The organism is Kitasatospora sp. NPDC043949 (genome assembly GCF_056435365.1).
On sequence record NZ_JBWKEQ010000036.1, the window covers coordinates 1 to 56,588 of the forward strand.

Below are 56,588 nucleotides of genomic sequence, written 5' to 3' on the forward strand. Positions count from 1 at the left end.
TGACTTTTGGCACGCTGTTGAGTTCTCAAGGAACGGACACTTCCTTCGGACCGCCTTCCAGCGGGCCCTCCGGGCGCTTCGTTCTTTCGTGTTCCAGCTTACCAGACGTTTTCCGCCCCGTTTACCGGAGGTTTTCGCATCTGAAATCTGGTGTTAACCGCCAAGTCGCGGCGACTCGGCCAACCATAGCGGGTCACCCGCCGGAGTGCGAATCGGGGCGCTCCCGGTGTCACCCGGTCGGCGGCATGATTTGTTGCTCTCGCGAGCATATACAGCAATGGTCCCGATTCGCCAAGATGCCTGTAGAGTGCGGCGCATCGACTAAGAGGACTAGACCACTAAACGGTCGGTGAGCCGCCGGACGACGAGCCGGACTGGGTGTGGGTCTTCGCCCGGGAATGTCAGCAGATGTCCGAAGTTGACATGATTTAGGCTTCAGTCGATCGTCCTGCCGCTGCTCGCGGCCGCTCGCTGTACCGCTCACTTGGGAGGCAGAACCATGACCACTGTGACGTCGCCGCTGACCGGCAAGGTCGTCGGGCTCGCCGGCGTGCCCGACCCGGTGTTCTCCGGCGCGATGGTCGGCCCCGGCACCGCGATCGACCCGGAGCGCCGGCCGACCGAGGCGGTCGCTCCGGTGGACGGCGTCGTCGTCTCCATGCACCCGCACGCGTTCGTCGTGGTGGACGCCGAGGGCCACGGTGTACTGACCCACCTGGGGATCGACACCGTGCAGCTGAACGGCGAGGGCTTCGAGCTGCTGGTCAACAAGGGCGACACGGTGACCCGCGGTCAGGCCGTCATCAAGTGGGACCCGGCCGCCGTCGAGGCCGCGGGCAAGTCGCCCATCTCGCCGATCGTGGCGCTGGAGGCGAACGCCGACTCGCTCGGCGACCTGCGGGAGGACGGAGAGGCCGTCTCCGGCGAGGCCCTGTTCAGCTGGAGCTGACCTCTTACTTTGCACACACCCGCCCCGCAGGAGTTGTCGGGGCGGCCCGGCACACAGCGGTTCCCGGCGGGGCCGCTCCTCTCAGCGGAGACAGGTGACATGAAGAAGACGCTGCGCGGCGTGGGTGTCAGCCACGGGGTCGCGATCGGCCAGGTGCGGCACATGGGGACGGCGGTGCTGGAGCCCCCGGCCACCCAGATCCCGACCGAGGACGCCCCCCGCGAGCAGGCCCGTGCCCAGGCCGCCGTCGAGGCGGTCGCCGCGGATCTGATCGCCCGCGGCAACCTGGCCGGTGGCGAGGCGCAGGCCGTCCTGGAGGCCCAGGCGCTGATGGCTCAGGATCCGGAGCTGATGGCCGACGTGTCCCGCCGGATCGCCGTCGGCAGCAGCGCCGAGCGCGGTGTGTACGACGCCTTCGCCGCCTACCGGGCCCTGCTCGCCTCCGCCGGCGACTACCTGGCCGGGCGGGTCGCCGACCTGGACGACGTCCGCAACCGCATCGTGGCCCGGCTGCTGGGCGTGCCGATGCCGGGTGTGCCGGACAGCGACGAGCCGTACGTGCTGTTCGCGCGGGACCTGGCGCCGGCCGACACCGCGCTGCTCGACCCGACGCTGGTGCTCGGCTTCGTGACCGAGGAGGGCGGGCCGACCAGCCACAGCGCCATCCTGGCGCGGGCGTTGGGCGTGCCGGCCGTGGTCGCGCTGCCCGCTGCGACCGACGTCGCCGAGGGCACCGTCGTCGCCGTGGACGGCAGCTCCGGTGACGTGCTGCTGGACCCCTCCCAGGAGAAGCAGGACGAGCTGCGGGCGGTCGCCGCCCAGCGCAAGGCCGCGCTGGCCGCGTCCTCCGGCCCGGGGCAGACCTCCGACGGGCACCGCGTGCCGCTGCTGGCCAACGTGGGCGGCCCGGTGGACGTGCCGGCCGCGCTGGAGAACGGCGCCGAGGGCGTCGGCCTGTTCCGGACCGAGTTCCTCTTCCTGGACGACTCCGCGAAGGCGCCCACCGAGGAGAAGCAGGTCGAGGCGTACCGCAAGGTGCTGGAGGCGTTCCCGGAGGGCCGGGTCGTGGTCCGGGCGCTGGACGCGGGCGCGGACAAGCCGCTGGACTTCCTCACCCCGGCCGACGAGCCGAACCCGGCGCTGGGCGTGCGCGGTCTGCGCACCCTGCTGGAGCACCCGGAGGTGCTGCGGACGCAGCTGCGGGCGCTGGCCAGGGCCGCCGAGGGCCTGCCGGTGCACCTTGAGGTGATGGCCCCGATGGTGGCCGACCGCAAGGACGCCAAGGACTTCGCCCAGGCGTGTCGCGAGGCGGGGCTGGAGGCCAAGTTCGGCGCGATGGTGGAGATCCCGTCGGCCGCGCTGCGGGCCCGGTCGATCCTCCAGGAGGTCGAGTTCCTCTCGCTGGGGACCAACGACCTCGCGCAGTACACCTTCGCCGCCGACCGTCAGGTGGGCGCGCTGGCCCGGCTGCAGGACCCGTGGCAGCCGGCGCTGCTGGACCTGATCGCCGCGGCCGCCGAGGCGGCGCAGGCCACCGGCAAGAGCTGCGGCGTCTGCGGTGAGGCGGCCGCCGACCCGCTGCTGGCCGTGGTGCTGACCGGTCTGGGCGTCACCAGCCTCTCGATGGGCTCGGCCTCGATCCCCTACGTGCGGTCGACGCTGGCCAAGTACACGCTGGCGCAGTGCCGCCGGGCGGCCGAGGCGGCCCGGGCGACGGACAGCGCCGAGGAGGCGCGGGCCGCCGCGCAGCAGGTGCTGTCGGGCGAGTAGGACAGGCGAACAGCAGGAAGGGGTGCTCCCACCGGGCCGGTGGGAGCACCCCTTCGGCGTGTCCGGTCAGGCGGGGCTCTGCCGGTCGCGGCGAAGCTGCTCGAAGAAGCGCAGGTGGTCGATGTCGTCAACGGAGCCGGGGTTGACGGCCTGCTCCAGCGGAGTGCCGGAGAGGATCCGCTTGACCGGGACCTCGATGCGCTTGCCGGTGAGGGTGTGCGGGAGGCCGCGCACCGCGATGACCTCGTCGGGGACGTGGCGCGGGGAGAGTTCGGTGCGCAGCGAGGTGCGGATGCGGCCGATCAGCCCCTCGTCGAGCTCGGCGCCGGGGGCGAGGACGACGAACAGCGGCATCCAGTAGCCGCCGTCGGGCTCCTCCAGGCCGATGACCAGGGATTCGGCGATCTCGGGGAGGCGCTCGACGACCTCGTAGATGTCCGAGGAGCCCATCCGGACGCCCTGGCGGTTGAGCGTGGAGTCGGAGCGGCCGTGGATGACGACGGTGCCGCGGGAGGTGACGGTGATCCAGTCACCGTGGCGCCAGACGCCGGGATACATGTCGAAGTAGCTGTCGTGGTACCGGGTGCCCTCGGGGTCGTTCCAGAAGCCGGTGGGCATGGACGGGATGGGCTTGGTGACGACGAGTTCGCCGACGGTGTCGGTGTGCGGGTGGCCCTGGACGTCCCAGGACTCGACGGCGGCGCCGAGGCAGGGGGCCTGGATCTCGCCGAGGTGGACGGGCAGGGTGGGAACGCCGCCGACGAAGCAGGAGCAGACGTCGGTGCCGCCGCTGACGGAGGCGAGCCAGACGTCCTCCTTGACCTCCTCGTAGATCCAGCGGAAGCCGTCGGGCGGGAGCGGGGAGCCGGTGGTGCCGATGCAGCGGACGGCGGAGAGGTCGAGGTCGCGGCCGGGGTGCAGCTCGGCCTTGCGGCTGGCGATCACGTAGGCGGCGGAGGTGCCGAGGACGGTGGCGCGGGTGCGGGCGGCGACCGACCAGAGGGCGCCGGTGTCGGGGTGGCCGGGGCTGCCGTCGTAGGTGACGATCGTGGCCCCGACCAGGAGGCCGGCCAGCAGGAAGTTCCACATCATCCAGCCGGTGGAGGTGTACCAGAGGAAGCGGTCCTGGGGGCCGAGGTCGAGGTGGAGGCCGGCCTGCTTGAGGTGTTCGAGCAGGACGCCGCCCTGGCTCTGGACGATGGCCTTGGGCAGGCCGGTGGTGCCGGAGGAGTAGAGCACCCAGAGCGGGTGGTCGAAGGGGACGGCCTCGTAGACCGGCTCGACGTCGTCGGCGACCAGGTCGTCCCAGTGCAGGGCGCCCTCGGGGGCGGGGGCGCCGAGCAGCGGGACGTGGACGACGGTGCGCAGGGTGGGGAGTTCGCGGCGCAGTTCGGCGACGACCTCGGTGCGGTCGTGGTCCTTGCCGCCGTAGTGGTAGCCGTCGACGGCGAAGAGAACGGCGGGTTCGATCTGCTGGAGGCGGTCCAGGACGCTGCGAGCGCCGAAGTCGGGGGCGCAGCTGGTCCAGATCGCGCCGACGGCGGCGGTGGCGAGGAGGGCGACGGCGGCCTGCGGGATGTTGGGCAGGTAGGCGCTGACGCGGTCGCCGGGGCCGATGCCCCGGGCGCGCAGGGCGGCGGCCAACGAGCCGACCTGGCGACGCAGTTCGGACCAGGTGAGGACGGCCGGCTGCTCGGTGGTCTCGTCGAGGTGCAGGACGGCCGGGCGGTCGGCGTTGGCCGGGTCCTCGGCGGCGCGCAGGGCGTGTTCGGCGTAGTTGAGACGGGCGCCGGGGAACCAGCGGGCGCCGGGCATGGCGGGGTTGGCGAGGACGGCCTCGGGGGCCTGGGTGAAGCGGACGTCGAACCACTGGGTGATCGCGGTCCAGAAGCGGTCGAGGTCGGCGGTGGACCAGGCGTGCAGGTCGGCGTAGCGCTGGGCGGCCTGCTGGTCGTCGGCGGCCGGGGCGAGCGGGGCGGCCGGGGCGCCGTGGTGTTCGGCGGCCCAGGCCTGGAAGGCCACCAGGCTGGTGGCTGCGGCGCGAGCGGGGTTGGGGCGCCAGAGCGGCTGGTCCTGGGGTGGGGTGCTCACGGTGGTGGTCTCCCGGCCGGTGGTGGGGACGGGAGTGCTTGTGGCAGGCCCGTCCGGTTGGGCTGTCGGTGCAGACCATGCCATGCGAGCGGCCGCCGCGCCAGGGTCCGCCCGGTGGGTGCCGGGCCGGTCAGCGGCCGGAGATCCCGCCGCCGGACTCACCGCTGAACTCGCCGCCGAACCAGGAGCGGGAGACCCGGGTGTGGAAGGGGAAGGCGAGCGGGGTGTCGGGGGCGGCGAGCTGCCAGCCGTCGGTCTCGTCGGTGGGGCGCGAGGGCGGGAGGTCGGCGAGCGGACGGGCCGGGAGCAGGCCGAAGAGGCAGAGGAAGCCGCCCCTGGCGTCGGAGTCGGTGGCGACCAGGGTGATGTCGGCGGCGTCCGCCAGGATGCCGGTCTCCTCGCGCAGTTCGCGCACGCACGCCTGCTGCCAGCTCTCGCCGTAGTCCACGTAGCCGCCGGGGAAGGCGAGTTGGCCGTAGCCGGGCTCGATGGTGCGGCGGATGACGACGAGGGTGGGGTCGGCGTCGGGGCGGGTGACCGGGAGGAGGGTGACCACGACGGGCAGCGGGTTGCGGTAGCTGATCTCGGCGCAGCCGGGGCAGGTGCGGGGCCAGTGGTCGGTGCCGGCCGGGTAGGGCGTGCCGCAGAAGTGGCAGTGGGAGAACGGCTGGTTGACCGCGCGTGTCGGGTCGTCAGTGGTCATGGCCGGATGGTAGCCGGGTGCGCGCGGCTGCCGTCAGCGGAGCTCGCCGTCGCGGGTGGGGCGGAGCAGGGCGGGGTGCAGGAGGCTGGCGTCGCCGGCGTGGTAGGTGCGGGCCCGGGGGCCGCCGCGGGCGCCGCCGCGGGCGGTGGTGGCGCCGGTGCTCTCGACGAAGCCGGGGACGGAGAGGACCTTGCGGTGGAAGTTGCCGGGGTGGAGCTTCTCGTCCCAGACGGCCTCGTAGACGGCGCGCAGGTCGGGGATGGTGAAGTCGTAGGGCAGGAAGGCGGTGGCGAGCGGGCTGTACTCGAGTTTGGCCCGGACGCGGTCGAGGCCGTCGGCGAGGATGCGCGCGTGGTCGAAGGCGAGCGTGCGGGAGGACTGGCCGGTGGGCCCGCCGACACCACCCCCGTGGGTGTCGGCGGGCGCACCGGCGGCTCGGGGTCGGCCGCAGGGCCGTATGCCCAGGTCGAGGTCGGCGACGGGGTGCCAGGTGGCAGCTGCGGCGTCCGTGCCGGCCTGCGGGTCGGGCAGGTCGGGGGCGAAGGCGAGGTAGGCGACGGAGACGACGTGCATGCGCGGGTCTCGCCCGGGGGCGCCGTAGGTGCCGAGCTGTTCGAGGTGGACGCGGCAGAGCGCGGCCTCGACCTCGGAGCCGCCGAGCAGGCCGGTCTCCTCGGCCAGTTCGCGGGCGGCGGCCTCGTCCAGGCTCTCCTCCCCGGCGCGCAGGAAGCCACCGGGCAGGGCCCAGCAGCCCTGGTGGGGCGGGGCGCCGCGCTGGACGAGCAGGACGTGCAGGCCGCCGTGGCGCAAGGTCAGGGCGACCACGTCGACGGTGACGGCGATCGGGGCGTAGGCGCGCGGGTCGTAGGCGGCGAGCCACTCCTGCTCGCTCGCGGGCGTGGTCGGGGGCGGGGTGGCCGGGTCGTCCGCTTCCATCACCGGCTCCTCTCCGCGCTCGCCGCCGTACGGGGTGCTGTCGTTCTCTGGCTGAGCACAACGTAGCGATTCCGTTCCCCGGCGGCAAATGGTTTTCCGGGTCCGCGGGGATGCCCGGCTTCTAGGCTGTGACCAGGAACGACCGCGCCCGAGGAGGCCCCATGCCCACTGCTCCCCCGCCGGACTTCGCCGCGGCGCTGGCGGCCGGTCCGCTGGTGCTGGACGGCGGGATGTCGAACCAGCTGGCGGCGGCCGGGCACGACCTCCTCGACGAGCTGTGGTCGGCGCGGCTGCTGGCGGACGCGCCGGAGGCGGTGGTGGCGGCGCACCGGGCGTACTTCGCGGCCGGTGCGGACGTCGCCATCACGGCGAGCTACCAGGCGAGCTTCGAAGGCTTCGCCCGGCGCGGAACGGGCCGGGCCCAGGCCGCGCGGCTGCTGGCGCGCAGCGTGGAGCTGGCCCGGGAGGCGGCGCGGGCCGAGCCGGGCGGGCGGCGGCGCTGGGTGGCGGCGTCGGTGGGGCCGTACGGGGCGGTGCTGGCGGACGGTTCGGAGTACCGGGGCCGGTACGGGCTGAGCACCGCGGAACTGGTGGCCTTCCACCGGCCGCGACTGGAGGCGCTGGCGGCGGCCGGGCCGGACGTGCTGGCGCTGGAGACGGTGCCGGACGCGGACGAGGCGCGGGCGCTGCTGGAGCTGGTGCGCGAGCTGGGCGTGCCGGCCTGGCTGTCGTTCAGCGTGGCGGGCGACCGGACCGGGGCGGGCCAGCCGCTGGCGGAGGCATTCACACTGGCGGCCGAGGTGGACGAGGTGCTGGCGGTGGGCGTGAACTGCTGCACCCCGCAGGACGCGGACCGGGCGGTGGCGCTGGCGGCCGAGGTGACCGGCAAGCCGGTGGTGGTGTACCCGAACAGCGGGGAGGAGTGGGACGCCGCACGCCGGGACTGGCGCGGCGAGCCGACGTTCCGCTCGGCCCGGGTGGGCGGCTGGCTGGCGGGCGGCGCACGGCTGGTGGGCGGCTGCTGCCGGGTGGGGCCGGACGGGATCGCCGCGCTGGCGGCGGAGGTCGCGGTGCGGCGGGGGCGCTCGAACGGCGTCGAGGAGTGAGGGACGTCCGGGGGTGAGCGGCGCGGCGGGTCGGCGGGCGGGCGGAGGTTAACAAACGGCCGAGCGCGGGTTACCGAGGGGGAAGGTGCACGGACCGGCGACGGCCTGGCAGACTCGTCCCGTTACCACCGCGGTCGACAATGTCGACCGCCTGTCAGCGCGGAGGTCCCCATGCCCGGCCCGATCCAGTCGCTCTCCCGGGCCGCCGCGATCTTGCGCCTGCTGGCCGGCGGTGAGCGCCGCCTGGGCCTGTCCGAGGTCGCGACGTCGCTGGACCTCGCCAAGGGCACCGCGCACGGCATCCTGCGCACGCTCCAGCAGGAGGGGTTCGTCGAGCAGGACCCGGAGAGCGGCAAGTACCAGCTGGGCGCCGAACTGCTGCGGCTGGGGCAGAGCTACCTGGACGTGCACGAGCTGCGGGCACGGGCGCTGGTCTGGGCGGACGACCTGGCCCGGGCGGCCGGCGAGACCGTCTACCTGGGGGTGCTGCACCAGCAGGGCGTGCTGGTCGTGCACCACGTCTTCCGGCCGGACGACACCCGGCAGGTGCTGGAGGTCGGCTCGATGCAGCCGCTGCACAGCACCGCTCTGGGCAAGGTGCTGGTGGCCTACGACCCGGTCGCGCGCGGCGAGTTGGGCGACGGGCCGTACGAGTCGTACACCCTGCGGACGCTGACCGAGGCGGCCGACGTGGACGCCGAGTGCGCGCTGATCCGCGAGCGCGGCTGGACGGACTCGATCGAGGAGACCTGGGAGGGCGTGGCCTCGATCGGCGCGCTGATCCAGGACCGGCGGCGCAACCCGGTGGGCGCGGTGTGCATCAGCGGCCCGGTGGAGCGGGTCTGCGAGGACGGCTTCGTTAAGCCGTCGCTGGTGGCCTCGGTGCGCAGCGCGGCACGGGCGATCTCCCGCGATCTGGGCGCCGGGCGCTTCTGAAACCCGAGGCCGCGCCGGCGGCCACATCGTCACGCTGAGGCGCGGACGGGCATCGGCCTGTCCGCGCCTTGGCGTTTTGCCCTGGTTTGGCCCGCTCCGCTGGGTAACTTCGGGGGAAGGGTCACAGCTCCGTAACCCTGCCTTGACGTGAGGGCAACCAGGGGAGGAAGCTTCCGCATAACGGTCGACATTGTCGAACGATGGCCGGGAAGATCACTCCCCCGATGCGCTCACCCGCACAACGATCGGCCGGCCGCCCCCACCCACACCTCCGGGCCATATGGACAAGGGAGTCTTTGTGTCCGCGTTCTCCAACGGCGACGTCTTCGTCGGCGAAACCCTCGGCACCGCCGCCCTGATACTTCTCGGTGGCGGCGTCTGCGCCGCCGTGACCCTCAAGAAGTCGAAGGCCCTCAACGCCGGCTGGCTGGCGATCACCTTCGGCTGGGGCTTCGCGGTCCTGATCGCCGCGTACATCTCGGCTCCGAAGTCCGGCGCCCACCTCAACCCGGCCGTCACCGTCGCGCTCGCCATCAAGAGCGGTGACTGGAGCCAGGTGCCGCTCTACCTCGGCTCCCAGTTCCTCGGCGCGATGATCGGCGCCGTGCTGGTCTGGCTCACCTACCTCGGCCAGTTCCAGGCCAACGAGGAACCCACCCTCGGCATCTTCTCGACCGGGCCCGAGATCCGGAACCCGATCCAGAACGTCGTCACCGAGGTCATCGGCACCTTCATCCTCTGCATGGCGATCCTCACCCTCGGCAAGAACGACGGTCTGGCCGCCGGCGGCCTCAGCACCCTGATCGTGGCCCTCACGGTCGTCGGCATCGGCCTCTCGCTGGGCGGCCCCACCGGCTACGCGATCAACCCGGTCCGCGACCTCGGCCCGCGCATCGTGCACTCGCTGCTGCCCATCCCGAACAAGGGCGGCTCCGACTGGTCGTACGCCTGGGTGCCGGTCGTCGGCCCGCTGATCGGCGGCGCACTGGCCGGCGGTCTGTACAACGCGATGTTCTGACGGGCCGGGTTCGAACCCGCCGAGCACGGGGACCGACCACTGTGTCGGGCCCACCCACCCCGTAACCCCCGAATCCTGAGCCGAGGACCCTCTGATGACCTCCACTGGCAACTACATCGCCGCGATCGACCAGGGCACCACCTCCAGCCGTTGCATCATCTTCGGCGCCGACGGCCGGATCGTCGCCGTCGACCAGCAGGAGCACCGGCAGATCTTCCCGCAGCCCGGCTACGTCGAGCACGACGCCGCCGAGATCTGGACCCGGGTGCAGTCGGTCGTCCGCGGCGCGCTGGAGAAGGCTGGCCTGACCAAGGACGACATCCGCGCGATCGGCATCACCAACCAGCGCGAGACCACCGTCCTGTGGGACAAGAACACCGGCGAGCCGGTCCACAACGCGCTGGTGTGGCAGGACACCCGCACCGAGGGCCTCTGCCGCGAGCTCGGCCGCAACGTCGGCCAGGACCGCTTCCGCCGCGAGACCGGCCTCCCGCTCGCCAGCTACTTCGCCGGCCCGAAGATCCGCTGGCTGCTGGACAACGTCGAGGGCCTGCGCGAGCGCGCCGAGGCCGGCGACATCCTGTTCGGCACCATGGACACCTGGGTGATCTGGAACCTCACCGGCGGTGTCAACGGCGGCAAGCACGTCACCGACGTCACCAACGCCAGCCGCACCATGCTGATGAACCTGCACACCCTGCAGTGGGACGAGAAGATCGCCGAATCGATCGGCGTGCCGATGGCCGTCCTGCCGGAGATCCGCTCCTCCGCCGAGGTCTACGGCGAGGCCGTCGGCGACCTGGCCGGCGTCCCGGTCGCCTCCGCGCTCGGCGACCAGCAGGCCGCGCTGTTCGGCCAGACCTGCTTCGACGAGGGCGAGGCCAAGTCCACCTACGGCACCGGCACCTTCCTGCTGCTCAACACCGGCGAGAAGATCGTCAACTCGTACCACGGCCTGCTGACCACCGTCGGCTACCGGATCGGCGACCAGGCCCCGGTCTACGCCCTGGAAGGCTCGATCGCCGTCACCGGCTCGCTCGTCCAGTGGCTGCGCGACCAGCTCGGCATCATCTCCACCGCCGCCGAGATCGAGACCCTCGCCAACACCGTCGAGGACAACGGCGGCGCCTACTTCGTCCCGGCCTTCTCCGGCCTGTTCGCCCCGTACTGGCGTTCCGACGCCCGCGGCGTGATCGCCGGCCTGACCCGGTACGTCACCAAGGGCCACCTGGCCCGGGCCGTCCTGGAGGCCACCGCCTGGCAGACCCGCGAGGTCGTCGACGCCATGCAGAAGGACTCCGGCGTCGAACTCACCGCCCTCAAGGTCGACGGCGGCATGACCAGCAACAACCTGCTCATGCAGAACATCGCCGACGTCCTGGACGCCCCGGTCGAGCGCCCGTACGTGGCCGAGACCACCGCCCTCGGCGCCGCCTACGCGGCCGGACTCGCCGTCGGCTTCTGGAACGACCTCGACACCCTGCGGGCCAACTGGCACCGCGCCGCCGAATGGACCCCGCGCATGGACGAGGCCACCCGGGAGCGCGAGTACAAGAAGTGGCTCAAGGCCGTGGAGCGCACCATGGGGTGGGTGGAGGAAGAAGAGACCGACTGACCGACAAGCCGGTCGGGGCCCCGAGCCCCGACCGGCCGCCCGCCGTTCCGGCAGCGGGTGTCACCGCGTTTCACCGGCCCGCCGCACCGGGCCGACCGGCCTCTCAGCAGAGGCCGCACCGCACACGAGAGGAGTAACGGCGCCGCCTGACCCGCGCGCCGTACACAACCACCATGGCAACCATCCCGACCCTGGGCGCCGAGCGCACCGCCGGCCACACCGCCTCCCGCGCCGAGACCCGTGAGCTGCTCGGCAAGGCCACCTACGACCTGCTGGTGATCGGGGGCGGCATCCTCGGCACGGCCGTCGCCTGGACCGCCTCCCAGGCCGGACTCAAGGTCGCCATGGTCGACGGCGGCGACTTCGCCGGCGCCACCTCCAGCGCTTCCTCCAAGCTCGTCCACGGCGGTCTGCGCTACCTGCAGACCGGCGCGGTCAAGCTCGTCGCCGAGAACCACAAGGAGCGCCGCGCGCTCGCCACCGACGTCGCGCCGCACCTGGTCAACCCGCTGACCTTCTTCGTGCCGGTCTACAAGGGCGGCCCGCACAGCGCGCCCAAGCTCGGCGCCGGCGTCTTCCTGTACTCCGCGCTGTCCGCCTTCCGTGACGGCATGGGCCGGGTCTCCACCGCCGCGCACGCCGCCCAGCAGGTGCCCGCGCTGCGCACCGAGGGACTGCGCTCGGTGGCCGTCTACGGCGACCACCAGATGAACGACTCGCGCGTCGCCGTGATGACCGTGCGCGCCGCCGTCGACGCCGGCGCCGTGGTGCTCAACCACGCCGAGGTCACCGGCCTGCGCTTCACCGCCGGCCGGGTCACCGGCGCCGAGCTGCGCGACCGCCTGGACGGCACCGAGTTCGGCATCGACGCCCGCCTGGTGCTCAACGCCACCGGCCCGTGGGTGGACCACCTGCGCAAGATGGAGGACGCCGGCGCCGCGCCGTCGATCCGCCTCTCCAAGGGCGCGCACGTCGTCGTCAAGCGCCGCTCGCCGTGGCGCGCCGCGCTGACCATCCCGATCGACAAGTACCGCGTCTCCTTCGCCATCCCGTGGGAGGACCACGTCCTGCTCGGCACCACCGACGAGGAGTACACCGGCGACCCGAAGGACGTCCGGGCCACCGAGGCGGACATCGACCAGATCATGGGCGAGGCCGCGCACGCCATCCGTGACGAGCACCTCGACCGCGACCTGATCACCTACTCCTTCGCCGGCCTGCGGGTGCTGCCCGGCGGCCCGGGCGACACCGCCGCCGCCAAGCGCGAGACGGTCGTCACCGAGGGCAAGGGCGGCATGCTGTCGGTCGCCGGCGGCAAGTGGACCACCTACCGCCACATCGGCCGCACCGTGCTGGAGAAGCTGGCGCACGTGCCCGGCACCAGCCTCGGCGAGGACATGTCCCCGATCGCGGCGACCGTGCCGCTGCCGGGCGTCGGCGCGCCGAACGCCGTCGCGCACCGGCTGCTGATCGACCGCGACCCGGGCTCCCGGATGGAGCCGCTGGTGGCCAAGCACCTGGCCAGCCACTACGGCACGCTGTCCTTCGAGATCGCCCGCATGATCGACGAGAACCCGGAGCTGGGCCGGCCGATCCACGAGGACGGCCCGGACGTCTGGGCGCAGGTCGCCTACGCGGCCGACAGCGAGTGGGCGTACACGGCGGACGACGTGCTGCGGCGCCGCACCACGATGACCGTGCGCGGGCTGGACACGCCGGAGATCCGGGACGAGGTCGAGGCCTTCCTCGCGAAGCGCGGAACCAAGTAAGCACAGCCTCGCGAAGCGCGGAACCAGTAGGCACAGCCAGCTGGGCAGAGCCTCGCGAAGGGCGGGCACCCGGGTTCTCCGGGTGCCCGCCCTTCGTGCGCCCGGCTCGCGGGCGGGGTACGAAGGGGCTCCCGGCCGGCCGCTCAGATCGGCGTGCCCGCCTTGATGACGTGGCGGAGGCGGCGGTCGGGGCGGGTGAGGACGGTGAGGTCGGCGAGCGGGTCGCCGTCGACGAGGAGGAGGTCGGCGTGGGCACCCGGGGCGAGGGTGCCGATCCGGCCCTCCAGGCCGAGCGGGCGGCGGTCGTGGTGGCCGAGCGGAGCACGTCGGCGGCGGGCTGGACCCGGCCGCCGTCCTGGAACGGGCGCTGCCCGAGCTGGTACCGCCGCCCGCCACCGCCCGGCAGACCGCCGAGGTGGTCCTGGCCGCGCGCGGGGGCTGCTGGCCCGGACGGCGGCGGGCGGCGCGGCCGGGAGGAACTTGTGGAACCCGAGGCAGGCTGTTCTTTCGGTGCTCCTGGCCTGATTCGCGGTCGTAGAACACCCCCGGGGTCCGCCACCCCCCCGGGTCCCCCCCCTCGGCGGATGTCGGCGGCGGCGCCGGGCGCCGTCCGGCCTAGATGATCAGGCTGAGCGGCATGATCAGGGCGATGGCGACGACCGAGATCACCGTCTCCATCACCGACCAGGACTTCAGCGTCTGCCCGACGCTCATCCCGAAGTACTCCTTCACCAGCCAGAAGCCGGCGTCGTTGACGTGCGACAGGAAGAGCGAGCCGGCGCCGATCGCCAGGACCAGCAGGGCCGCGTGGGTGGAGGACATGTCGGCGGCGAGCGGGGCGACGATCCCGGCGGCGGTGATGGTGGCGACCGTCGCCGAGCCGGTGGCCAGGCGGATCAGCACCGCGATCAGCCAGCCGAGCAGCAGCGCCGAGATGTGCCACTTGCCGGACCACTCGCTCACCGCGTTGCCGACGCCCACGTCGATCAGGGTCTGCTTGAAGCCGCCGCCGGCGCCGACGATGAACACGATGCCGGCGATCGGGCCGAGCGACTTGCCGACGGTGTCGGAGATCCGGGCCTTGTCGAAGCCGGCCGCCTTGCCGAGGGTCAGCATGCCGAGCAGGGTCGCGGCGAGCAGTGCGATCAGCGGCGAGCCGATGAAGTCGAAGACCCGCTGGGCCATCGCCTTCGGGTTGTCGACCACCACGTCGGTCAGGGCCTTGCCGAGCATCAGCACGACCGGCAGCAGGATCGTCGCCAGCACCGCGCCGAAGGACGGCGTGTGCTCGGGCCTGGTGGTCTCCTCGGGGGCGGTGGCCTTCGGGATCTCCAGCGGGCCGACCCAGCGCTCGGCCAGCCGGGAGAACAGCGGGCCGGCCACGATCAGGGTGGGCACCGCGATCAGCAGGCCGAGCGCCAGGGTGATGCCGAGGTCCGCCTTCAGGGCGTCGACGGCGACCAGCGGGCCCGGGTGCGGGGGCACCAGGCCGTGCAGCACGGACAGGCCGGCCAGCGCGGGGATGCCGATCCGCATCAGCGGCACGTTGCCGCGGCGGGCGACCAGCAGCACGATCGGGATCAGCAGGACGACGCCGACCTCGAAGAACAGCGGCAGGCCGAGGACGGCGGCGATCAGCGCCATCGCCCAGGGCAGCGCCTTGTTGCCCGACCGGGCCAGCACGGTGTCCGCGATGATGTTGGCGCCGCCGGAGTCGGCGAGCAGCTTGCCGAGCATCGCGCCCAGCCCGATCAGCAGGCCGACGCCGGCCACGGTGGAACCGAAGCCCGTGGAGAAGCTGTTGAGCAGCTTGTCGAACGGGGCGCCCGCGACGGCGGCCAGCAGGCCGGAGCCGAGCGTGAGGGCGAGGAAGGGGTGCAGCTTCAGCTTGGTGATCAGTAGGACGATCACACCGATGCTGAGCAGGACCGCGATCAGCAGCTGGGAGTCGCTGCTGGTGTGCGGCAGGGCCGGTGGGGCGGCCGCGAGCAGAGTGGGGGCAATACTCACGCGAGGTCTCCATTGACCGGCCGCAGCAGCGCCACGGCCATCTCGACGAGTTCTTCGGGGGACGGACCGACGTCCAGGACGGCGCCGCGCTCGTGCGCGCCCAGGGGTTCCAGGGCGGCGTACTGCGAGTCGAGCAGCGACGGCGGCATGAAGTGGCCGGTGCGGTGGGCGAGCCGGTCCTCGACCAGCTCGTGACCGCCGCTGAGGTGCAGGAAGTAGGCGCCCGGGCAGGCCGCGCGCAGGGTGTCGCGGTAGCGGTGCTTCAGCGCCGAGCAGGTGACCACGCCGCCGGTACCGTCCTCGGCCCGCTCCTTGAGCCAGGCGCCGAGGGCGCGCAGCCAGGGGGCGCGGTCCTCGTCGTCCAGCGGGATGCCGGCCGACATCTTGGCGATGTTGGCCGCCGGGTGGAAGTCGTCCGCCTCCGCGTAGGGGAGGTCGAGGCGTTCGGCCAGCAGGCGGGCCAGGGTGGTCTTGCCGACACCGGAGACGCCCATCACCACGATGGTGAGAGGGGTGTCCGGGAGGTCGTGGTTCTCGACGCTGAGAGCCATGGGTGGTGCTCCTTCGTTGCCTGGCCGCCACTATCGCCTCAAAGATATGACGTATTCAAGTGGCGGAAACCAAATCGTCATACTTTTGGGCTGTGGGGTAGATCGCAGGACGCAGGACCCGGTACGCGCCGGTGGTGGCGGCGGGGTGGGCGTCTACGCTGGGCGGATGGAGATCCAGGGGCTGCCCGGTCGGCTGCTTGACGAGCTCGGGCCGGCGATCGCGTCGGGGGAGATTCCCGAGGGCGCGGTGCTGCGCGGCGAGGAGCTGGAGGAGCGGTTCGGGGTGTCCCGGACGGTCGTCCGGGAAGCGGTGCGGATCCTGGAGGGGATGCGCCTGGTGGCGTCCCGGCGGCGGGTCGGGATCACCGTGCAGCCCAGGTCGCTCTGGGACGTCTTCGACCCGCTGGTGATCCGCTGGCGGCTGGCCGGCGCGGACCGCTCGGCCCAGCTGCGCTCGCTCGGCTCGCTGCGGGTGGCCGTCGAGCCGGCCGCGGCCGCGCTCGCCGCGGTGCACGCGAGCGACGACGACCGGCGCCAACTCGGCTCACTGGCCGTGGAGTTGACCGTCTCGGCGCGGGCCGCCGACCTCACCACCTTCCTCCGGCACGACATCGACTTCCACGCCACCGTGCTGCGCGCCTCCGGCAACGAGATGTTCGCCCACCTCGGCGACACCGTGGGGGCGGTGCTCACCGGGCGGACCGAGTACCATCTGATGCCCCATCAGCCGGAGCCGTACGCGATCCGGCTGCACCGCGAAGTCGCCGACGCGATCTGCGCGGGGGACGCCGTCCAGGCCGAGCAGGCCATGCGGACGATCGTGGCGGGCGCCCTGGAGGAGCTCAACCAGCAGTTGGGCTGACTTCCCCCGGCAGCGGGCCGCCCGCTGCCGGCTGCCCGGATCACGCGCTTTGACGGCAGTTCGGTGGATTCGGACGCATAGTCCTGGTTCGACGGGGCAGAGTGAGGCGAGGGGGCGCTTTTCGCGTGCGCCCGTCCCGTGTCCGCCGCCGAGTCCGCGCCTGGGGGTCGATCGATGTCCGTGCCACGCCGCCGTCGCCGCCTGCCCGACGAGGTGCGCGCCGCCGCCGTCCGGGCGGTGCTCTGCCTGTCCTTCACGCTGGTCGGCGTGGTCGTCGCCACGCTCGCCTCGTACGCGGACAGTTGGCTGATGACTCCGGCGCTGATGGCGATGGGGCTCGGGGTGTTCGGCACGATGTGGTGCCTGCTGGAGATCCTGATCTCGCGCCAGGTCGCCGCCCAGCGGCAGCGCGCGCCCGGCTCCGCGCACCCGATGGCGGGCAGCCGGGCGCCCGACCCGCTGGCCGCCCGGCCGCTCCCCCGCCCCGGCGGGCCGCAGCGTCAGCCGCGGCTGCCGGCCGCGTAGGACACCCGCGGCCGGCGCCGCGGGTCAGTCCTCCGGGACGGCCCGGTAGTGGGTGGTGAGCCGGCCCGTGTCGTCCAGGACGTGGAAGGCGAGCATCGGCGGCTGGGTGAAGGAGATGCCGGGCCCGCCCTCGCAGGGCAGCGTGACGGTGGAGACCACACCCGGGGCGACCAGCAGGGGCAGTCCGGCGAAGGTGGTGGCGGCGCCGGTGTGGGAGTGGCCGCAGAGCAGGCCGGCCACCCGCGGGTGCCGGGCCAGCACCGCGCCGAGCGCCTCCTCGCCGAACTGGCGGATCGGGTCGACGTTCGGCAGGTGCAGGACGGCCGGCGGGTGGTGGAAGGCCACCAGCGCGGGCAGGTCGGCGCGGCCGGCCGCCAGTTCGGCGTCCAGCCAGGCCAGCGTCTCCTCGTCCAGCAGGCCGTCGTCGCGGCCCGGGATCGAGGAGTCCAGCATCAGCACGTCGGCGCCGGGCAGTTGGTGCAGCCGGTTGACCGGGCCGTCCGCGGGGGCCTCGCCGAGCAGCACCTCCCGGTAGGGCGCCCGGCGGTCGTGGTTGCCGGGGCAAGTGAGCACCGGGTACCGGGAGTCCAGCACCTTGGCCACCTGCTCGTACTCGGCGGCCAGGCCGTGGTCGGCGAGGTCCCCGGTGACGAGCACGGCGTCCAGCGGGCCGGGCAGGGCGTCGAGGTACGCCATCACCTGCCCGGCCCGCCGCAGGGCGCGCCTGCCGCCGTCCCGGCGGTGCTCCTGCCCGAGGTGGATGTCACTGAAGTGCGCGATCGTCAGCATGGACGCCACGCTAGTCAGTTGCGGACTGCACCGGAACCTCGGCCGGACGCTTGAACATCCGGGTGGCGGTGATCTCGCCGTGGATGGCCGGGCCGTCCGGGTCCTGCGGGGCGGGCAGGCCGGGGCGCAGGTGCTCCTCGACCGAGATGTACTTGAGGCCCGCCCGCAGGTCGGCATCGTTGCGCAGCCGGATGACCAGCGGGAACTCGGCGAGCGCGGTGGTGTCGAACAGACCGGTGGTGTAGATCAGTTGGACGCCGAGCGCATCGGCCACGGCCCGCTGGAGCTCCAGCAGGTAGGTGGCGTTCGCGCGGCCGATCGGGTTGTCCAGGAACAGCGTGCCGGCGTGCCGCAGCTGGGACTGGCCGCGGTCGTTGGCGCGCAGCGCGGCCATCGTGCAGTACAGCGCGATGGCGGCGGTGAGCAGCTGGCCGCCGGAGAAGACGTCGGACATCTGGCCGACGCCGACCCGCTCGGCGCGCAGCACCGCGTCCGGCTTGAGGATCTCGACGCTGACGCCCTTCGGGCCGATCGCGGCGGCGACCCCGCGCAGCAGCAGGGACATGCCGTCGCGGCGCAGGTCGCTGTTCTTGCGGACGGCGGCGCGGGTGGCCTCGTCGATGACCTCGCCGAGGCGCTCGACCAGGGTGGCGTGGTCCGGGTCCTCGAAGCGGATCCTCAGGAACTCCTGGCCGGACCACTCCCCCAGGCCCTCGGGCAGCCGGGAGAGCCGCTGGGCGGCGCGCAGGGTGGTGAGCGAGGACTCGACCAGGCCGCGCAGCCGGTCGACGATCGAGCCGCGGTTGCGCTCCAGCTGGGCGAGTTCGTCGGTCAGCACGCGCAGCCGGGGCGCGAAGGCGGCGGCCCAGGCGGCGGCGTGCTCGGGCAGCGCGACGGCGGGCAGTTCGCGGATCTGCTGGCGGGCGGGAGTGCGGACGGCCTCGTAGCGGGCGGCGTTGGCGTGCCGGACGAGGGCGTCGGAGGCGTCGCGGACGGCGAGTTCGGCGGAGGACAGCTCGCCGGCGGCGGTGCGCAGGGCGCGGCGGGCCTCGGCGGCGGTGCCGCGTGCCTCCGGCAGCGAGCCGAGGTAGGGCTCGACGGACTGGCCGTCGTCCTCCTGCTGCTCGCGCAGGCCGTCGCGCAGCTGGCCGGCGATTTCGTCGAAGTCGGCGGCGGCCGACTGGGCGGCGTCGAAGGTGCGTTGCAGGTCGGCGTGCGCGGTGCGGGCGGCGTCCAGGGCCTCCCGGCGCTCGGCGAGCCGGCTGGTGGCGGTGCGCAGCAGGACCTGGGCGTGCTCGGGGTCGGCGGGGACGAGGTCCTCGGGCAGTTCGGTGTGCGCCTCGCCGCCGGCGGGGGCGGAGCGCTCGGCCTCGCCGCGCAGGCGTCCGAGCTGCTCGCTGGCGGCGGCGGAGCGGGCCTCGATGGTGGCGACCAGGTCCTCGGCGCGGGCGGCCGCGGCCTGGCGGGCCGGGCCGTCGGCGCCGTCGGGACTGCCGAGGAGTTCCTCGGCGCGGGTGCGGACCTTGTTGGTGAGGCGGTCGAGTTCGGTCGCGGCGGCGGCCTCGTCACCCTCGGCGCGGGCCTGCTCGGCGCGCAGGTCGGCGCCGACGCCGACCTTCTCGTACAGCTGGGAGGCGGCGCGGTAGGCCTCGCGCAGGGCGGGCAGTGCGGCGGGGGCGGTCTCGGAGGGCTCGTCGGCCTGCTCGGCGGCGGGGATCTCGGCGCGTTCGGCGCGCACGGTACGGGCGGTGCGGCGGGCGTCGTCGGCGGCGCGCTGGGCGGCGCGGCGGTCCTCGTCGCAGGTGCGGGCGCGCTCGGCGCAGACGGCCTGGCGGCGGTCGCACTCGGCGGCGTCCTCGGCGAGTTCGCGCTGGCGGCGGGCCCAGTTGGCGCGCTCGCGCAGCCGGAAGGCGAGGCCGGAGAGGGCGTCGGCGCGGCGGCGGGCGCGCTGGGCGGCCTCGCGGTGCTCCTCGTGGGCGGCGGCCGCGGCGGCGTGGTCGGTCTCGGCCTCGTCGTGGTCGGCGCGCAGGGTGGCCAGGGCGGCGGCGGCCTGCTCGGCGTGCTCGCGGGCGGCCTCGGCGGCGGCGGCGAGTTCGGCGAGGGTGCCGGGCGGGCAGCTGGCGTGCCAGGAGGCGAGGCGGGCGGCGAGGGCGCGGTCGGCACCGAGGCGGGCGGCGAGTTCGCGGATGTGCTCCTCGCGGGCGCCCGCCCGGGCGCGCAGTTCGCGGCGCTCGTCGTCGGCGGCGGACTCGTCGTGCATGGCCGGGTTCGGCGGCACCAGGAAGAACGCGGGCTGGTCGGTGATCGGGGCGATCAGGGAGGCGGCGGCGCCGACGGCGACGGTGGAGCGGGGCAGCAGGGCGGCGGCCTGCAAGGCCTCGCGGGCCCGCTCCAGCGAGGCGGGGTCGGTGACGACGACGCCGTCGACGAGTTCGGGGCGGGCGGCGAGGATCGCCTCGTGGTCGGCCGGGTCGACGGACTGGGCGAGGTAGCGCCAGCCCGGCAGGGCGGGGATGCCGTGCTCGGCGAGGTACTCGACGGTGGCCAGGACGTCCGGGCCGGGCGGCAGCAGTCCGCCGTCGCCGAGGGCGGCGAGGATGCGGGAGTCGTCGGCGGCTGCGGTGCGCAGGTCGAACAGGGTGCGTTCGGCGGTGGCGATGGACTCGTCGAGGAGTTCGCGCAGGTACTCGGCGTTGCGGTCGAGGACGGAGGGGGTGAGGAAGCCGGCGTCCTCCTCGGCCCCTGACCCGTCGTCGCTCCAGTCGGTGGGTGCGGGGGTCAGGGAGAGCAGGTCGGAGAGGCGCTGCTCGGTGGCGAGCAGGGCGGCGGTGCGCTGCTCGGCGGCGAGGGCCCGGGCGGCGGCCGTGCGGGCGTCGCCGGCGCGTTCGGCGGCGAGTTCGGCGCGGCCGGTGGCGGCGGCGGCCTCGCGCAGCCGAGCGGCGCAGGCCTCGGCGGTCGTACGGGCCTGGGCGAGGGCGGCGCCGGCGGCCTTCTCGACGTCGGCGGCGTGCAGGGCGGCGCGGGCCGGGTCGACGTCGCCGTCGGCGTCGATGAAGCCGGCCTCGACGGCGGCGGCGGTCTCCTGCTCGACCTCGGCGAGGCGCTGGCGCAGGTGGTCGACCTCGCTGCGGGCCTTCTGGGCGGCGGTGGCGGCCTCGGTGGCGTCGGACTGGGCCTTGGCGCCGTCGTCCTGGAGCTCGCCGGCGCGCTGCTCCTCGGTGTCGGCGCGGGCCTCGGCGGCCGCGGCGGCGCCCTCCAGGGCGCGGGCCAGGGCGGTGGCGGCGCGGGCGCGGGCGGCGAGCGCGGGGGCGGCGTCGAGTTCGGCCTCGCGGATGGCGGCGGCGACCCGGGTGACCCGGTCGGCGGCGGCGCGCTGGCGCAGGACGGTCTCGGCGGCCTGCCAGGCAGCGTGCAGGGTGCGGGCGTCGATGAGTTCGCGGCGCAGCGCGGCGGCCTCGGCGGTGGCCGCCGCGAGGCCCAGGGTGGCGTGCCGGTGGGTGAGTTCGGCGGTGATGAGGGTGTGCCGGGTGCGGTCGGCCTCGGCGGCGGTGACGGCGCCCGCGGCGGCGGCGACCTCGATGGCGAGGTCCTGGGCGCGGTCGCGTTCGGCGGCGGCGCGGGAGGTGAGGGCGTGGGCGAGGCGGCGGGTGCGGCGTTCGGCGGTGCGGTGGGCCTCGCGGACGCTCTCGCGGGCGCCGGTGGCCTCGACGATGCGTTCCAGCAGGTCGAGGGAGCCGGCGGTGAAGTCGCGTTCGGCGGTGAGTTCGGCGCGGCGGCCGAGCTTGGCGGCGAAGCCGTGGACGAGGTCGGCGAGGCCGTCGGTGTCCCGGGTGTCGGTGACGGCGCGCAGCAGCAGGTCGGTGAAGTCACTGTCGTGCTTGACCGCGAAGAGGCCGGCGGCCTCGCCCTCGTCGGCGTTCATCTCACGCTGGTAGCGGAAGAGTTCGGGGTCGAGGCCGAGTTCGCCGAGGTGCTCGGTCCAGCGGTCGTGGCCGTCCTCGAAGACCAGGTCGAGGTGCGGGTGGGCCTTGCCTGCCTCGGTGAGGGCGTCGCGGAAGCCCTTCATGGTGCGGCGGCGGCCGCGGGCCTTCTGGTCGCCGGCCAGGCTGATCCGTTCGGAGACCGGCAGCGAGTCCAGGGTGAGGCCGGGGCCGGGGCGGAAGGAGTACCAGGTCTCGGCGAACTTGCGCGGGTCGGAGGAGACCTGGCGGCCGCGCCACTCGCTGACCTTGCCGACCACGATCAGCTCGCCGGTGACGGTGTGCTGCCACTCCAGCGCGACGTGGCCGCAGTCGTCGGCGAGCAGGAACTTGCGCAGCACGCCGGAGCTGGCGCCGCCGAGGGTGTTGCGGTGGCCGGGGAGCATCACCGAGAAGATCAGCTTGAGCAGGACGGACTTGCCGCCGCCGTTCTCCAGGAAGAGCACGCCGGCCGGGGCGGGGCGGCGGACCGGGCCCTCGGCGTCCTCGCCGAACAGGCCGATCTGCTGCGGGGCCGGGTCGGCGACGGGCTCGCCGACGCCGCGCAGGTCGAGCACCGTGTCGGCGTAGCGGGCGCCGGCCGGGCCGATCGAGTAGAGGCGGACCCGGTTGAGCTCGTACATGTGCGGCGGTTCTCCGTGGCTGGGGGGTGGTCGGGACTCGGGCTCAGAGCGAGTGGAACGGCAGGCCTGCGTCGGCCACCAGTTCGTCGCCGGTGTCCGGCGGCAGCAGGCTGGCGGTGCCGTCGGAGACCGGGACGATGCCGAGGTCGAGCAGTTCGGCCATGGCCGCGCTGCCGGCCAGGTCGCGGACCTGGAGCTGGTAGCGGGCGGTGGTGCGGTAGGTGCCGCCGGCGTCGTCGGAGACCTTCTGCAGGAAGCCGGAGTCGACCAGGAACAGCACGGCCTTGGCGACGATGCCGATGGTGGAGCCGGAGAGCCGGCGGGCGTCCTTGGTGGCGCCGGTGGCGGTGCGCCGGGCCCACACCCGCCAGGCGGCCTCCAGGCCGGGGGCGTCGGACTGCGGGTCGGTGTTGTCGCCCTCGGTCGCGGCCTGCTCCTCCAGGCGGCGGCAGGCCTGGCGGACGAAGGCGTCGACGCCGTTGACGGTGATCCGGCCGAGGTAGCCGTCGTCGGCGAGGTCCTCGGGCCGGGGGAAGGCCATCGCGGCGACGGCGAGGTGGGCCAGGCCGTGCAGGAAGCGGTCGGTGGACTCGGTGGCGGCGCGGCGCGAGTAGTCCCCCATCCGGACGGCGAACACCGAGTCCTCGGCGGCGGCGACGGCCATGCCGGCGCGCGGCGAGACCTCCAGGACGACCAGGCCCATGCCGGTGGCGACAGCGTCGGCGAGCCGGGCGAACGGCGGGTCCTCGCGGTGGCGGCGGACGAGTTCGGCGTACTCGGCGTCGCGGGCGGGGAGCAGCTTGGCCTGGAGGCCGAAGGAGACCAGCCGGGCTGCGTCGGCGACGTCGCCGGGGGTGATCGGGGCGGGGGCCGCGGGTTCGGTCTCGGCCGCCCAGGACGCGTCGTGGTGGGTCGTCACGGGCGGTGCTCCTCGGGGCTGTTGCTGGTACGGGCGATCTGGTGGTGCGTCAAGACGGCGGCTTGGTCAGCCGGCGTCCTTGCGGTCGGCGGCCATGCCGGCCGCGTCGAGCAGGGCGCTGCCGACGATCAGGTCGGCGCCGCCGAACTGCGGGTCGCGCAGCGGGGTGCCGTCGTCCACGGCGAACAGCAGCCGCTCCTCGCCCTGCCGGTAGGCGGTGCCGACCGGCGGGCTGGCCGCGTGGACGGCCAGCAGGGCGACGAGGTACGGCAGCTCCGGGTCCTGCTCGCGGGCCTCGGCGAGCAGGCCGGAGAGCCGGCGGGGGGCGTCGGCGGGCAGGTCGAGCAGGAGCAGCGCGGCCTCCAGCTGGGCTTCGGAGAAGCGGCTGTCGTCCGGGGTGGCGACCAGGTCCGGGTCGGGCAGTTCGGCGCCGAGGTGCTCGCGCTCGACCGGCGGGGTGAGCAGCAGGTCGACCAGGTCGACGACCCGGACGGAGACGGGGGTGCGCAGGCCGGCGCCGCGGGCGAAGAAGGCACCGGTGGGGCCGACGGCCTGCTCGACCGGCAGCCGCAGCACGGGGGCGAGCAGCTGGCCGTAGAGGTCGATGCCGCTGCGGGCGCCGGGGGTGGCGAAGGCCTGCCGGTCCTGCTCGGCGCGGAACAGCGGGCCGGCCTCCAGCAGGCGGGTCTGCAGCTTCGTGTGCCGGCGGATGCAGTCCTTGACGATGTCGAGCAGCTCGGCGGCGCGGCGCTTGTGCTCGGCCCCTTCGGGGGTGTGGGGCTCGGCCTCGTCGCGGGCCTTGCGGATGTTGGTGAGAATCGCGTTCTCGTGCCGGTAGCGGTCGGCGATGTGGTCCAGCGCCTCGTCGATGAGGTCGGGGATGGCGCGCATCCAGTCGACGGCGCGGACGTTGCGCCGGGTCGCGTCGAGGGCGCGGCGCAGCGTCTCGGCGTACTGGACGGTGCGGTAGCGGGCCTGCTCGGCGGCGAGCTGGGCGTCGGCCAGGCGGCCGCGGCGGATCAGCACCTCCAGCTTGACCTCGGCGGCGATCTGGGCCGAGGTGACGTCGGTGTCGAGCGCGCCGACCAGGACGTTGACCGCCTCGTCGGTGGTGCGCAGGTAGACGCCGCCGTCGGGGCCGGGGACCTCCTCGATCAGCTTGAAGTCGTAGTCGCGCCGGACGTACGCGCCGTCCGCGCCGAAGGTGCCGTAGACGGCGCGGAAGCCCCGGTCGACGCTGCCGACGTTGATCAGCGACTCCAGCACCCAGCGGGCGACCCGCTCGTGCTCGGCGGCGGGGCGGTCGGCGGCCTGGGCGGCGACCCGGGGCAGCAGGCGGGCGAGCACTATGTCGCGGTCGGCGCCGGTGTCGAAGTCCATGTGCAGGGTGACCAGGTCGATCGCGGCGAGACCGACCTCGGCCATCGCGTAGCCGCCGTACTCGCCCGCCAGATTGACCTTGCGGTTGTCCAGGTCGTGCAGGGGGGCGGTGCAGGCCAGCGCCTTGAGCCGGCGGGCCAGGCCCTCGTCGGCGGCGGGGCCGGGCGCGGGCCTCGCCGCGACGGACCCGGCGGGCGGCCGGGGGCCGGGCAGGGTGGGCGGGTCAGCGATGGCGGTCACGGTGGACAAGATTAGAGGTTCGCACCGACATCGACCGAAACGGGCCTTGTGGGCGGGCTGCGCGGCAGGCCGGAGGGCGTGTCGGGGGTGAATTCAGAACGGGGTTTCGACGGGATTCCGCCATTCCCGAACCGATATTCGGGAAACCCGTGAAGGTGGCGCGTCGCCACCGTGATGATCGGCCTATGATCACTCGACTGGTCAAAGCAGGCTTCGCCGCCGCGCTGTCCGTGACCACCCTCGCCACCGGTGCCGCCGCCTCGTCGGCCGCCCCCGCCGACGCCCCCGCCGTTCAGGGGCAGCACGTGACCGCGGCCCTGAACGGCTTCCTGCCGGGCACCACCCCTCCCGGACCGGGCAAGCTCTCGGTCGGCTGGACCTCCGCCGGCACCCAGGACCTCACCGGGCCGACCCACATCACCGTCGACCTGCCGCCCGGGCTCACCACCGAGCTCGGCATGTTCTTCTCCACCCCGTACGACTACACCTTCACCGAGTCCGTCTCGCCCGACGGGCGCCACCTGGACGCCGTCCTCATCGGCACCCGCAGGCCCGGGCGCTACGAGTTCATGAAGCTGAACGTGGGCCGCGACTACACCCAGCAGCTGACCGGCCAGATCGTCGTGACCGTGTCCAATCCGAACGACACCGACCCGACCGGCCACGTGACGGCCCTGTCGGTCGACGGGACCACCCCGGCGCCGGTCGTCCAGGCGCCGCCCACGGTCGACGGCCTCGACACCACCACCGGCCCGGGCGCGGGCGGCACCGCGGTGACCGTCAGCGGTGGCAACCTGGCGCACGGCATGGTGCTGGTCGGCGGCGTCCCGGCGGCCGGCACCTGCACCGACACCGCCTGCACGGTGACCACGCCCGGCGGCTCGGGCAGCGCACCCGTCTCCGTGGTGACCCCCGGCGGCACGGTCGCGGCGCCGGCCGCCTTCGACTACACGGGCGCCCCGCCCCCGCCGCCGCCCGCGCCGACGGTCGGCAATCTGACCAACGCCGGCGGCCCGGCCGCCGGCGGCACCCAGGTGTACCTCCAGGGCACCAACCTGACGTACGGGACGGTCGCGTTCGGCGGGGTGCCGGCCGCGCACGTCTCCTGCGGCCCGTCCTTCTGCTCGGCCACCTCCCCGGCGGCGGCGGGCCCCGGCCCGGTGGACGTCACGGTGACCACGGCGGGCGGCACCAGTGCCCCGGTGACCTTCACGTACACCGCGTAGTCCCGACGTACACCGCGCGGTCCCGGCGGTTCCGATGCCCGGGTGCTCCGGCACCCGGGCATCGGCGTGTCCGGGGGGCGCGTGCCGGCCCGGCGTCCGGGGGTGCGCGCCCGCCCGGCGTCCGGGGGCGTGCCCGCACGTCAGGGGCTAGTTGAACGCGTTCAAAAGCAGGGTCTAGAGTCGGTTCCGTACAGACGGGACAAGACCCCGCCTGCTCTTCGGCATGGAGGTTCGCACCATGGACACCAATCCGGGCACCGGTCCCGCGGCGGTACTGCGCAGAGTCCGGCACTGGCTCTGGATCTTCGTGGTCTGCCTGGTGCTGAGCGGCCTGACGGCCTTCCCGCTGGAGACCGAGACCCGCTGGCTGGCCGACCTCGCGACCGGGCCGGCCGCGCCGCTGGCCGACCGCTTCCCGGCCGCACTGGACTGGATCGAACGCGTCCGCACCGGCGTCGCGGAGACCAATGACCGCTACCCCTTCCTGGCCTACGGCACCGACTGGCTCGCCTTCGCCCACCTGGTGATCGCCGCCGCCTTCTGGGGCCCGATCAAGGACCCGGTCCGCAACATCTGGGTGATCCGCTGGGCGGTGCTCGCCTGCGGCGCCGTCATCCCCCTGGCCCTGGTCTGCGGACCGCTGCGGGGGATTCCCCTGAGCTGGCGATTCATCGACATGTCGTTCGGAATCGTCGGCGTCGTCCCGCTGCTGATCGTGCTGCGGGCGCTGCGCCCGCTGGAACGTTCCTTCCAGGGGCCGGTGGCCGCGCCCTGAGCCGGAGCCGCCCGGCGCCGCCCCAGGGCGTGTGACCAGGGGTCGCACGCCGGTGGGCCCCCCGGGCCCGGGTCACGGGCAACGGCCTTCATCCGCAGGCCCTACCATCTGGCTCAACAGCTGCTGGAAGGCGGACGGGCGTGGCCGATGCGGTGATCGATCTCAATGCGGACCTCGGTGAGGGGTTCGGACGCTGGACGCTGACCGACGACGAGGCCCTGCTGTCCGTGGTGACCAGTGCCAACGTCGCCTGCGGCTTCCACGCGGGAGATCCGTCGACGATGCGCCGGGTCTGCGCGCTGGCCGCCGAACGCGGCGTCCGGATCGGCGCCCAGGTCTCCTACCGCGACCTGGCCGGCTTCGGCCGCCGGGCCATGGACGTCCCCCCGGAGGAGCTCGCCGACGAGATCGCGTACCAGATCGGCGCCCTCCAGGTCTTCGCCCGCGCGGCCGGCTCCCGGGTCTCCTACGTCAAACCGCACGGCGCCCTCTACAACCGGGTGGTCACCGACTCCGAACAGGCCGAGGCCGTGGTGGCCGGCGTGCTGCGGGCCGGGGCGGTCTGCGACGGACCGCTGCCGGTGCTCGGACTGCCCGGCTCCCGGCTGCTCGCCGTCGCCGAGGGCGTCGGCCTCGCGGTCGTCGCCGAGGCCTTCGCCGACCGCGCGTACACCTGGGCCGGCACCCTCGTCCCGCGCCGCGACCCGGACGCCGTGGTGCACGACCCCGAATCGGTGATCACCCGCGCCGTCGGCATCGCCCGGGACGCCTCGGTGGAGGCCGTCGGCGGCGAACAGATCGCCGTCGAGGCCCGCTCCCTGTGCGTCCACGGCGACACCCCCGGCGCCGCCCAGCTCGCCTGGCGGATCCGCGGCGCCCTCGCCTCCGCCGGGGTCCGGGTGGAGGCGTTCACGTGACGCCCGCCGCCGTCCGGCGGGTCGGCGAGCGGGCACTGCTGGTCGAACTCGACGACACGGCGCAGGTCGCCGCGCTGTACGGATGGCTGCGCGAGCGGCAGGAGAGCGGGGCGCTCGGCGCGGTCGAGGAGATCGTGCCGGCCGCGCGCACGGTGCTGCTGGACGGCGTCGCGGACGTCGACGCGCTGGCGGCCCTGCTGCGCACGGCCCGTCCGTCGGCGGCCGCGGCGGCGACCGGGCCGCTGGTGGAGGTGCCGACGGTGTACGACGGCGCCGACCTCGCCGAGGTCGCCGCGCTGTGGGGGGTGTCCGAGGAGGCCGCCGTACGGATCCACACCGGGCCCGAGTACGTGGTCGCCTTCTGCGGGTTCGCGCCCGGCTTCGGTTACCTGACCGGGCTGCCGCCCCGCTACGAGGTCCCGCGCCGGGCCACCCCGCGCAGCAGCGTCCCGGTCGGCTCGGTCGCCCTGGCCGGCCCGTACACCGGCGTCTACCCGGGCTCCTCCCCCGGCGGCTGGCAGCTGATCGGGCGCACCGGGCTCGCGCTCTGGGACACCGGGCGCGAGCCGGCGGCGCTGCTGGCGCCCGGGGTGCGGGTGCGGTTCACGGCGGAACGGGCGTAGCGGGGGTGCGGGCCCACGACGGGCGGCGCGCGGGCCCCGGACGGCGGGGGACGAGGCGGACGAGATGGGGGCGTTGAGCGGTTTGCTGGTGGTGCGGCCCGGACCGTTGACCACCGTCCAGGACCTCGGACGGCACGGCGTCGCCCACCTCGGAGTGCCCAGGGCCGGAGCGCTGGACGAGCCCGCGCTGCGGGCCGCGAACCGGCTCGTCGGCAACGAGCCGGGCGCCGCCGGGCTGGAGACCACGCTCGGCGGGGTCGCCCTGTGCGCCCTCGGGCCGGTGGTCGTGGCCGTCACCGGAGCACCCTCGCCCGTCCGGGTGGACGGACGGGCGGCCGCGTGGGGTGCGCCGGTCGCGGTGCCGGCCGGGGCGGTGCTGGAGGTGGGGGCGGCGACCGCCGGGGTGCGCGGCTACCTGGCGGTCGCGGGTGCGATCGCCGTCCCGCCGGTCCTGGGCAGCCGCTCGACGGACCTGCTCTCCGGCCTCGGACCGGCCCCGCTCGCCGCCGGCGACCGGCTGCCGATCGGCCCGCCTCCGCCCGACCGCCCCCGGCCCGACCTGGTGCCGCTGCCCGCTCCCCCGGCCGAACTGGTGCTGCGGCTGCGGCTGGGCCCGCACGCGGACTGGTTCAAGCCTTCGGCGCTGACCCGGCTGGCCCGCGACGGGTACCTGGTCTCCCCGGCCGGCAACCGGATCGGGCTGCGCACCGAGGGCCCGCCGGTCACCCGCGCCCGGGCGGGTGAACTACCCAGTGAGGGCATGGTGTTGGGCGCGGTGCAGATCCCGCCGGACGGGCGGCCGGTGGTCTTCCTGGCCGACCACCCGACCACCGGCGGCTACCCGGTGATCGGCGTCGTCCCCGCCGCCGACCTCGCGGCGGCCGCCCAGGCACGCCCGGGCACGCCGGTGCGCTTCGTACCGCTGCGGGAGCGCTGAGCGCCCGCCCGCACGCCTTCCGGCGCTCCCGGCGCGACGGCTGTTCGCACGCCGCCCGGTGCTCCCGGCGCGACGGCTGTTCGCACGCCGCCGAGGCCGCGGCGGTGCACTCAGACGGCGGGGGCGCCGAACCACCTGGACAGGTGGCCGCGCAGGCCCTGCTGGTCCTCGCCGACCCACGCCACGTGGCCGTCCGGGCGCAGTAGCACCGCGGGCACGTCCAACTCGTCGCTGACGTCGACGACATGGTCGACCCGGTCCGCCCAGCCCGCCACCGAGAGCCCGCCGGTCTGGTCGAGCAGCAGCCCGCGGCCGCCGTGCATCAGCCCGTAGAGCCGGCCGCGCTTCAGCTCCACGTCGCGCAGCCGGCGGCCGAGCAGTTCATGCCCTTCGCCGAGGTCGTAGCGGACCCCGATCGCGATGATCTTCTCGATCAGGTACCGGTTCACCTCCTCGAATTCCGTCAGTTCCGCCAGCAACTGGCGCACCGCCCGGGCGCCGGGCTCCAGGGACATCAGGTGGATCTGCGCGCGGGTGTTGTCCAGCACGTCGGCGGCCACCGGGTGCCGTTCCGCGTGATAGCTGTCCAGCAGCCCCTCCGGCGCCCAGCCATCGACCTCGGCGGCCAGCTTCCAGCCGAGGTTGAACGCGTCCTGGACACCGAGGTTGAGCCCCTGCCCGCCGGTCGGCGGGTGGATGTGCGCCGCGTCGCCGGCCAGCAGCACCCGGCCGACCCGGTAGCGCTCGGCCAGCCGGGTGGCGTCGCCGAAGCGCGACAGCCAGCGCGGTGAGTGCGCCCCGAAGTCGGTGCCCGCGACGGCCCGCAGCTGCTGCTTGAACTCCTCGAAGGTCGGAGCGGCCGTACGGTCCTCGGCCACCCCCTCTGCGGGCACGATGACGCGGTACCCCCCATCCCCCTCGCGAACGGCGCCGAACCGCAGCTGGGTCTTGCGGACCTCCGCGATGACGGCGGCGATCGTCTCCGGCTCCTCAGCCAGCTCCATGTCGCCCAGCAGCGTCTCCACCCTGGAGGGCTCCCCGGGGAAGCCGACGCCGAGCAGCTTGCGCACCGCACTGCGGCCTCCGTCGCAGCCGACGAGGTAGCGCGAGCGCAGCCGTGTGCCGTCGGCCAGTTCGGCGCTCACCCCGTCCTCGTCCTGGCTCAGCCCGACCAGTTCGCAGCCGCGCCGGAGCTCGGCGCCGAGCTCGGTGGCGTGCTCGGTCAGCAGCCTCTCGGTGACCGCCTGCGGGATGGCCAGGACGTACGCCTGGGTGGTGTCCAGCCGCTCCGGCCACTCCTTGCCGATGCCGGCGAAGAAGCCGCCGACCGCGAACTTCCGGCCGAGCGGGAGGAACCGCTCCAGCAGGCCGCGCTGGTCCATCACCTCAAGACTGCGCGCGTGCAGTCCGCGCGCCCGGGCCGGCAGGGGCGGCACCGTCTCCTTCTCCAGCACGAGCACCTGCACGCCGTGCAACCGCAACTCGCCGGCCAGCATCAACCCGGTCGGCCCGGCACCGACCACGATCACGTCAATCATCACAAACCCCCAGGTATGCCCGCAGATCCCGGCTTCGGCCGGTCATTCTGCGGCACGACCGGGGCCTTGCGGCAAGCCCCCCGGCGCGCTATACCTTGAGAGTGGCAAGGAGAGTCGACGACCTCCTTGCCTTCGTTGTTTCCGGTCATTGTTTGCTGGTCATTGTTTGCCGGTCGCTGTTTGCCGGTCGCTGTTTTCCGCTCGCTGCGTGCGCTCCGCTCAACGCCCCGACAGCAGTTCCGCCACCGCCCGCTGCCCCGGGTCGAGCGCCGACTCCCCGTCCTCCGCCGCCCATACGGCGTTCTGCAGCACCCGGGCGAGCGTCCAGGCGAGCGCCGCCTCGCGGTCCAGTTCCAGTGCCTCCACCAGGACGTCGAACCGCCACCGCAGCGCCCGGGCGACGTCGCCGGTGGCCAGGACGTCGGCCCAGCGGTTGCGCAGCGCCGGGAGGAGTTCGAAGCCGGGGTGCCCGACGAGCGGTTTGGGGTCGATGGCGAGCCAGGGGGCGCGGCCGCCGCTTTCGGGCGGGGCGAGGACGTTGCCGTAGTGCAGGTCCCAGTGCAGCAGCCGGTCGCCGGGCTCGGTGCGGGCCTCGCGCAGGGCCGCGGCGCAGTCGGCGAGCAAGCGCCGCTCGGCCGGGTCGGCGAGGGCCGCTGCCGCTGCCGGGGCCCGCGCGAGCAGATCGTCGGCGAGGTCCGCCAGCCGGCGCAGGTCCGGGACTTCGACCTGACGTTCAGTCAATTCCCCGAGCAGGCCTGCAAGGACGTGCAGCGCCTCCCGGTCGTCCGCGACATCCAGCAGTGAACGCCCCGGGTCGAGGCGCTCCAGCAGCATCGAGCCCGAGGCCGGTTCGTGGCCGAGGAGTCGAACGGCCCCTCGCCCACCCCAGGCCCGGAGGGCGACCGGCTCGCCCTCCGTCTCCTCGTCCACCGACTGGAGCTTGAGCGCCGCGGGCGTGCCGTCGGCGCGCCGCACGGGCAGCACCAGCGCGTGAATGCCGTGCGCGGGCGGGCCGTCCAGGCGCAGCTCCCAGTGGTCGAGCAACTCGTCTGCCAGAGCAGGGAGTCGGGCCACCCAGGCGCGACCGTCCGGGCCGAGGGACTGCTCCAGCGACGCGGCCAGCCCGGGCGGGACCTCAACAGGCGGGACTTCAAAGGGCATTGTGCGGGCTCCTCTCCGACTCCTCCAGCCTACGGTCGAGGTTCGAGGCCGGCCGCCGAAACGAAGCCGTCGAGGTTGTCGAGCATGATGTTGTGCCCGCAGTCCGAGACGGCCGCCAACCGGACGCCCGCCTCCCGGAGTTGGTCGGCGCCGCGCGGCTCGCCGCCCGCCTCCGGGTACAGGAAGGTGCGCGGGAGGTCGAGGCCGAGCAGCAGTTCGCGCATCGTCGGCACCGTCGCCCGGGCCAGGTGCACGGCGCTGCGGTACAGCGCCTCGGGCCCGGCGAGGCGCATCGTGGACCACCAGGACGGGCCGACCCACGTGGCGACCTCGTCCCGGCCGCCGGCCAGGAACTCCTCCTCGGTGAAGCTCGCGATACCGCTGCTGCCGGGGCCGCGGCCGGGGGTGACCGGGTCCAGGTTGGCGTCGACCAGGACGAGCCGGGAGACCAACGCCGGATGCCGGTGGGCGAGGACGACGGCGATCGCGCCGCCCATGCTGTGGCCGATCACCTCGACTCCGGCGAGCCCGGCCTCCGCCAGGGCCGCGGCGACGGCGTCGGCGTGCCCCTCCAGGGTGTATCCGAAGTCGGCGGGTCGGTCGCTGAGGCCGAAGCCGAGCAGGTCGAGCAGCAGCGAGCGGCGCCCGGCGAGCCCCGGGTGGGCGGCAGCGGCCGCGAAGTAGGCGGGCGAGCTGGCGCCGAGGCCGTGCAGGTAGAGCCGGGCGGGCTCGACTCCGGGCAGCTCGACCCATCGGATCCGGTCGCCGTTCGGGGTGACGGGGGCGTGGCGCAGCACGGGGACTCCTCCTCCAGCGGGGGCTGGGACATCAAGGGCTGAGACATCAGGGGCTGGGAACGCCCAGACCATACCTCGACATCGAGGTATCACGGAACCGATATACCGAGGCTTCGAGGGACGAATCTGCGAGAGTGGCCCCATGCTGAAGCTCGCGATCCTCGGATTCCTCTACGACCGCCCGCTGCACGGCTACCAGCTGCGCCGCCACCTCGCCGCACTCACCGGGCACGTCCGCCCGATCAGCGACGGCACGCTCTACCCGGCGATCAAGCGCCTGGAGACCGACGGCCTGCTGGTCCGCGAGACCGAGCCCGGCAGCGCCGCCGCACCCCGGCACACCCTCCACCTCACCGAGGCCGGCCGCGCCGCACTGCTCGACCAGCTGCGCGCGCCCGAGCCGCTGGACATCAGCGACGAGAACCGCTGGTTCACCCTGCTCGCCTTCCTGCGCCACCTCGCCGACCCCGCCGCCCAGGCCGCCGTGCTCCGCCGCCGACTGGCCTTCCTCTCCGAGCCGGCGAGCTTCTTCTACGACGGCGACCGCCCGGTCGGCGCCGAGGAGTTCGCCGACCCGTTCCGCCGCGGCCTGCTGCTGATCGCCCGCGCCACCAGCGAGGCCGAACTCGCCTGGCTGCACTCGACCCTGACCGAACTGGAGGACGTACCGACGGCCTGACGGACCCACGGGCCAACGAGACCCACGGGCTGACGGACTCACGGGCTGACGGACTCACGGACTGACGGACTGACCGAAAACCCGCTGCGGTGCCTTCCCTCCCCGCCCTGCCCGTGTTCCGATGACGCCCATGGGTAACGACACGCACACCGGCAACGTACGACGCGAGGGACACGACGGAACGGGCCCGGGCGCGATCACCCCGGACGGCTGCGCCGTCGAGCTCTGGGCCCGGCTCCCCGTCGGCGACGCCCCGGACGTGATCGAGGCCGCGGTGCCGGCCGGCGCCACCATCCTCGAACTGGGCTGCGGCGTCGGCCGGATGACGCACCCGCTGACCGACCGCGGCTTCACCGTGACGGCGGTGGACGAGTCCGCCGAGATGCTGGCCAGGGTGCGCGCGGGCATCCGCACCGTGCGCAGCCCGATCGAGCGGCTGGACCTCGGCGAGCGCTTCGACGTCGTCCTGCTCGCCTCCTTCCTGATCCACGCGGGCGACGAGGCGGTCCGCCAGGGCCTGCTGGAGACCTGCCGCCGCCACGTCGCCGCGGACGGCTGCGTGCTGATGCAGCGGGAGGGCGAGGACTGGCACCTCAACGTGCCGCGCGAGGGCAGGCTCGGCACCGACGGCGTGTCGCGCATCGTCTCCTCGACGCCGGTCGGGGACGGCGTGAACTCCGTCCACGCCGAGTACGAGTTCCCGGACGGCCGCTGGACGCACACCTTCCGCTCCCGGCCGCTCACCACCGCCGCGTTCGACCGGGCGCTGGCGGACGCCGGTCTGACGGTCGAGAGCTACCTGACGGAGGACCGCACCTGGGTCCGCGTCCGACCCGCCGGCTGAGCGGCGAAAGGGCAGGCGGAAGGGCAGGTGGAAGGGCAGGCGGACGAGTCGGCGGGGCACGGAAGCGCCGGCGGGCAAAGCCGGGTCAAAAGGTGAACAAAGAATAGTCATCTTCACCCCGTACCATCGGCCGCGCGCCCGCCCGTGCGTGGCCCGAGGGCCGTGCGGGTCGCGGCCTGCCCGCACGCCCGCTCCGACCTGCGAGGACCGCACATGTACGACGACCCACGGATACCCCCGGTGGGTGTCTGGTGATCGACTGGTTCCACGGGGCCGTCCTCGGCCTGATCCAGGGACTCACCGAGTTCCTGCCCGTCTCCTCCAGTGCCCACCTGCGGGTCTTCTCCGCCCTGCTGGGCTGGGACGACCCGGGCGCGGCCTTCACCGCCGTGACCCAGCTCGGCACCGAGACCGCGGTGCTGATCTACTTCCGCCGGGACATCGTCTCGATCGTGCGGACCTGGACGCTGTCACTGTTCCGCCCGGCGCTGCGCTCGGACCCGGACGCCCGGATGGGCTGGTTCGTGATCATCGGCACGCTGCCGATCGGCATCCTCGGCAAGCTGTTCCAGGACACCATCGAGACCCATCTGCGCGATCTGCGGATCATCGGCACCACGCTGATCGTCTTCGGCCTGCTGCTGGCCTTCGCCGACCGCACCCGCGCGGTCCGGCACGCCCGGCCGATCACCGACCTCACCCTGCCGCACGCGTGCGCCTACGGCCTCGCCCAGGCGCTCGCACTGATCCCGGGGGTGTCCCGCTCCGGCGGCACGATCAGCGCGGGCCTGCTGCTCGGCTACAGCCGGGAGGCTGCGGCCCGCTACTCCTTCCTGCTGGCGATCCCGGCGGTGCTCGCCTCGGGGGCGCTGGAGCTGTTCAAGATCGGCGAGGGCCCGGCACCGGCCTGGGGGCCGACCATCCTGGCCACCGCGATCGCCTTCGCGGTCGGCTATGCGGCGATCGCCTGGTTCCTCAAGTACATCTCGCACCACAGCTTTCTGCCGTTCGTGGTCTACCGGGTGCTGCTCGGCGTCCTGATCATCGGACTGGTGGCCGGCGGCGTGCTGGCCCCGGACGCGGGCGTCGTGAAGTAGAACCGCGTTCCACCAGGACCGCGTTCCAGCACGCCCCCGGAACAGCAGTGGGCCGGGACACCCGAGGGGGTGTCCCGGCCCGTCGTTCGCCAGAAGCGGGGAGGCAGCCACCGGACTGCCGGGACCTACCGCCCGAACTCCCGGGCGGCGGTCAGCCGGCCGCGGACGGCGGCGTGGACCTCGGCCTCCTCGGCCGGATCGGCGGCGAGCCGGCGCAGGCGCTCCAGCACGCGCGCGTCACCCGTGGTGGCGACATGGCGCGCGGCGAGCTCCCGCGTGGCCTCCTCGCAGTCCCAGAGGCACTCGACGGCGGGGCCCTCGGGGAAGTGCACATCGGTCACGGCGAGCGCCCGGGCGGCACGGCCGCGCAGTTCGGAGGAGGCGGCCTCCCCGTAGATGTGGCGCAGCACGGGGACGGCGTCGGCGGCGACCAGCCGCCCCGCACCGTCGACCAGCGAACCGAGCCCGGTACCGCTGACCCCGCGGACGGACACCCAGCGGCGCAGGCCGTCGACGACGAACGGCGCGTCGGCCGGCTCCCCGGCGTCGGCGAGCAGTTTGACGGCGGCCTCGCCGAGCGCGCTGTCCGCGCCCCCGGTGGCCGGGTCGGCCCAGCGGCGGGCCTGCGCCAGGACCTCGGGGCCGCGCATCCGGCCGACCAGTTCCAGGGCCGCGCGCACGATCCGGTCGTCGACGTCGACGGCGGCGGCCTCGATCAGCTCGACGGCGGCCGGGTCCCGCTGGTCGACCAGGTAGCGCAGTGCCGCCCGGCGGGCGCCGGGCAGGCCGCCGCGGGCGGCCTCCAGCACAACGGGGCGGTCCTCGGGCCGGACGACGGCGGTCAGGCAGCGGGCGGCGGCGGCGGCCCGGCGGTCCACGGCGTCGGGCGCGGCCGGATCGGCGGGTTCGGGCGCGGGCTCGGGCCGACTGTCGGCTCCGCCGAGGAAGGCGCCGGCCCCGAGGGCGCCCAGGCTCCCCTGGTCGGCCCAGGCCAGGACGTCGGCGGTGGACCAGCCCGGGGTGACGCCGCCGCGGTTGAGCTGGCGCTGCCAGAGGTCGAAGGGTGACTGCTCGCTGGCCGCCGCCACTCTCGGGTGGTAGGCCGCCCACAGCCGCCAGGGCCGGGGCTCGTAGGCGTTGCGGATGAACTCGCGCAGCTCGGCGTCGCCCTCGGGGCCCGGGGCGAAGCGGTCCAGGACGGCGGTGCCGAGCAGCAGCAGGCCGCGGTCGTCGTCGCGCAGGGCGAGCTCGTCGAGGGCCCAGGCCCAGTTGGCACCGGTGGCGGTGTACTCGCGCAGCATCAGCAGCGCGTCGCGCCGGCCGTACGCGGCGAGGTGGCCCAGGACGGAGAGGGCGAGGCCGGTGCGGTTCTCGTCGTCGCTGACGAGGTCCTCGGCGGAGTGGAGATGGTCCTCGATGCCGTCGAGGGGCGCTTCCAGCTCCATGTAGAGACGGGCGTAGTAGAGGGAGCGGCTCTCGACCTGCCAGTCGGCTCGCGGATCCCTGGTGACGCACTCCTCCAGCGCGGCGATGGCCTCGGTGCGGTCGGCGGCCAGCGCGTGGAGCTGCCCGTCACCGCGGCCTCGCTGCAGGAGGCCGAGGAGGCTGGCACTGGGTGCTATCACTGGCTCGAACATGAGGTCAGCATCCGTTGCGGCGGTCGTAGTGGCAACGGGATTTCCGTCGCCGGGGTCTCTGGTCGGTACTGCGGTGGGCGCCCGGGCGCCGGAATCACCGAAGGTTACCGCCTCGCGCCACCTTCCGCACACAGGGCGACGACGGCTGCTGCCACAGTGGCATATGCCAGGGGAATTTTGCCTGCGTTATGTCCAAATCGCCCGCAGGGGCGAGGGCGCTGTGCCACAGTCTTCTCACCACCGACGGCCCGCACGCGGCGGGCCACCCCCGAGCGATGGACCCGCCATGAAGATGCCCACAGGCGCCGCCCGCCCGCCGGACACCGCCACGGTGGACGGCGCCCCGGCGAGCGCGACGGACGACGGCGCGCGCGGCGAGCCGAGCGGCGACGCCGACAGCGGAACGGACGGCAGAGTGGACGGCACGGCGCAGGAGCCGTCCAAGAACCCCGACCTCGGCGACGGACCCGACGCCGGCGGCGTCCGCGACCACCTCATCGGCTCAGCCGAATGGGACCTCCTCACCGACCGCGTCCACTGGAACGCGGACACCTACCAGCTCCTCGGCTGCGACCCGGGCAACGGCCCGCTCAGCCTCGACCGGCTGCCCGACCGCCTCCCCGAGGCCGACCGGCCCGTGCTGCGCCGGATGATGACCGACGCCCTGGTCCACGGCCGCACCTCCGCCGGCACCCTGCGGATCCGCCGCGACGGCGCCCCGCACGCCAGCGTCGAGTGCGCGGGCGAGCCCGTCCTCGGCACGGACGGCACCGTCACCGCCCTGCGCATGCTGCTGCGGCCGGCACCCCCGAACTGACCGGGGCCCGCCGGGGCCTCAGAACCTCCGGGCCTCGGGACCCCCAAGGCTCAGGACACCCAAGGCTCAGGCCTCCGGGCCTCCGGGCCTCCGGGCCTCAGGACCGCTTCGGCCGCTTCTTCGCGTCCGCCGCCCGCAACTCCCGCCCCAGCTCGGCCCGCAGTTCGTCCACCACCGGCAGGCCCCGGTAGCGCGCGGTCAGCCGGTACATCTCGCGCAACCGGTCCCAGGTCCGGTGCGAGGAGTTCTGGCCGATCAGGTTCATCACCATCTTGGCCTGGAACTCCGCCGCGTCCGGCTCGCCGCTCAGCCAGTGCACCGAGGCCAGGGTGATCCGGTCGAACAGCGCCGAGCGCAGCTGCCCGGTGCCCTCCCGCAGGGTGATCACCCGCTCCGCGTGCCGCTGTGCCTGCGCCGCCGCCGAGGGGTCGTGCTCCGCCAGCGTGCGCAGCACCAGCGCCTGCATGCCGCGCAGTTCGGCCTCGTCGAACACCTGCATCCAGGACGGCGGCGGCTCCGGCGCGCCCTCGGCGAACAGGTCCTCGGCCTCGCCGAGCAGCCGCCAGGTGTCCTGGGAGTGCCCGATCGAGGCGTGCGCCCAGGCCTCGACGGTGTTCAGCATCGCGCGCGTTCTCGGCAGCACCCGGCCGCCGGCCGCCTTGGCCGCCGACATCAGGTCGATCGCGTCGTCGGCCCGGCCCAGGTGGACCATCTGCCGTGCGGCCCGGGAGATCGCCTCGCCGGCCCGCGGCCGGTCGCCGGCCTCCTTGGCCGACTCCGCCGCGATCATGAAGTACCGCTGGGCGGTGGGCTCCAGGCCCACGTCGTGCGACATCCAGCCCGCCAGCACCGCCAGGTTGGCCGCGACCAGCCACAGCCGCTGCTCCACCGCCGGGGCATGCCGGTGCGTCAGCAGGCCTCCCACCTCGTTCAGTTGACCGACCACCGCCTTGCGCTGGAGCCCGCCGCCGCGCGCCGCGTCCCAGGCGCGGAACACCAGGACCGAGCGCTCCAGCGACTCCACCTCGTCGAGCCCGACCGGGCCCGCGTCGTACACGTCCACCGCGGGGCGCACCCCGCCCTGGGTGATCACCTGGCGCGGCCCGGGGACCGAGGCCGCGTACGCGACCGCGTCCCCCCCGAGCCAGCCCTTCAACGAATCGGCGATGACCGTTCCGGCCGTGAGCGCGGCACCCGCGCCCACCAATCCACGTCGGTTCAGCATGAGGTCCATTCCCGTGAACTCGGTGAGGACCGCGGCCGTTCGATCCGGCGACCATGGCACTGCTGCGGACTGCGCCGCTCCGGACCTGGTGGGCCGGTGTCGTTCCAGACCGAGGTCCTCAGTGGTGACGACACGGCCGAGCCGCTCCGTGAACACGGCCGCCAGCACCCTCGGCACCGGATCCCGGGGGATCTCCCCCTGCTCGATCCAGCGCCGTACCCTCGACGTGTCGGTGGACAACTGCTGCTGTCCCATCGCGGCACCCCGACGGTTGACCAGCCGCGCGAGTTCGCCCTTCGACCAACCGGTCAGGACGAACAAGTCAGCGAGTCGGGTGTTGGGTTCCCTGCTCAACGAAGCCCCCAGGTTCCTCGGCTGATTCGAGGCTAGAGGCTCCGGCAAGTGCCAGGCGAGCATTCGCCACCGTTCGCCAGGGCCCGCCAGACTACTAAGCCAGTGCGCCGCGGGTGTGTTGTAGGGGTGCGCCACCTCGCCCCCGGGTCGGGCGGCGTCCCACCGGCGTCGGGGCAGTCCCCCGACCGTGGCACGGGACGCTCCCGGTCCTCACCCGAGGGGGTGGCGCGGCCGGGTGGCGCGGGGGCGCCGGGCACGGCCACGGCAGTCCGGCCGACCGTACTCCCCAGGGTGCGGACGGCCGGAGCACCGCCGTCGTCCGGGTCTCACGACCCCGCGTCCGTGCCCGGCGCCCGCGCACCACCCACCGCACCGAGTCAGGGCCGCCGTCACGCCAGGAAGCACGCGGCACCGGCCCTCCCCGCACCGCGGGGCGCACCTGCCGACGGACAGAAAGGGACCACCCTCACCCCATGTACTCCTCAGCGACGACCCCCTCGCCGACCGCGACCCGCACCGCGCTGCGCCCCCCCACCGCAGCCGCCGGGCGCCCCGGGCCGAAGCAGGTGCCCCCGTCGAGCCGCCCGGTGGCTCCGCACGGCACCGACGGCCGGTCCACGGACGCCCGGGTCCCGTCCGGCCGTACGGCGCTGGGGCTCCGCGGCCCCGAAGCGGCCCCGCCCGTCGGCGGCCGGCTCCCGCTCGCCCGCCAGGCCGACGGCCGGGTGCTGCGCCCGCCGCACCGGCCCGGCCAGGTCGGCGCCGGGCCCGAGCGGATCGACCCGTCGGCGCTGCAGACCCCGGCGGTGCGGGCCGCGCTGGCGAGTGTCGCGCGGATATGTCCCGCGTTCACCCCGCGCCAGGTGCTGCGCGAGGGCAGCCGCCACATCCTGGTGGCGGGCACCATCGGGCGGGCCCCGGTGGTCGCCAAGTGCCTGGCGCCGCAGGCGGTGCGGAGTGGGTACTTCGAGCAGTTGGTGGCCGACTTCCACCACGAGGTCGCGGTCTACCGGGCGTTCGTCCGGCACCGCCCGCCGGTGCGGCTGCCCCGGCTGGTCGCCGCCGACCACGACCGCTGCGTGCTCGTCATGGAGCGCGTTCCCGGGCGCCCGGCGGCGCGGGAGCGCCACCCGGTCAACGCGCCCACCCCGGGCGAGGTGCGGGCGCTGCTGACCGCCGTCCGGACGCTCAACCTGTGGCGGCCGCCGACCGACGTGTTCCAGCCACGCATGGACTACCCGATGGAGATCGCCCGTTACCACTCGGTGGGCCAGCTCACCGACCGGGACGCCGGCGACCTGCGCGGCCTGCTGCACGGCCTCGGCCACACCCCGCTCCAGCTCTGCCACGGCGACGCCCTGCTCAGCAACATGCTGCTGGCGCCGTCCGGCCCGGTGCTGGTCGACTGGGAGCAGGCCGGCTGGTACCTGCCCGGCTACGACCTGGCGGTGCTGTGGAGCGTGCTGTCCGGCGACACCGCGGCGCGCCGCCAGATCAGCCAACTCGCCCAGAGCGGCGGCACGCTGGCCCGGGACGCGTTCCTGGTCAACCTGGTGCTGGTGCTGATGCGGGAGATCCGGCTGTACGACGTGCCGGGCGCCGGCGAGGAGCAGCGGATCATGATCCGCCGGCTCTACGACGACGCCGCGCTCGCCCGCCGGGCCGTCCGGGCCGCGGTCGGCACCCGCTGAGGCTCCGGGCCCCGAGCCCCCGGGGCCCGGAATCCGCTACGGCCGGCCGCCGCGCTCCAGGGCGGCCCGGCCGGCGGCCTCCAGGACGGCCTCGTCCGGGGCGAGGTGCACCCGACTGCTCAGCACGTCCCGCAGGTAGCGCTCCAGCGGGTGACGCCGGCTCAGGCCGGGGTTGCCGGTGAGCGAGACGGCCTGCTGGACCGCCGCCGTCGCGGCCCGGGCGGCCAGCAGGTGGGCCGGGCCGGTCCGCGCGACCGCGTCCGGCTCTCCCCGGTCCACCCGGGGGGCCAGCCCCTCGACCAGTTCCTCGGCGCCGATCAGCTGGGCCTCGATCTCGCCGAGGGCGCAGCGGTAGCGGGGCAGGGTGCCGAGCGGCTCGGTCAGATTGGCCGGAGTGCGCTGGTTGAGGAAGCGGATCAGCCAGGACTGGGCGGCGCGAGCCACCCCGATCGCCACCGCGGAGAGCGCCAGATCGTGCCAGGCGAGGGAGAGTTCGGCGGCCCCGGCCGCGTCCGCCGCGCCGCCCTTGGGAGCGGTGAGGCCGAGCGCGAGCTCGGCCGGCACCCGGACCTGCTCCAGCACCACGTCGTGGCTGGCGCTGGCCCGCAGGCCGACCTGGTCCCAGGTCGGGTCGATCTCCAGGCCCTCGCTCTCGCCGCGGACCAGGAACGTCCCGACCCTCGGCTCCGCCTCGTCGGTCCGCGCGGTCACCGCCATCCAGGCCAGCGCCTCGGCGCCGGTGCAGTACGTCTTCCGGCCCGTCAGCGACCAGCCCTCGCCGTCCCGCCGGGCCACCGTGTCCGGCAGCGCTCCGGGCCGGCCGCCGGGCTCCGCGCGCAGCGTGTTGACCAGGGCGGGCCCGCGCCGGGACTCGGTGAGCAGCCGCCGGTAGCCCGCCGTCGGCCAGGCCGCCCGGCGGGCCTGCTCGGCGTGCTGGAGCAGCGTGAAGGCGGTGACCACGGCCACCGAGGCGTCCCCGCGCCCGAGTTGGGCCAGCACCCGGACGGTGTCGGCGAGCGTGCCGCCCGGTCCGCCGTACCGCTGGGAGACGGTCAGGGTGAGCAGTCCGGCCTCGTGCACCGCCTCGATGCCCTGGTAGGGGAAGGTGGCGTCGCGGTCGTGCTCCTCGGCGCGGGCGGAGAGCAGGTCGACCACCCGGGGCAGTCCGGCGAGGGCGGCGACGACGGCCGAGCGGTCGGGCGCGGGATCGGGCGCGGGGTGGCCGGAATCCGACGCTCCCGCGGCGGCGCCGGGCACGGCGGCGGCCGCGGTGTCGGAGGGGCGGTCCGCGGGCGAACGGTCAGCGGCGGTGGTCGTCATGGTGCTGGGGCCTCCGGGCGGCAGCGTGGGCGCGGCAGATGCGGGCGGCACGCCGGACGGGCGCGCGGTACCGGACGGGCGGCCTCGGAGGTCGGTTCACGGCCCGCCCCCCGGATTCGGCGCCGGCCACGAACGGCCGGCCGCCCGCCGCCTCGGGGACGAATTCCCCCTCAGCGGCCCGGACACACCGCGCTGGCGGTGCGCCGCAGGTCCAGATAGCTGCGACGGGTCAGCAGCGGGAGACGGCACGACATGTTCGCGACTGTACGAACCCGTGATCGAAACCGTCAAGCGACGTCCGAGCCCTGGTCGAGGCCGGTCAGCCCTGCTGGAACATGTCGGCCGGGAGCGGCTTCAACAGCTGATACAGGTCGTCCGAAATCGGTCGGTCCCAGGACGCGATGGTGACCTGGACGCCGTCGCTGCGCCCGAACTGGGCGCAGAACACCCGCTCCTCGCTGACCTTGACCTTCTTCACGATCAGCAGGTCGTCCCCGAGCATCACCGGGAAGTCCTCGGCCGAGACGAAGTCGACCGGCTCGTCGTTCTCCAGCGCCGCGAGCAGCTGCCGCACCTCGAAGGGCACGCTGTCGCCGGTCTCCCGGGCGGGCGAGCCCTCGGGGAGGTTGCCGATGAACATCGCCGGGCCTCTGCCGCCGAACAGGTCGTAGCGCAGGAAGATCCCCTGGCAGGAGCCGTCCGGGCCGGTCATCATGGCCGCACCGAAGTCGCCGGGCCAGTCACCCGGGTCCATCGCGAGCACGTCGAAGTCCGGGCCGGCGGGCTGTCCGGAGCGACGGCGGAGAAAAGACATGGGAACATCGTACGTGCCCGGCACACCACGCTCGCGAGGTGGGTGGGGCACCGTCGGGAGATCGACGCTCAGAGACCAATGTTGACTCTGAGCAACCGTCCGGGCTACGTTCGGTTCAGCACGACAGCCGTTCTGGGTTTCACCCTCCGGGGGGACGGCATGTCGCAACGCGGCCCTACACGCGTTTCCCTCACTGTGCACATTGTCGTGCCGAACTGCCGAGCACCCAGCTTCGTCGTCGCACACAGCACAGCACACAAGCCAACAGTTCCATCACCACAAGCCAGATCCGCGGGGCCCCGGCCCGTCGCTCCCGCGGATCTTGCTCGGGACGCCGCCGCGTGGGGGCGTGCGGGTCCCGAGCAAACGGTGTCGCCGCCGAGTCGCTCTCGGCGTCGACGCCAGCCTCCCGGCGACTGCCGGCCCCTCGTGGGCCGGGACCGGCCGGCGCACCCCGGTGCGCAGGGGATGACTGGGAGGATGGCCTGGCAACACTGCCGGGTCGCACAGCAGGCGCCGTGTCTGGCCGCGTGGGGGCGGTGGGCACGGCGTCTGCCTGTGCTCATACTCTGAGCTGCGTTTGTCTAACAGTCAACAGAAATTCTGACGGGGCACGTTCAATAGATCATCAGTTGTGATGTTCGGGGCCGAAATCGACCGCGGAGCGGGCCCCGTTCCGACGGGGCCCGCTCCGCGGTCGTGCGACGGTCGCGCGGGCTCAGGTGAGGTCGAACTCGCCGTCCCGGGCACCGAGCACGAAGGCCCGCCACTCCCCCGGCGTGAACACCAGGACCGGACCGTCCTCCTGACGGCCGTCCCGCATCCCGATGTACCCGTCCACGAACGCGATCTGGACATCCCCGACGCCCTGGCTGCTGCACAGCCACTTCGCCCCGGTGAAGTCCACCTTCGGCTTCCCGCTCGGCGCCAGCTGCGGCTCCGCGCCGCCCGTCTCCACGTCGATCCCGCTGTTGACTGCCACTACCCGGTCTCCTCCCGACGGCTTTCCGGGCCAGCCTAACCACACCCGCCCGCCCCGGTCAGCGGGTTGACGAGGACTCCACCAGCCGGGCCCGGACGCCGCCGGAGGCCCGCTCAACGCGTGTCCCGCCCGACGGGGGCCACCGGAGCTGCCAGAGTGCTTGGCAACGCGGGGGACCACCCCCCGCTGGCCGTACGCGGGCCCTCGACGGCCCGTCCCGGCCCCGCCCCGGCCCCGCGGAACCCGATGCGCACCGGATGCGGCCCGCACCACCTCGCCCAGCACCGCCCACCACCGCCCAGAGGGAGCAGCCGATGAGCCGCCGGGACGGCACCCGCGCCGATGTCATCCCCATCTCCGACGCCCCCTCGGCCCACCCCCCTGCGCCCCGCACGCCACCCGCGCCCGCCACGCTGCCCCGGCCCGCCTCCGGCCGGCCCCCCGTGCACGGCCGGGTCGGGATCGTCCTGGTGTCGCACAGCCAGGAACTGGCCATCGCGGTGCGCACCCTCGCGCTCTCACTGACCGGATCCGACTCCCCCGCCCCGATCGCCGCGACCGGCGGGGACCAGGGCGGTCCCGGCATCAGCGCGGTCCTGGTGGCCGCCGCCACCCGCCGGGTCGACCAGGGCCACGGGGTCGTGGTGCTCGCCGACCTGGGCAGCGCCGTCACCACCGTGCGCGCCCTGCTGTCCGACGCCGACGAGCACGGCCTCCCGTTCCCGGTCCGCTTCGCGAACGCGCCGTTCGTCGAGGGCGCGGTGGCGGCCACCGCCACCGCCACCGCGGGCGGCGACCTCGCCGCCGTCCTGGACGCCGCGGAGGAGGCCTACCGGCAGCGCAAGGGCTGAGCGACCTCGCGAACTCCCGCCGCCTGGGGTGACCGGGCCGCCACCATCGGCGAAGGGTCCGGGCTCCCGGCCCACCCGGGGTGGGGAGGCGGGGATGCGGGCCGTCCGCCGTGCGCCGGTCAGGGGCGCTCCTTGCCCTCCCACACGAAGACCGTCGACCCCTCGCACTCCAGCGCGTGGCGCAGCCGCTCGTGCTCGACCTCGATCATCGGCGGCAGCCCGTCCAGTGGGTACCAGCCGACCTCCAGCGACTCGTCGTCGTTCACCCTCGCCTCGCCGCCGACCGCCCGGCACCGGAAGGTCAGCACCAGGTACTGCGTCACGTCGCCGTTCGGGTAGGTGACCTGCGGCGAGACGGTGACCGAGGCGAGCAGTTCGGGCACCGCCACCACCCCGCTCTCCTCCAGGCACTCGCGCACCACGCCGTCGGCGGGCTGCTCACCGGGGTCGAGGATGCCGCCGACCGGCGCCCACCTCCCGTCGTCGGCCCGTCGGGCCAGCAGCACCCGGCCGCGGTCGTCCAGGACGACGGCGACGACGGCGGTCAGCCAGAGCGGACGGGTGCCCACCAGGGCTCGGAGATCGGCGAGGAACGGGGGAATGGCCATGCGCCGCAGCCTAGGCCCTGTCCGGCGGGGCCCCGGGCCGACGCCACCGACGGGCGGCCCGCGGCGCGCAGGCTCATCGCGCGAGACCGCCCTCCGGGCGCAGCAGGGCCAGCACGGTCAGCCCGAGGATCCGCAGGTCGAGCCGGAGCGAGCGGTGCTCCACGTACCAGAGGTCGAGTTCGGCCCAGTCCGGCCGGGCGAGCGGGTGGCGGGCCTGGAGTTGGGCCCAGCCGGTCAGTCCGGGCCGGACGTCGAGCCGGCCGCGCTCGCGGCGGGAGTAGCGGACCGCCTGGTCGGGGCGGACGGGCCGGGGGCCGATCACCCCCATCTCGCCGCGGGCGACGTTCCACAGCCGGGGCAACTCGTCCAGGCCGGTCCGGCGGAGCAGGGCGCCGAGCCGCCCTCCCCGGCTGGTCCGGAAGCGGAGGACCTGGAACTCCCGGCCGTGCCGTCCGGCCCGGGACAGCCGCAGGAGCACCGGGCCGCGCGCCGTGCAGCGCAGCAGGGCGGCGATCACCAGGGCCAACGGGAGCGCGACGATCCCCGCCAGGGCGGCGAGGGCGAGGTCCCCGCCGCGCCTCATCCGGCGGACACGGTGGTGCGCGGTGCGCCGTCCGGCTTCCCGCCGGGTCCTCCGCCCGGCTCTCCGCCCGGATCGGACGTGGCGCTGCCGCCCATCTCTTCCCCTCCACGGCACCGTCGAGCCGCAAGAACGCATTCACAGTAGGGGCGCCTCGGAAGCAGTCGCCCGGGAATGGTGAAAGAAGTGGGCAGAGGATTGTCCGACAGGCCGAAATTCGGTCGATCTGACCAATATTGCTCGATCTGCTGCTCGATCTGCCGCTTGGAATGCCGAGGGCAATCGAAGTACAACCGTCCACCGAAGGCCGGCCGGCCGCCGAGGCGGTCAGAGCGCAGCGCGGCGCCGGTACCGCAGCAGCCCGAACGCGATCCGGCCGAGCAGCAGCACTCCCGCGGCCAGACAGCCCGCCACCGCCATCGCCCAGGCCGGACCGTCACTGTCCGGAACGATCACCGCCACCACAATGCCCAGCGCGAGGCAGGCCAAACCCACCATCGCCAGCGGAAGCTGGTGGGTGACCAGGGCGCCACCACTCCACGCACGGGCCATCCTGGTCGCGCCGTGCAGGTGGAAGGGATCACGGTCCGCATCTGCCATGAGCCCAAGGTACCCCCGGCGAACGCCGGAGGCAGCCCGCGGGGAGTGAACGTTCGACCACCCGGTGCGACCGGCCCGCCGACCTCGCCCGAGCCCCCCGCGGCCCGGCCCCGGTCGTGCATTCCGGCTCCACAATCAGTCCACATCAGTCCACGAAAAATCCTCGTCCCCCCGGTACAACCATCCGCTCGGTGCAGCGGTCTCAATGGCATTGAGCGATCCAGGAGCCGTTCGCGGGAAGGGTGCGAGCCCCCACCGCGGACCGGAATACCCAGGAGGCGGAGCCGCCTCCTCCTGGGGTCGGAGGCCGGGCTCCGTCCTCCGGCGGTACCGCCACGCCGCTCGGCGACCGAGGGGGAACCGTGCCGCAGTCCCAGTCCACCACGTCGATCTCCATGGCCCCCACCAGGCCCGTCCCGTTCGTGCGCCCGCTGCCGACGGCCACCCGCCGCCACCCGACCGCCGACCGGGGCCGGGCAGACGCGCGGGGCGAATGGCTGCGGTTCGCCCCCGTCCAACCCCTGTTCCGCGCCCGCGCCGCACAACGCCTCGCCGTCCTCGCCTACCACGGCGTCACCGACCACCGGTCCTTCGGCGCCCAGCTCGACCGGCTCCGAAGACTCGCCACCCCGGTCTCGCTCACCGCCGTCCTCCAAGCCGCCACCGAACAGCGGCCACTGCCGCCCCGCAGCGTCCTGGTCACCTTCGACGACGCCGACCGCAGCGTCCTCACCCACGCCCTGCCCGCCCTCGACGCCCGCGGCATCCCCGCCACCGCCTTCGTCATCTCCGAGCTCATCGGCACCGAACGCCCCTTCTGGTGGCACGAGGCCGACTTCCTCGCCCGGCACGGCGGCCGTGCCCGCTCGCTCGACTGCGGGCACCCCTCCCAGTTGCTCCCCCGGCTCAAGGCCATGCCCGACCCCGACCGGCGGCGCAGCCTGCACGAGCTCCGGGTCAGCGCCGACCGCCGCCCACCCCGCCAGGAGCAGCTCACCCCCGCCGACCTGCTCGCCCTGCGCGACGGCGGCGTCGCCATCGGCAACCACACCCAGGGGCACCCCTGCCTCGGCCGCTGCGACGACGCCACCGTCCGCGCCGAGATCACCGGCGCCCACGAAGCCCTCACCCGCTGGCTCGGCGAACCCCCCACCGCCTTCGCCTACCCGGACGGCGGGCACGACCCGCGTGCCGAAACCGTCCTCCAGGAACTCGGCTACCGCCTCGGCTTCCTCTCCGACCACCGGCTCGGCCCCCGCATCCCCTCCCACCCGCTCCAGATCAGCCGCCTCCAGGTCGACTCCACCACCAGCACCCGCCGCTTCGACACCATCCTCTCCGGCCTCGAACCCGCCTACCGCCGCTGGCGCCGCCAAGCCGTCGCCTGACCGGCCGGGGCACGCAAGGGGGACGCAGGGGCACTCAAAGACATTCGGGGGCAAAAATGAGCCCCGCCGGCGATCGGCACGGTACGCCTGGGGGGCGAAATTTGGCCCCGCCTCAGCGGCCAACCACCCGCCCGTGGGGCAAACTCTTGCCCCACGGGCACAGAACGTCGGTCAGGCCGACCTCCCGCATCAGCCGCCGCAGCCGGGGCGGCGATCCAGGGGCAGCCGGCCACCACGGGGCTCCTCGACCAACCCCCGGAAGTTGGAGGGCAAAGATTTGCCCCTCAACTCCTGACAGAGAACCTGCCCGCGGCTGCCCCGGATGGGGATCAGCTGCGGTGGCCTTCCGCTCGGGCTGAAGGGCGGACCGCCGGCGGGCGAAACTTGGCCCGTCGGCGGTGAGGGTGGCGGTCACGCCGGCAGCGTGCTGCGCATCAGGGCGGCGAGGGTGCGCCCTTGGGGGTAGAGGAGTGCGGCCGGGGGGAGGGCGGCGGGGGCGCCGGCGTGGAGCACGGTGATGGTACCGGCGCCGGTACGGGTGGGGTCGGTGACGCGGCGCAGGGCCTGGGCGGCGACGGCTTCGGCGGAGCCGTGCAGGGTGAGCGCCGGGGAGGCGGTGGGGGCGACGGCGGCACGGATGCGGTCGTCGACCAGTTCGTAGTGCGTGCAGCCGAGGACGATCGCCGCGGTGCCGGCGGGGGTGCGGGCGGCGGCGTCGGCGATGGCGTCGGTGATGCCGGCGTCGTCGCCGTGTTCGATGGCGTCGGCGAGGCCGGGGCAGGCGACCTCGGTCACGTCCGCGGTGCCGCCGAAGTCGCGGATCAGGCCGCGCTGGTAGGCGCTGCCGGTGGTGGCCGGGGTGGCCCAGATGGCGACGGAGCCGCCGAGGGCGGCGGCGGGCTTGATCGCCGGGACGGTGCCGACGACGGGCAGCCCGGGTTCGAGTTCGGCCCGGAGGGTGGCGAGCGCGTGCACGGAGGCGGTGTTGCAGGCGATGACCAGCGCGTCCGGTTCGAGCTCCGCGGCGGCGAGCGAGCAGCCTCGGGCGAGGTCGGTGACCTCCTCGGGGGTGCGCGGCCCCCAGGGCATCGAGGCCGGGTCGGAGGAGAGCACCAGATCGACGTCCGGGCGCAGCTTCCGAAGGGCGGCGGCGGCGGCCAGCAGGCCGATTCCGGAGTCCATCAGTGCGATCTTCACGGGGCAAGACTTTAGTCGATCCGCCCGATCCGGCCGGTTCTGCGGCAAACTGCGGGAGTGACCGTCCTGTTGTGGATCGCCGCGTTCTCCCTGCTGGTCTGGCTCTGGTTGGCGTGCTGCCACGGGCTGTTCTGGCGCACCGACGTGCGGCTTCCGCCGCGCCGTCCGCCGGTACGCTGGCCGCGGGCGGTGGTGGTGGTGCCGGCCCGGGACGAGGCGCAGGTGCTGCCGGTGAGCCTGCCGACGCTGCTGGCGCAGAAGTACCCGGGGCGGGCGCGGGTGATCCTGGTGGACGACCACAGTTCGGACGGCACGGGCGCGGTGGCGGCGGAGCTGCGGACGATGGACGGGCTGGAGCTGACCGTCACGACTCCTCCCCCGCTGCCCCCGGGGTGGACGGGCAAGTTGTGGGCGCTGCGGCACGGGGTGGAGCTGGCCGGTCCGGACGTCGAGTACCTGCTGCTGACGGACGCGGACATCGCGCACGGGCCGGACTCGCTGGCGGAGCTGGTGGCCGCGGCGGAGAGCAACGGGCTGGACCTGGTGTCGCAGATGGCCCGGCTGCGGGTGGAGACCGGCTGGGAGCGGCTGATCGTGCCGGCCTTCGTCTACTTCTTCGCGCAGCTGTACCCGTTCCGCCGGAGCAACCGGCCCGGTGGGCGGACGGCGGCCGCGGCGGGCGGCTGCTCGCTGGTGCGGCGGGAGGCGCTGGAGCGGGCCGGCGGGGTGGCCGCGATCCGGGGCGCGGTGATCGACGACGTGTCGCTGGCGCGGGCGGTGAAGTCCTCGGGCGGGCGGACCTGGCTGGGGCTGGCCGGGGCGGTGGACAGCGTCCGGCCGTACCCGCGGCTGGAGCAGTTGTGGCGGATGGTGTCGCGCAGCGCGTACGCCCAGTTGCGGCATTCGCCGCTGCTGCTGCTCGGGACGGTGCTGGGGCTGGGGCTGGTGTACCTGGTGCCGCCGGTGGCCGCGGCGGCCGGGCTGGTCGCGGGGGCGCCGGCGGTGGCGGTGGCGGGCGGGGCGGCCTGGGCGCTGATGGCGGGCACCTACCTGCCGATGGTGCGGTACTACCGGCAGCCGGCGCCGGCCGTGCTGCTGCTGCCCTTCACGGCGGGGCTGTACCTGCTGATGACGGTGGACTCGGCGGTGCAGCACTGGCGGGGCCGGGGCGCGGCGTGGAAGGGCCGGACGTACTCACGGGCCTGAGCGTGCCGGGGCCCGAATTCGCGGGCGCGGCAGTCCGGTCGGCTCCATACTGCTCGGATGGACCGTCAGAGGATCTCCCGTCTCGCCCATGCCCACCACCCGATCGCGGCGCCGCTGACGGACGAGTCGGTGGCCCTGCTGCTGGAGCGCGCGACCGCCGGAGCGGCGGACGGCCGGGCGCTGGACCTCGGCTGCGGCGAGGGGGCGTGGCTGGTCCGGGCGCTGGCGGCGCGTCCGCGCTGGCGGGCGGTGGGGGTGGATCTGGACGCGGCGGCGCTGACCCGGGCCAGGGAGGCGGCGACCGCGCTCGGCGTGGTGCGCCGGATCGGCCTGCACCACGTGGACGCACGGCAGTTCAGCTCGGTCGAGCCCTTCGACCTGGTGCTGTGCGTGGGTGCCACCCACGCCTTCGGCGGGCTGCTGCCGACGCTGGCGGCGGCCCGCGAGCACCTGGCCCCGGGCGGGCGGGTGCTGGTCGGCGAGGGCTTCTGGGAGCGGGAGCCGTCCCGGGCGGCCCTGGACGGGCTGGGCGCGGCCCAGGACGACTACGCGGACCTGGCGACCACCACCGACCGGGTGCTGGCGGACGGCTGGACACCGGTGTCCGGGTACGTGAGCAGCCGGCAGGAGTGGGACGACTACGAGTTCGCGTGGACGGGCACGCTGGCCGAGTGGGCGCTGGAGCACCCGGACGACCCCGACGCGGCGGCCGCCCGGGAGGCCGCGGACCGGCACCGGCGGGAGTGGCTGCACGGCTACCGGGGGACGCTCGGCTTCGTGACGTACCTGCTGCGCCGGGACTGACCGCCCGGCGGAGCGGGCCGCCGGAGGGCTGTTCGGTCCCGGCCCGCGGCGGGCTCAGTGCCCGCGCAACTGCTCCTGCTGGACCAGGTAGTCCAGCACCTCGGGCATCGCCTCGACGCCGCCGGCCTTGCTCGGCGAAGTCCGGTACTCGCCCTGGACGACCACCGTCGGCAGCTCGTTGACGCCGTAGCGGACGAACTCGACGGCGGCCTCGTCGACCGACCGCGCCACCTCGTCGGAGCGGTACGTCCGGCGGAAGAGCTGCGCGTCCACGCCGTGGCGCACCGCCCAGTCGGTGGCGGTGGCCTCGGTGGTGAGGTCGGTCTGGTCGGTGTGCACCGAGCGGAAGACGCTGCTCTGCAGGCGCTCGACCAGGCCCAGGCGCTCGAGCGTGTAGTACAGGCGCGCGTGGCCGCGCTGGGCGCCCTCGTCCGGGCTGCCCGGCCAGATCGCCGGGACGCGCCGCAGGGCGACGTCCGCGCGGTGCTTCTCGGCCCAGGCCTGCAAGGGCTGTTCGAGCTGCTGGGAGTGGACGCAGTCGTACCAGAAGAACTCGGCCGCCTCCGTGCGGACGCTCTCGCGCACCGGCTGCGGATGGTCGAGCTTGACGAACTGGGATCCCTCGGAGGGGGGTTGGTGACTCACCGCGCCGGCCTGGAGGGGGGATACGGCGATCCCGGCGGCGATGGCGAACAGGACGGTGGACCGCAGCAGCGACTTCGAGTTCACACCGGGCAGTGTGCTGGCGGCGGTTCGTTACCGTCGAGTTCGGCCGGGCGCGCTGGCCCGGATTCGCCCGATCGGCCCAGCCCGACGCCCAGCCCGGCGCCCGGCCCGGCGCGCGACTCGACGCCCGGCCCGGCCCGCCGCCGCGGGTCTGTCACGGACCGGTGCGCACCCCCGGGCCACCCCCCGCCCACACCTCGGCGACCAGCCCCTGCCAGGCGTCCACCACGGCGCCGAGCTCGAAGTGCTCCAACGCGTGCGCCCGGGCGGCCGCGCCGAGGCCCGCACGGTTGCACGCCAGCACCTTGGCCAGCGCCTCGGCGAGGGCGAGCGGGTCCCCGGGGGCGACGAGCGCGCCGGTGGCACCGTCCCGGACCACCTCGCGCACCCACCCGACGTCGGTGGCGACGGCGGGCACGCCGGCCAGCGCGGCCTCGATCAGCGCGCCGGGCACGCCCTCGCTGTCGCTGGTGAGCAGCAGCGCGTCGGCGGCCCGGTAGAGCGGCGCCGGGTCGGGCAGGGCGCCGAGAAAGTGAGCGCGGGCGGCGGCCGGGTGGCGGGCCAGCGTCTCGCGCAGCGGGCCGTCCCCGGCGATGGCCAGCCGGACGTCCGGCAGCCGGTCCAGGACGTCGAGGGCGAGGTCGAGCCGCTTCTCCGGGGAGATCGCGCCGATCCAGGCGACCAGCAGGACGTCGGCGGGCAGGCCGAGCGCGTGCCGGGCGGCGCGCCGGTCGGCCCGGCCGTCGGCGGGCGGATAGCTCTCGGCGGCCCGGGAGTTGGAGATCACGTGGACCTTGCCGTCGGGCAGCCGGAACTGCCCCTCCAGGACGGCGCGGGCCTCGTCGGTGAGCGTGGTGACGGCTGCCGCGCGGTGCATCAGCGCGCCGCCGCGCACCCGGCGCAGCCGGTTCGCCGTCCAGTAGCGGGGGTGGCCGACGGAGACGTAGACGAAGGGGGTGCGGGTGCCGGCCAGGGCGAGGGCGCAGGCCGCCAGGGTGTCGGAGCCGTGGGCGAGGACCACGTCGGCGCCGCGGGCGGCCGCGCGCAGCGCCCGCAGGGTGCCGGGGCGCAGACGGCCGGAGCCGAGGACGGCGGCGCGTAAGTCCTCCTCGTCGGCGCAGGCGCCGGGGTGCGGGTCGGGCTGCCGGTCGAGCCCGTCGGGGCGGGCGCCCGGACCGGCGCCGGCGCGAACTCCGGTGCGGTCCGCGGCGCGGGGCCCGGGGAGGGCGGGCCCGGCGGCCGGGTGCGGGGCGAGGGCGCACAGCGCGGAGGCCTGGCCCCGGCGGCGCAGTTCCCGGTGGAGGTCACGGGCGAAGTTCTGGGCGCCGCCGCGGCGTGGATCACTGATCAGGTGCAGGACGCGGGGACGGGTTCCGGCCGGGTCGGCCGACGTATGGTCGGGCATGGACCGACCTTGGCACAGCGCCCCGCGCCGTACAGCCCCTTCGCGCAACCTGGTGGTGGCCCGTGCGCCCGCGTGAATACACCTGATGTGCGCTGCTCGACTGCGGCCGTGCGCCGGTTGCTCCCGTCGTGCGCCCTGTTCCGCCCCCTCTCGCCCTGCCTCGCCCCGCCTCGCCCCGCCGCACCCCGGCGTCCGACCCCGGCCGCCGTACGGCTGGCGGGCCTGACGGCCACCTGCGATGCTGATCACCAGTCAGGGGGCGTCCGGCACGGGAGAACGGACGCGCCCGCAGCGGGCGGGGGTGGCCGGTGCAGGTGCTTCTGGTGGTCGACAGTGTGAACCGGGCCGGCGGGGCGGAGCGCGCCCTGGTCTCGATGGCTCCCCAACTGGTGCGCGCCGGAGTCACGTTGGACGTCGCCTACCTCTACGACTCCCCCGGCGGCTGGCAGCCGGAGCTGACCGCGGCGGGCGCCGCCGTGTTCGGCGTCGGCCGACCGACCGGGGCCGCCACCGCCGCCGCGCTGCGCCGGCTGATCCGCGAACGCCGGCCCGATCTCGTCCACACCGCCCGCCACGCCTCGGACGTGCTCGGCCGGGCCGCCGCCCTGGCCGCCCGCACCCCGGTGGTTTCCAGCCTGCTCGACCCCGCGTACGGACCGGAGCAGTCGGCGGCGCACGGGGCGAGCCCCTGGCGGATGCGCACCGCGCAGGCCCTGGACGCGGCCACCGCCCAGGGCGCCCGCCGCTTCCACGCGCTCACCCGGCACGTGGCCGGCACGATGGCGCGGCGGCTGCGCATCCCCCGGCGGCGGATCGACGTGGTGCCGCGCGGGCTCGACCCGGAGCTGCTGGGCACGGCCACCCCGGAGCGGCGGGCCGCCGTGCGCGGTGCCCTGGAGCTGGCGCAGGACGTGCCGGTGGTGCTGGCCGCCGCCGGCCAGCACCACCGGAAGGGCCTGGACGTGCTGTTGGCGGCCTGGCCGGCGGTCCGGCGCGCGCAGCCGGGGGCCGTCCTGCTGCTCGCCGGCGCGGCGGGCCCGGAGAGCGCACGGCTGCGGGCGCTCGCCGAGTCCGCCGGGAGCGTCCGCCTGCTCGGGCCGCGCGAGGACGTGGCCGATCTGATGGCCGCTGCCGACGTGCTCGCCGTGCCGTCCCGCTGGGCGGGCCAGGGCGGCACGGCGATCGAGGCGATGGGCGTCGGGGTGCCGCTGGTCTGCGCGGACGTGCCGGCGTTGCGCGAGACGGTCGGCTCGGAGGACTACGCCCGGCTGGTGGCACCGGAGCGGCCGGCCGAACTGGCGGCGGCGGTCGTCGACACGCTGGACGACCGGGCGGCGGCGCGGGTGCGGGCGAAGGCCGCGCGGGCGCGGTTCCTGGCCTCGTTCACGCTGTCCCAGGTGTCCGCGCACATGGTCGAGTTCTACGAGCGCGCGCTGCGGGTGCGGCCGCTCTGACCCCTCCGGCCCGGCGGCGGCCGGATCGACCCGTACGCGGAGCGCCCGGGCTCCGCCCGGAACCGGCCGGCGAGTCCTGCGGCCCGTTACGCGGATCGGGTGAACGCGGTTGGACCTCGGCCCGGCCCGGTCGGCAGGATGTCCGGCCGGGGCGCCCGTCACGCTGCCTCATCTCCCCCTTCCCCGTACGGATTTGGAGTCACCCGGTGTTCAAGGGATTCCGCAGCTTCCTGCTGCGCGGCAACGTGGTGGACCTCGCAGTCGGCATCGTGATCGGCGCGGCCTTCACCGCCGTGGTCACCGGGTTCGTCACCGCCTTCCTCACCCCGCTCATCGGGGTCGCCACCGGCGCCGTCGGCGACTTCACCCAGAAGACCTTCGAGGTGGCCGGCGCCCGGTTCCCGTACGGGGTCTTCGTCAACGCGCTGATCGGGTTCGTGCTGGTCGCCGCGGTGATCTACTTCGCCGTGGTGCTGCCGGTCGGCAAGCTGCAGGCGCGCTTCGAGTCGGCCAAGCCGGCGCCGGTCGTGAAGGTCGACTGCCCGGAGTGCCTGAGCCCGATTCCGGCCGCGGCGACCCGCTGCTCCTTCTGCACCTCGGAGGTCTCGGGCCGGCCGGGTCTCCCGGCGCAGGCGCAGGCGTTGCAGGCGAGCTGACCACGGGCCCGAGGCCGCTGACGGGGACTTTATTCCCGAAACATTCACGAGCCCTCGTCGGACCGTCGGCGGGGGCTCGAATGCGCCGGCGCACGCCCTGTCCGCAAAAGTTTCTCCGGCGGGCCCCGAACCGTCCACCGCCCGGTCACCGCAAGGGTTCGCCGCGCCGCCGTCCGGGTACTGTTCGATCACTGACGGCACGCCAAGGTTGTCCGGAACTGAACGCCGGTATGTCCGTTCTTCCTACTTTCGAAACCTTTGTGCGAGCGAAGACTGTGTAAACAGTCGAACTGCTCCCCCTCCCGCTCTCCTCAGCAGGCGCGTTGTGGGCTTACCGTATGCCCCATGACCTCGCCCCGCTCCTACGACGGAGTCGGCTACCCCTCTCCGTCCTTCTCCTCCGGCACGCCGATCTACGACAGCCTCGTGGCTGAGCGCGGCGTCCCCCAGATCGCACCCATCAACGTGCCGGCGGCCCTGCCGCCGGCCATGTCGTCCGGTTACGGGGCCAGCGCCGGCCCGTCCTACGAGAACCGGTACGGCAACGGGTACGAGAGCGCCGGCAGCAACCTCCCCGCGCTGCCGCCCGCCCGCCTCGCCCTGGGCCCCGGCCCGAGCAGCGGCCCCTCCGCCGGTCCCGCCACGGCGTACATCCCCGCGCAGCCGGCGCCGGCGTACGCCTCCGCGCCCCAGCCGCCCGTCCCCGGCTACGGCGCCCCCCAGCAGTACCAGCGGCCGCAGCCCGCCGCACCGGCCTTCGCGCAGACCGCCAGCGGCGGCTACCAGCCGACCGGCGGCCAGAGCTTCGGCGGCCAGAACACCTTCATCGGCGGCCAGGGCGGCCAGCAGTCCTTCGGCGCGCAGCCGATCGGCGGTCCGGGCGCGTTCGGCCCCGGGCAGCCGGGCG

49 protein-coding genes (1 of these 49 running past the window's edge) are annotated in these 56,588 nt (G+C 74.5%); 26 read left to right on the top strand and 23 right to left on the bottom strand.

Annotated elements, in window-relative coordinates:
• Positions 1-499 precede the first annotated feature (499 nt).
• Together AC07AL_RS26230 and ptsP are read left to right on the top strand one after the other, a co-directional pair.
• The gene (locus AC07AL_RS26230; RefSeq protein ID WP_363586840.1) at positions 500-949 is read left to right on the top strand and encodes a PTS sugar transporter subunit IIA; all 450 of its coding nucleotides are present in this window, start codon (positions 500-502) and stop codon (positions 947-949) included.
• Between the two features lie 99 nt (positions 950-1,048).
• A complete protein-coding gene (gene ptsP, locus AC07AL_RS26235) occupies positions 1,049-2,719 on the top strand; it encodes a phosphoenolpyruvate--protein phosphotransferase (RefSeq protein ID WP_478318384.1) in 1,671 nt (556 codons plus the stop codon).
• A 66-nt stretch (positions 2,720-2,785) separates the two neighbouring features.
• Here ptsP and AC07AL_RS26240 read toward each other — a convergent pair whose 3' ends face one another.
• Genes AC07AL_RS26240 through AC07AL_RS26250 form a run of 3 tightly spaced genes read right to left on the bottom strand, consistent with a single transcriptional unit; the run spans position 2,786 to position 6,449 of the window.
• Entirely contained in the window at positions 2,786-4,894 is a 2,109-nt protein-coding gene (locus AC07AL_RS26240) for an acetoacetate--CoA ligase (RefSeq protein WP_478318386.1), read from the bottom strand.
• A 46-nt stretch (positions 4,895-4,940) separates the two neighbouring features.
• On the bottom strand, positions 4,941-5,513 hold the full coding sequence (locus AC07AL_RS26245; RefSeq protein ID WP_363586843.1) for an NUDIX domain-containing protein: 573 nt from the start codon (positions 5,511-5,513) through the stop codon (positions 4,941-4,943).
• Between the two features lie 33 nt (positions 5,514-5,546).
• Complete coding sequence (locus tag AC07AL_RS26250) at positions 5,547-6,449, bottom strand: NUDIX hydrolase (protein WP_478318388.1); 903 nt, start codon at positions 6,447-6,449, stop codon at positions 5,547-5,549.
• A 161-nt stretch (positions 6,450-6,610) separates the two neighbouring features.
• Between AC07AL_RS26250 and mmuM the strand changes: the two genes are divergently transcribed.
• The 5 genes from mmuM to AC07AL_RS26275 all read left to right on the top strand — a co-directional run bounded on the left by mmuM (position 6,611) and on the right by AC07AL_RS26275 (position 12,893).
• Entirely contained in the window at positions 6,611-7,555 is a 945-nt protein-coding gene (gene mmuM / locus AC07AL_RS26255; RefSeq protein WP_478318389.1) for a homocysteine S-methyltransferase, read from the top strand.
• A 171-nt stretch (positions 7,556-7,726) separates the two neighbouring features.
• A complete protein-coding gene (locus tag AC07AL_RS26260; protein WP_363586846.1) occupies positions 7,727-8,491 on the top strand; it encodes an IclR family transcriptional regulator in 765 nt (254 codons plus the stop codon).
• Between the two features lie 280 nt (positions 8,492-8,771).
• Entirely contained in the window at positions 8,772-9,509 is a 738-nt protein-coding gene (locus AC07AL_RS26265; RefSeq protein WP_400335378.1) for an MIP/aquaporin family protein, read from the top strand.
• Positions 9,510-9,603: 94 nt separating this feature from the next.
• Positions 9,604-11,124, top strand: a complete 1,521-nt coding sequence (glpK, locus tag AC07AL_RS26270; RefSeq protein WP_363586848.1) for a glycerol kinase GlpK — start codon at positions 9,604-9,606, stop codon at positions 11,122-11,124.
• Between the two features lie 173 nt (positions 11,125-11,297).
• A complete protein-coding gene (locus tag AC07AL_RS26275) occupies positions 11,298-12,893 on the top strand; it encodes a glycerol-3-phosphate dehydrogenase/oxidase (protein WP_363586849.1) in 1,596 nt (531 codons plus the stop codon).
• A 615-nt stretch (positions 12,894-13,508) separates the two neighbouring features.
• On the opposite strand, the gene AC07AL_RS26280 is transcribed toward AC07AL_RS26275, so the two are convergent.
• Entirely contained in the window at positions 13,509-14,897 is a 1,389-nt protein-coding gene (locus AC07AL_RS26280) for a GntT/GntP/DsdX family permease (RefSeq protein ID WP_363586884.1), read from the bottom strand.
• A gap of 2 nt (positions 14,898-14,899) precedes the next feature.
• Positions 14,900-15,454, bottom strand: a complete 555-nt coding sequence (locus AC07AL_RS26285) for a gluconokinase (RefSeq protein ID WP_350884259.1) — start codon at positions 15,452-15,454, stop codon at positions 14,900-14,902.
• A gap of 166 nt (positions 15,455-15,620) precedes the next feature.
• On the opposite strand from AC07AL_RS26285, the gene AC07AL_RS26290 reads away from it, so the two are divergent.
• Together AC07AL_RS26290 and AC07AL_RS26295 are read left to right on the top strand one after the other, a co-directional pair.
• Positions 15,621-16,316: a FadR/GntR family transcriptional regulator gene (locus AC07AL_RS26290; RefSeq protein WP_063350185.1), complete on the top strand. Its 696-nt coding sequence runs from the start codon at positions 15,621-15,623 to the stop codon at positions 16,314-16,316.
• A 174-nt stretch (positions 16,317-16,490) separates the two neighbouring features.
• Positions 16,491-16,841, top strand: a complete 351-nt coding sequence (locus AC07AL_RS26295; RefSeq protein WP_350884255.1) for a hypothetical protein — start codon at positions 16,491-16,493, stop codon at positions 16,839-16,841.
• Positions 16,842-16,865: 24 nt separating this feature from the next.
• On the opposite strand, the gene AC07AL_RS26300 is transcribed toward AC07AL_RS26295, so the two are convergent.
• The 4 genes from AC07AL_RS26300 to AC07AL_RS26315 form a co-directional block, all read right to left on the bottom strand.
• A complete protein-coding gene (locus AC07AL_RS26300) occupies positions 16,866-17,630 on the bottom strand; it encodes a metallophosphoesterase (protein ID WP_363586851.1) in 765 nt (254 codons plus the stop codon).
• A 10-nt stretch (positions 17,631-17,640) separates the two neighbouring features.
• Complete coding sequence (locus AC07AL_RS26305; RefSeq protein ID WP_478318393.1) at positions 17,641-22,233, bottom strand: hypothetical protein; 4,593 nt, start codon at positions 22,231-22,233, stop codon at positions 17,641-17,643.
• A gap of 43 nt (positions 22,234-22,276) precedes the next feature.
• Complete coding sequence (locus tag AC07AL_RS26310) at positions 22,277-23,152, bottom strand: hypothetical protein (protein ID WP_363631532.1); 876 nt, start codon at positions 23,150-23,152, stop codon at positions 22,277-22,279.
• 66 nt (positions 23,153-23,218) lie between these two features.
• On the bottom strand, positions 23,219-24,763 hold the full coding sequence (locus AC07AL_RS26315; RefSeq protein ID WP_363586885.1) for a hypothetical protein: 1,545 nt from the start codon (positions 24,761-24,763) through the stop codon (positions 23,219-23,221).
• Positions 24,764-24,957: 194 nt separating this feature from the next.
• Here AC07AL_RS26315 and AC07AL_RS26320 point away from each other — a divergent pair, with 194 nt between their 5' ends.
• The 5 genes from AC07AL_RS26320 (at position 24,958) to AC07AL_RS26340 (ending at position 29,250) form a co-directional block, all read left to right on the top strand.
• Positions 24,958-25,998: an IPT/TIG domain-containing protein gene (locus AC07AL_RS26320; RefSeq protein WP_400989183.1), complete on the top strand. Its 1,041-nt coding sequence runs from the start codon at positions 24,958-24,960 to the stop codon at positions 25,996-25,998.
• Positions 25,999-26,236: 238 nt separating this feature from the next.
• Positions 26,237-26,773 carry a hypothetical protein gene (locus AC07AL_RS26325; protein ID WP_363586855.1) on the top strand — a complete coding sequence of 179 codons (537 nt, stop codon included), beginning with the start codon at positions 26,237-26,239 and terminating at the stop codon, positions 26,771-26,773.
• 140 nt (positions 26,774-26,913) lie between these two features.
• Positions 26,914-27,690 carry a LamB/YcsF family protein gene (locus AC07AL_RS26330; RefSeq protein WP_363586856.1) on the top strand — a complete coding sequence of 259 codons (777 nt, stop codon included), beginning with the start codon at positions 26,914-26,916 and terminating at the stop codon, positions 27,688-27,690.
• Positions 27,687-28,313: a 5-oxoprolinase subunit PxpB gene (gene pxpB, locus AC07AL_RS26335; RefSeq protein ID WP_363586857.1), complete on the top strand. Its 627-nt coding sequence runs from the start codon at positions 27,687-27,689 to the stop codon at positions 28,311-28,313. Before AC07AL_RS26330 ends, pxpB begins: the two co-directional genes overlap by 4 nt.
• Before the next feature lie 73 nt (positions 28,314-28,386).
• Positions 28,387-29,250, top strand: coding sequence for a 5-oxoprolinase subunit C family protein (locus AC07AL_RS26340; protein WP_478318395.1), 864 nt, complete (start codon positions 28,387-28,389; stop codon positions 29,248-29,250).
• Between the two features lie 110 nt (positions 29,251-29,360).
• Here the strand turns inward: AC07AL_RS26340 and rox are convergent, their stop codons facing one another.
• The 3 genes from rox to AC07AL_RS26355 form a co-directional block, all read right to left on the bottom strand.
• Entirely contained in the window at positions 29,361-30,788 is a 1,428-nt protein-coding gene (gene rox / locus AC07AL_RS26345; protein WP_478318397.1) for a rifampin monooxygenase, read from the bottom strand.
• Between the two features lie 219 nt (positions 30,789-31,007).
• Positions 31,008-31,949, bottom strand: coding sequence for an aminoglycoside phosphotransferase family protein (locus AC07AL_RS26350; RefSeq protein ID WP_478318398.1), 942 nt, complete (start codon positions 31,947-31,949; stop codon positions 31,008-31,010).
• 29 nt (positions 31,950-31,978) lie between these two features.
• Complete coding sequence (locus AC07AL_RS26355) at positions 31,979-32,743, bottom strand: alpha/beta fold hydrolase (RefSeq protein WP_400989191.1); 765 nt, start codon at positions 32,741-32,743, stop codon at positions 31,979-31,981.
• Positions 32,744-32,888: 145 nt separating this feature from the next.
• Between AC07AL_RS26355 and AC07AL_RS26360 the strand changes: the two genes are divergently transcribed.
• The 3 genes from AC07AL_RS26360 (at position 32,889) to AC07AL_RS26370 (ending at position 35,366) form a co-directional block, all read left to right on the top strand.
• A complete protein-coding gene (locus AC07AL_RS26360) occupies positions 32,889-33,425 on the top strand; it encodes a PadR family transcriptional regulator (protein ID WP_363586861.1) in 537 nt (178 codons plus the stop codon).
• A gap of 130 nt (positions 33,426-33,555) precedes the next feature.
• Positions 33,556-34,269, top strand: coding sequence for a class I SAM-dependent methyltransferase (locus AC07AL_RS26365; RefSeq protein ID WP_363631541.1), 714 nt, complete (start codon positions 33,556-33,558; stop codon positions 34,267-34,269).
• 254 nt (positions 34,270-34,523) lie between these two features.
• Positions 34,524-35,366 carry an undecaprenyl-diphosphate phosphatase gene (locus tag AC07AL_RS26370; protein ID WP_400811720.1) on the top strand — a complete coding sequence of 281 codons (843 nt, stop codon included), beginning with the start codon at positions 34,524-34,526 and terminating at the stop codon, positions 35,364-35,366.
• A gap of 125 nt (positions 35,367-35,491) precedes the next feature.
• On the opposite strand, the gene AC07AL_RS26375 is transcribed toward AC07AL_RS26370, so the two are convergent.
• Positions 35,492-37,003, bottom strand: coding sequence for a HEAT repeat domain-containing protein (locus AC07AL_RS26375; protein ID WP_363631543.1), 1,512 nt, complete (start codon positions 37,001-37,003; stop codon positions 35,492-35,494).
• Between the two features lie 286 nt (positions 37,004-37,289).
• On the opposite strand from AC07AL_RS26375, the gene AC07AL_RS26380 reads away from it, so the two are divergent.
• Positions 37,290-37,820 carry a hypothetical protein gene (locus AC07AL_RS26380; protein ID WP_363586865.1) on the top strand — a complete coding sequence of 177 codons (531 nt, stop codon included), beginning with the start codon at positions 37,290-37,292 and terminating at the stop codon, positions 37,818-37,820.
• Positions 37,821-37,917: 97 nt separating this feature from the next.
• Here AC07AL_RS26380 and AC07AL_RS26385 read toward each other — a convergent pair whose 3' ends face one another.
• Entirely contained in the window at positions 37,918-39,399 is a 1,482-nt protein-coding gene (locus AC07AL_RS26385; protein ID WP_363586866.1) for a DNA-binding protein NsdB, read from the bottom strand.
• A 473-nt stretch (positions 39,400-39,872) separates the two neighbouring features.
• On the opposite strand from AC07AL_RS26385, the gene AC07AL_RS26390 reads away from it, so the two are divergent.
• Positions 39,873-41,090: an aminoglycoside phosphotransferase family protein gene (locus AC07AL_RS26390; protein ID WP_363586867.1), complete on the top strand. Its 1,218-nt coding sequence runs from the start codon at positions 39,873-39,875 to the stop codon at positions 41,088-41,090.
• 36 nt (positions 41,091-41,126) lie between these two features.
• On the opposite strand, the gene AC07AL_RS26395 is transcribed toward AC07AL_RS26390, so the two are convergent.
• The 3 genes from AC07AL_RS26395 to AC07AL_RS26405 form a co-directional block, all read right to left on the bottom strand.
• The gene (locus AC07AL_RS26395; protein ID WP_478318402.1) at positions 41,127-42,410 is read right to left on the bottom strand and encodes an acyl-CoA dehydrogenase family protein; all 1,284 of its coding nucleotides are present in this window, start codon (positions 42,408-42,410) and stop codon (positions 41,127-41,129) included.
• Between the two features lie 319 nt (positions 42,411-42,729).
• On the bottom strand, positions 42,730-43,224 hold the full coding sequence (locus tag AC07AL_RS26400; RefSeq protein ID WP_063350170.1) for a hypothetical protein: 495 nt from the start codon (positions 43,222-43,224) through the stop codon (positions 42,730-42,732).
• Between the two features lie 718 nt (positions 43,225-43,942).
• On the bottom strand, positions 43,943-44,206 hold the full coding sequence (locus tag AC07AL_RS26405; protein ID WP_400811641.1) for a DUF397 domain-containing protein: 264 nt from the start codon (positions 44,204-44,206) through the stop codon (positions 43,943-43,945).
• Between the two features lie 443 nt (positions 44,207-44,649).
• Between AC07AL_RS26405 and AC07AL_RS26410 the strand changes: the two genes are divergently transcribed.
• Positions 44,650-45,057, top strand: a complete 408-nt coding sequence (locus AC07AL_RS26410; RefSeq protein WP_363586889.1) for a PTS-dependent dihydroxyacetone kinase phosphotransferase subunit DhaM — start codon at positions 44,650-44,652, stop codon at positions 45,055-45,057.
• 119 nt (positions 45,058-45,176) lie between these two features.
• Here AC07AL_RS26410 and AC07AL_RS26415 read toward each other — a convergent pair whose 3' ends face one another.
• The 3 genes from AC07AL_RS26415 to AC07AL_RS26425 all read right to left on the bottom strand — a co-directional run bounded on the left by AC07AL_RS26415 (position 45,177) and on the right by AC07AL_RS26425 (position 46,845).
• Positions 45,177-45,665: an NUDIX hydrolase gene (locus AC07AL_RS26415; RefSeq protein ID WP_363586869.1), complete on the bottom strand. Its 489-nt coding sequence runs from the start codon at positions 45,663-45,665 to the stop codon at positions 45,177-45,179.
• 73 nt (positions 45,666-45,738) lie between these two features.
• Positions 45,739-46,248, bottom strand: coding sequence for a sugar transferase (locus AC07AL_RS26420; protein WP_363631548.1), 510 nt, complete (start codon positions 46,246-46,248; stop codon positions 45,739-45,741).
• Positions 46,249-46,572: 324 nt separating this feature from the next.
• On the bottom strand, positions 46,573-46,845 hold the full coding sequence (locus AC07AL_RS26425; protein ID WP_350884215.1) for a hypothetical protein: 273 nt from the start codon (positions 46,843-46,845) through the stop codon (positions 46,573-46,575).
• Positions 46,846-47,207: 362 nt separating this feature from the next.
• Here AC07AL_RS26425 and AC07AL_RS26430 point away from each other — a divergent pair, with 362 nt between their 5' ends.
• A complete protein-coding gene (locus AC07AL_RS26430) occupies positions 47,208-48,233 on the top strand; it encodes a polysaccharide deacetylase family protein (RefSeq protein ID WP_363586871.1) in 1,026 nt (341 codons plus the stop codon).
• A gap of 411 nt (positions 48,234-48,644) precedes the next feature.
• Here the strand turns inward: AC07AL_RS26430 and AC07AL_RS26435 are convergent, their stop codons facing one another.
• Positions 48,645-49,430 (bottom strand): glutamate racemase, encoded by a 786-nt coding sequence (locus AC07AL_RS26435; RefSeq protein ID WP_400811650.1) that lies wholly within the window; start codon positions 49,428-49,430, stop codon positions 48,645-48,647.
• Between the two features lie 57 nt (positions 49,431-49,487).
• Here AC07AL_RS26435 and AC07AL_RS26440 point away from each other — a divergent pair, with 57 nt between their 5' ends.
• Positions 49,488-50,636, top strand: a complete 1,149-nt coding sequence (locus tag AC07AL_RS26440) for a glycosyltransferase (protein ID WP_363586873.1) — start codon at positions 49,488-49,490, stop codon at positions 50,634-50,636.
• A 57-nt stretch (positions 50,637-50,693) separates the two neighbouring features.
• On the top strand, positions 50,694-51,440 hold the full coding sequence (locus AC07AL_RS26445) for an SAM-dependent methyltransferase (RefSeq protein WP_363586874.1): 747 nt from the start codon (positions 50,694-50,696) through the stop codon (positions 51,438-51,440).
• A 54-nt stretch (positions 51,441-51,494) separates the two neighbouring features.
• Here AC07AL_RS26445 and AC07AL_RS26450 read toward each other — a convergent pair whose 3' ends face one another.
• Both AC07AL_RS26450 and AC07AL_RS26455 read right to left on the bottom strand, forming a co-directional pair.
• Entirely contained in the window at positions 51,495-52,169 is a 675-nt protein-coding gene (locus tag AC07AL_RS26450; protein ID WP_363586875.1) for a thiol:disulfide interchange protein DsbA/DsbL, read from the bottom strand.
• 151 nt (positions 52,170-52,320) lie between these two features.
• Positions 52,321-53,571, bottom strand: a complete 1,251-nt coding sequence (locus tag AC07AL_RS26455; protein ID WP_363586876.1) for a glycosyltransferase family 4 protein — start codon at positions 53,569-53,571, stop codon at positions 52,321-52,323.
• A gap of 323 nt (positions 53,572-53,894) precedes the next feature.
• Here AC07AL_RS26455 and AC07AL_RS26460 point away from each other — a divergent pair, with 323 nt between their 5' ends.
• From AC07AL_RS26460 to AC07AL_RS26470, 3 genes are all read left to right on the top strand, one after another.
• A complete protein-coding gene (locus tag AC07AL_RS26460; RefSeq protein WP_363586877.1) occupies positions 53,895-55,025 on the top strand; it encodes a glycosyltransferase family 4 protein in 1,131 nt (376 codons plus the stop codon).
• Between the two features lie 206 nt (positions 55,026-55,231).
• The gene (gene mscL / locus AC07AL_RS26465) at positions 55,232-55,681 is read left to right on the top strand and encodes a large conductance mechanosensitive channel protein MscL (RefSeq protein ID WP_363586878.1); all 450 of its coding nucleotides are present in this window, start codon (positions 55,232-55,234) and stop codon (positions 55,679-55,681) included.
• Between the two features lie 345 nt (positions 55,682-56,026).
• A protein-coding gene (locus AC07AL_RS26470; protein WP_400335348.1) for a DUF6643 family protein crosses the window boundary here: on the top strand, positions 56,027-56,588 show its 5' portion. It continues 230 nt past the right edge of the window; 562 of the gene's 792 nt are visible here — the first part of the coding sequence; its start codon is at positions 56,027-56,029; the stop codon falls past the right edge of the window.

Bases quoted from the DNA above. Each gene is read 5' to 3' on its own strand.
- AC07AL_RS26230 (WP_363586840.1), top strand. From the start codon at position 500: ATGACCACTGTGACGTCGCCGCTGACCGGCAAGGTCGTCGGGCTCGCC.
- ptsP (WP_478318384.1), top strand. From the start codon at position 1,049: ATGAAGAAGACGCTGCGCGGCGTGGGTGTCAGCCACGGGGTCGCGATC.
- AC07AL_RS26240 (WP_478318386.1), bottom strand. From the start codon at position 4,894: ATGGCATGGTCTGCACCGACAGCCCAACCGGACGGGCCTGCCACAAGC.
- AC07AL_RS26245 (WP_363586843.1), bottom strand. From the start codon at position 5,513: ATGACCACTGACGACCCGACACGCGCGGTCAACCAGCCGTTCTCCCAC.
- AC07AL_RS26250 (WP_478318388.1), bottom strand. From the start codon at position 6,449: ATGGAAGCGGACGACCCGGCCACCCCGCCCCCGACCACGCCCGCGAGC.
- mmuM (WP_478318389.1), top strand. From the start codon at position 6,611: ATGCCCACTGCTCCCCCGCCGGACTTCGCCGCGGCGCTGGCGGCCGGT.
- AC07AL_RS26260 (WP_363586846.1), top strand. From the start codon at position 7,727: ATGCCCGGCCCGATCCAGTCGCTCTCCCGGGCCGCCGCGATCTTGCGC.
- AC07AL_RS26265 (WP_400335378.1), top strand. From the start codon at position 8,772: ATGGACAAGGGAGTCTTTGTGTCCGCGTTCTCCAACGGCGACGTCTTC.
- glpK (WP_363586848.1), top strand. From the start codon at position 9,604: ATGACCTCCACTGGCAACTACATCGCCGCGATCGACCAGGGCACCACC.
- AC07AL_RS26275 (WP_363586849.1), top strand. From the start codon at position 11,298: ATGGCAACCATCCCGACCCTGGGCGCCGAGCGCACCGCCGGCCACACC.
- AC07AL_RS26285 (WP_350884259.1), bottom strand. From the start codon at position 15,454: ATGGCTCTCAGCGTCGAGAACCACGACCTCCCGGACACCCCTCTCACC.
- AC07AL_RS26290 (WP_063350185.1), top strand. From the start codon at position 15,621: ATGGAGATCCAGGGGCTGCCCGGTCGGCTGCTTGACGAGCTCGGGCCG.
- AC07AL_RS26295 (WP_350884255.1), top strand. From the start codon at position 16,491: ATGTCCGTGCCACGCCGCCGTCGCCGCCTGCCCGACGAGGTGCGCGCC.
- AC07AL_RS26300 (WP_363586851.1), bottom strand. From the start codon at position 17,630: ATGCTGACGATCGCGCACTTCAGTGACATCCACCTCGGGCAGGAGCAC.
- AC07AL_RS26305 (WP_478318393.1), bottom strand. From the start codon at position 22,233: ATGTACGAGCTCAACCGGGTCCGCCTCTACTCGATCGGCCCGGCCGGC.
- AC07AL_RS26320 (WP_400989183.1), top strand. From the start codon at position 24,958: ATGATCACTCGACTGGTCAAAGCAGGCTTCGCCGCCGCGCTGTCCGTG.
- AC07AL_RS26325 (WP_363586855.1), top strand. From the start codon at position 26,237: ATGGACACCAATCCGGGCACCGGTCCCGCGGCGGTACTGCGCAGAGTC.
- rox (WP_478318397.1), bottom strand. From the start codon at position 30,788: ATGATTGACGTGATCGTGGTCGGTGCCGGGCCGACCGGGTTGATGCTG.
- AC07AL_RS26350 (WP_478318398.1), bottom strand. From the start codon at position 31,949: ATGCCCTTTGAAGTCCCGCCTGTTGAGGTCCCGCCCGGGCTGGCCGCG.
- AC07AL_RS26360 (WP_363586861.1), top strand. From the start codon at position 32,889: ATGCTGAAGCTCGCGATCCTCGGATTCCTCTACGACCGCCCGCTGCAC.
- AC07AL_RS26365 (WP_363631541.1), top strand. From the start codon at position 33,556: ATGGGTAACGACACGCACACCGGCAACGTACGACGCGAGGGACACGAC.
- AC07AL_RS26375 (WP_363631543.1), bottom strand. From the start codon at position 37,003: ATGTTCGAGCCAGTGATAGCACCCAGTGCCAGCCTCCTCGGCCTCCTG.
- AC07AL_RS26380 (WP_363586865.1), top strand. From the start codon at position 37,290: ATGAAGATGCCCACAGGCGCCGCCCGCCCGCCGGACACCGCCACGGTG.
- AC07AL_RS26390 (WP_363586867.1), top strand. From the start codon at position 39,873: ATGTACTCCTCAGCGACGACCCCCTCGCCGACCGCGACCCGCACCGCG.
- AC07AL_RS26395 (WP_478318402.1), bottom strand. From the start codon at position 42,410: ATGACGACCACCGCCGCTGACCGTTCGCCCGCGGACCGCCCCTCCGAC.
- AC07AL_RS26400 (WP_063350170.1), bottom strand. From the start codon at position 43,224: ATGTCTTTTCTCCGCCGTCGCTCCGGACAGCCCGCCGGCCCGGACTTC.
- AC07AL_RS26415 (WP_363586869.1), bottom strand. From the start codon at position 45,665: ATGGCCATTCCCCCGTTCCTCGCCGATCTCCGAGCCCTGGTGGGCACC.
- AC07AL_RS26420 (WP_363631548.1), bottom strand. From the start codon at position 46,248: ATGAGGCGCGGCGGGGACCTCGCCCTCGCCGCCCTGGCGGGGATCGTC.
- AC07AL_RS26425 (WP_350884215.1), bottom strand. From the start codon at position 46,845: ATGGCAGATGCGGACCGTGATCCCTTCCACCTGCACGGCGCGACCAGG.
- AC07AL_RS26445 (WP_363586874.1), top strand. From the start codon at position 50,694: ATGGACCGTCAGAGGATCTCCCGTCTCGCCCATGCCCACCACCCGATC.
- AC07AL_RS26455 (WP_363586876.1), bottom strand. From the start codon at position 53,571: ATGCCCGACCATACGTCGGCCGACCCGGCCGGAACCCGTCCCCGCGTC.